The following is a 57,671-nucleotide window of genomic DNA, read 5'->3' on the forward strand; positions in this document are numbered from 1 at the left end:
TCACTCACCCGCCACACATCTCGCGGGCCGGCGCGGAGCGCCCTGATCTACGGTGGGCTGATCCGGGTGGGGGTGGATGATCCGCAGGGGCGGCGACAAACGAGGATGCCAGGATGGCCAGCACCAGACCGCCCAGCCAGGGCACCGCGCCGGACCAGCCGTCCCCGGCCGACCAGACACCAGAAGACACGCCGTCGCAGACGCTCACCCTGTCGACGGGCCCCACGCTGCCATCAGAAGCTGCGACGCCGGGAACGGAAGCCGCGCCGGTGCAAGAAGCCGCCCCCGCGCAGGAAGCCACGGACAGGCCCATAGCCGCCCCGGCACCGGAGGCCGCCGACACGCCTGTAGCCGGGCCGGCGGCGCTGAGGTCACCGAAGCCGCCGCGGCGGCCCCGACCGGACCGTGCGGAGCTTCTCGCGGCCTATGGGAAGACCGTCCCGGACCTCGTCGGTCCGGAGACCCGGGTGCTGCTGTGCGGTATCAATCCGTCCCTGGAGTCCGGCGCCACCGGATTCCATTTCGGGACGCCCAGCAATCGGCTCTGGCCGGTCCTGCACTTCGCCGGGTTCACCGGGCGCCGGCTGCATCCGTCCGAGACCGAGCACCTACGCGCCCGGGGCATCGGAATCACGAATCTGGTGCACCGCTCGACCGCTCGCGCCGATGAGATCGCTGACGACGAAATCAGGGCCGGTGTGCCGGTACTCATCGAGCTTGTCGAACGGATCCGCCCGGAATGGGTCGCCTTTCTCGGGCTCGCCGCGTACCGCATCGGCTTCGGGCGGCGGACGGCGAAGGTCGGTCGACAGCCGGAGCGCATCGGTCCCGCCGGGGTGTGGCTGCTGCCGAACCCCAGTGGGCTGAACGCGCACTACCAGCTACCCGACCTTGTCCGGGTCTACGGCGAACTGCGCGAGGCCGCCTTCGGGCCTGTCACGGCCACCACGCCGACAGCGGGCCCGACCGCGGGTCCCTGGGCTCAGGTCCGGACACGGCGGCGGCTGACGGCGGCTGACGGCGACGGCGGTCGGTGGCGCCGGCCGACGCAAACGCCGAACGGCCCGGTGAACCGCGTACCTGCACGGTTCACCGGGCCGTCCCGGTCACAAGAGTCGGACGCCCGAGCCGGATACCCGACACCGGGCGCCTGACGCCAGGCGACGAGCGCCCGGCCGTCAGACACCAGGCCTGGCACCGGGTGCCGGACGAGCGCGGTCACTGCCGCGGTCGCCCGGCACCGGAGTCAGGCTCGCTGGCTCAGCGGTAGTCGCCCGAGCTGCGGTAGTCGAACTCGTCCAGCGGGACGGCCTGGCCGGATCCGGCACCGAAGGCGCCGTACTCGACCGAGGCGCCGTCCTCGTAGCCGCTGACCGAGTACATCGCCGCGCGCGCCTCGTCGGTCGGCTCCACCCGGATGTTGCGGTACCGGGAGATGCCGGTACCCGCCGGGATGAGCTTTCCGATGATGACGTTCTCCTTGAGGCCGACCAGCGAGTCCGAGCGGGCGTTGATCGCCGCGTCGGTGAGCACCCGGGTGGTCTCCTGGAAGGACGCCGCCGACAGCCACGACTCGGTGGCCAGCGAGGCCTTGGTGATGCCCATGAGCACCGGGCGGGCCGAGGCCGGCTGGCCGCCGATCTCCACCACGCGCCGGTTCTCGCCCTCGAAGCGGGCGCGCTCGACGAGCTCACCCGGCAGCAGCGTGGTCTCCCCCGACTCGAGCACGTTCACCCGCTTGAGCATCTGGCGGATGATGATCTCGATGTGCTTGTCGTGGATCGACACACCCTGCGACCGGTACACCTCCTGGACCTGGTCGACCAGGTGGAGCTGCACCTGGCGCGGGCCGAGGATGCGCAGCACCTCGTGCGGGTCGACGGCGCCGTCGATCAGCTGGGCGCCGACGTCGACCCGCTCGCCCTCACGGACCCGCAGCCGGGAGCGGCGGGAGACCGGGTAGGCGATCTCCTCGCTGCCGTCGTCGGGGACGATGACGACCTTGAAGGTCTTCTCCGTCTCCTCGATCTTGACCCGGCCGACGACCTCGCTGATCGGGGCCTTGCCCTTGGGGCTACGGGCCTCGAACAGCTCGACGACACGCGGCAGACCCTGGGTGATGTCGTCACCGGCGACGCCACCGCTGTGGAAGGTACGCATCGTGAGCTGGGTTCCCGGCTCACCGATGGACTGGGCGGCGACGATGCCGACGGCCTCGCCCACGTCCACCAGCTTGCCGGTGGCCAGCGAGCGGCCGTAGCAGTGCGCGCAGACACCCATCCGCGACTCGCAGGTGAGCGCCGAGCGCACCCGCACCGACTCGATCCCGGCCTCGATGATCTGGCCGATGACCACGTCGCCGGCGTCGGCGCCGGCCGGGACGACGACCTCACCCTGGGCGTCCACCGCGTCGGAGGCGAGCGAGCGGGCGTACGCGGAGGTCTCCGCGTAGCGGTCGCGCACCAGCACCCCGTCCGGTCCCTTGCGGGCGATCCGGGTCAGGATGCCGCGCTCGGTGCCGCAGTCCTCCTCGCGGACGATGACGTCCTGGCTGACGTCCACCAGACGACGGGTCAGGTAACCCGAGTCGGCGGTCCGCAGGGCGGTGTCGGCGAGACCCTTACGGGCACCGTGCGTCGAGATGAAGTACTCGACGACGGTGAGGCCCTCGCGGAAGTTCGCCTTGATCGGCCGCGGGATGATCTCACCCTTGGGGTTGGAGACCAGTCCGCGCATGCCGGCGAGCTGCCGGATCTGCATCATGTTTCCGGCGGCCCCGGAGTTGACCAGCGTGTAGACCGGGTTGGTCTCCGGGAAGTTCGCCTCCATGGCCTCGGCGATCTTGTTCGTCGCCTCGGTCCAGATCTGCACCAGCTCGCTGCGGCGCTCCTCGTCGGAGAGGAAACCGCGGCCGAACTGCTTCTCGACCCGCTCGGCCCGCTGCTCGTACTCGTCGAGGATCTGGGCCTTGTTCGGCGGAGCCACGACGTCCTCGATCGCCACCGTCACACCGGACCGGGTGGCCCAGTAGAAACCGGCGCTCTTGAGGGCGTCCAGCGTCGCAGCGACCTGGATCTTCGGGTACCGCTCGGCGAGGTCGTTGACGATCGCCGCCTGCGCCTTCTTGTTCAGCTGGGCGTTGATGAAGGGGTAGCCCTCCGGCAGCGCCTCGTTGAGCAGGCAGCGCCCGAACGTGGTCTCCAGGGTGAACGGGTCACCCGGCAGCCAGTCGGCGGGCGGCGCCCACTCGGCGGGGGGCGTGCTCTCCCGCAGCCGCACCTGGATGCGGGCCTGCAGGTGGATCTCCCGCGCGTCGAAGGCCATCTGGGCCTCGGCGACGCTGGAGAAGAACCGGCCCTCGCCGATCGCACCCTCGGACACCCGGGACAGGTGGAACACCCCGGTGACCATGTCGAGGCTGGGCATGGCCAGCGGACGGCCCGACGCCGGCGACAGGATGTTGTTGCTCGACAGCATCAGGATCCGGGCCTCGGCCTGCGCCTCGGCGGACAGCGGCAGGTGCACCGCCATCTGGTCGCCGTCGAAGTCCGCGTTGAACGCGGTGCAGACCAGCGGGTGGATCTGGATGGCCTTGCCCTCGACCAGCTGCGGCTCGAAGGCCTGGATGCCGAGGCGGTGCAGGGTCGGCGCCCGGTTGAGCAGCACGGGGTGTTCGGTGATGACCTCTTCGAGGACGTCCCACACGACCGGGCGGGCCCGCTCGACCATGCGCTTGGCCGACTTGATGTTCTGCGCGTGGTTGAGGTCGACCAGGCGCTTCATCACGAACGGCTTGAACAGCTCGAGCGCCATCTGCTTGGGCAGGCCGCACTGGTGCAGCTTGAGCTGCGGGCCGACCACGATGACCGAACGGCCCGAGTAGTCGACGCGCTTGCCGAGCAGGTTCTGGCGGAACCGGCCCTGCTTGCCCTTGAGCATGTCGGACAGCGACTTGAGCGGACGGTTGCCGGGCCCGGTGACGGGCCGGCCGCGGCGGCCGTTGTCGAACAGCGCGTCGACGGCCTCCTGCAGCATCCGCTTCTCGTTGTTGACGATGATCTCGGGCGCGCCGAGGTCGAGCAGCCGCTTGAGCCGGTTGTTCCGGTTGATCACCCGGCGGTACAGGTCGTTCAGGTCGGAGGTGGCGAACCGGCCACCGTCGAGCTGGACCATCGGCCGCAGGTCCGGCGGGATCACCGGAACGCAGTCGAGCACCATCCCCATCGGGGAGTTGCGGGTGTTCAGGAACGCCGACACGACCTTGAGCCGCTTGAGCGCGCGGGCCTTCTTCTGCCCCTTGCCGCTGCGGATGGTCTCGCGCAGCGACTCCGCCTCGGCGGCCAGATCGAAGTCGGCGAGCCGGTGCTGCAGCGCCTCGGCGCCCATGCCGCCCTCGAAGTACTGGCCGAACCGGTCGCGCAGTTCGCGGAAGAGCAGCTCGTCCGGCTCGAGGTCCTGGACCTTCATGTTCTTGAACCGATCGAAGACCCGGTCGAGGTCGTCGATCTTGCGCTGGGAGCGGTCACGGATCTGGCGCATCTCGCGCTCGGCCGACTCGCGCACCTTGCGGCGGGCGTCGCCCTTGGCGCCTTCGGCCTCGAGCTGCGCCAGGTCCTCCTCCAGCTTGCGCTGGCGGGTCTCGACGTCGGCGTTCTTCTTGTCCTCGAGCTGCTGCTTCTCAACGCCGATGCGGGCCTCGAGAGTCGGCAGGTCGCGGTGCCGGGAGTCGATGTCGACCTTGGTGATCATGTAGGCGGCGAAGTAGATGACCTTCTCGAGGTCCTTCGGCGCCAGGTCGAGCAGGTAGCCGAGACGGCTCGGCACGCCCTTGAAGTACCAGATGTGGGTGACGGGGGCGGCGAGCTCGATGTGGCCCATCCGCTCGCGGCGCACCTTGGCGCGGGTGACCTCGACGCCACAGCGCTCACAGATGATGCCCTTGAACCGGACCCGCTTGTACTTCCCGCAGTAGCACTCCCAGTCCCGGGTCGGACCGAAGATCTTCTCGCAGAAGAGCCCGTCCTTCTCCGGCTTGAGGGTGCGGTAGTTGATCGTCTCCGGCTTCTTGACCTCACCGAACGACCACTGGCGGATGTCGTCCGCGGTGGCCAGGCCGATGCGCAGCTCGTCGAAGAAGTTGACGTCCAGCAAGACTGTCGCCTGCTCTCTCTTTCTCAGTCGGGACGCTGCCGGGGCCCCCGGGCCGGGGCCTGTGGGCTCCTACCCGGGTGGCACGAGTGGACGGGGGCGGGGGCCCGCCGTGACCGGCCGCAGCCGGTCGGCGCATCCGCCAGGCGGACCCCCCGTCACGTCAGACCTCTTCGACGCTGCTCGGCTCACGCCGTGACAGGTCGATACCGAGCTCCTCCGCCGCGCGGAAGACGTCCTCGTCGGTGTCCCGCATCTCGATGGAGACCCCGTCGCTGGACAGCACCTCGACGTTGAGGCACAGCGACTGCATCTCCTTGATGAGGACCTTGAACGACTCCGGGATACCGGGTTCCGGGATGTTCTCGCCCTTGACGATCGCCTCGTAGACCTTCACTCGGCCGACGACGTCGTCCGACTTGATCGTGAGGAGCTCCTGCAGGGCGTAGGCGGCGCCGTACGCCTCGAGCGCCCACACCTCCATCTCACCGAACCGCTGGCCGCCGAACTGCGCCTTACCACCGAGCGGCTGCTGCGTGATCATCGAGTAGGGCCCGGTCGACCGGGCGTGGATCTTGTCGTCGACCAGGTGCAGGAGCTTGAGGATGTAGATGTAGCCGACCGCCACGGGGTACGGGTACGGCTCTCCGGTGCGGCCGTCGTACAGCTCGGCCTTGCCGGAGGAACCGATCATCTGCTGACCGTCCCGGTTGGGCAGGGTGGCGTCGAGCAGGCCGGTGATCTCCTCCTCGCGGGCACCGTCGAACACCGGCGTCGCCACGTTGGTACCGGGCGGGGCCGCGTCGGCGCCGATGCCGCGCAGGCGCTCCTTCCAGCCCTCCGTGCCGGAGTCGACCTGCCAGCCGGTCTTGGCGACCCAGCCGAGGTGCGTCTCCAGGATCTGGCCGATGTTCATACGACGCGGCACACCGTGCGGGTTCAGCACGACGTCGACGGCGGTGCCGTCGGGGAGGAAGGGCATGTCCTCCACCGGCAGGATCTTGGCGATGACGCCCTTGTTGCCGTGCCGGCCGGCGAGCTTGTCACCGTCAGTGATCTTGCGCTTCTGGGCCACGTAGACGCGGACCAGCTCGTTCACGCCCGGGGGCAGCTCGTCGCCGTCCTCGCGGGAGAACACGCGGACACCGATGACCTTGCCGGACTCGCCGTGCGGCACCTTCAGCGAGGTGTCGCGGACCTCCCGGGCCTTCTCACCGAAGATCGCGCGCAGCAGGCGCTCCTCCGGGGTCAGCTCGGTCTCGCCCTTCGGGGTGACCTTGCCGACCAGCACGTCACCGGGCGACACCTCGGCACCGATCCGGATGATGCCGCGCTCGTCGAGGTCGGCGAGGACCTCCTCGGCGACGTTCGGGATGTCCCGGGTGATCTCCTCCGGGCCCAGCTTGGTGTCCCGGGCGTCGACCTCGTGCTCCTCGATGTGGATCGAGGAGAGGACGTCGTCCTGCACCAGGCGCTGGGAGAGGATGATCGCGTCCTCGTAGTTGTGCCCCTCCCACGGCATGAAGGCCACCAGGAGGTTCTTGCCCAGCGCCATCTCGCCGTTGTCGGTGCACGGGCCGTCGGCGATGACCTGGCCGGCCTCGACGCGGTCGCCCTCGAAGACGATCGGCTTCTGGTTGATGCAGGTGCCCTGGTTCGACCGGCGGAACTTCGCCAGGCGGTAGGTGCGCCGCGTCCCGTCGTCGTGCATGACGGTGATGTAGTCGGCCGACAGGTCCTCGACCACGCCGGACTGGCCGCAGACGACCACGTCGCCGGCGTCCTTGGCCGCGCGGGCCTCCATGCCGGTGCCGACCAGCGGAGCCTCGGAACGCAGCAGCGGAACCGACTGGCGCTGCATGTTCGAGCCCATCAGGGCACGGTTGGCGTCGTCGTGCTCGAGGAAGGGGATCATCGCCGTCGCGACGGACACCATCTGCCGCGGCGAGACGTCCATGTAGTCGACCTCGTCCGGCGGGATGAACTCGACCTCACCGCCCTTGCGGCGGACCAGGACGCGGTCCTCGGCGAACGTGCCGTCCGGGTTCAGCGGGGTGTTCGCCTGCGCCTTGACGTGGCGGTCCTCCTCGTCCGCGGTCAGGTAGTCGATCTGGCCGGTGACCCGGCCGTTCTCCACCTTGCGGTACGGGGTCTCGACGAAGCCGAACGGGTTGACCCGCGCGAACGTCGACAGCGAGCCGATCAGGCCGATGTTCGGGCCTTCCGGCGTCTCGATCGGGCACATCCGGCCGTAGTGGCTGGGGTGCACGTCGCGGACCTCGAAGCCGGCCCGCTCCCGGGACAGACCGCCGGGGCCCAGCGCCGACAGGCGGCGCTTGTGGGTCAGGCCGGCCAGCGGGTTCGTCTGGTCCATGAACTGGGAGAGCTGGCTGGTGCCGAAGAACTCCTTGATGGAGGCGACGACCGGCCGGATGTTGATCAGGGTCTGCGGCGTGATCGCCTCGACGTCCTGGGTCGTCATGCGCTCGCGGACGACGCGCTCCATCCGGGCCAGGCCGAGGCGGACCTGGTTCTGGATGAGCTCGCCGACCGTGCGCAGGCGCCGGTTGCCGAAGTGGTCGATGTCGTCGACCTCGTAGTTGTCCGGGTCCTGGCCCGCGTGCAGCTTGACGATGTACTCGATCGTGCGGACGACGTCGTCCTCGGTGAGGACGCCGACGTCGTGCGCGACCTCGAGGGTCAGCTTCTTGTTCACCTTGTAGCGGCCGACCTTGGCCAGGTCGTAGCGCTTCGGGTTGAAGAAGAGGTTCTCCAGCAGGGTCTGCGCCGACTCCCGCGTCGGCGGCTCGCCCGGGCGCAGCTTGCGGTAGATGTCGAGCAGGGCGTCGTCCTGGCTGGAGGTGTGGTCCTTCTCCAGGGTGACCCGCATCGACGGGAAGTCGCCGAAGCGCTCCAGGATGCGGGCCTCATCCCAGCCCAGGGCCTTGAGCAGGACGGTGACCGACTGGCGGCGCTTGCGGTCGATGCGGACGCCGACGGTGTCCCGCTTGTCGATCTCGAACTCGAGCCAGGCCCCCCGCGAGGGGATGACCTTGCAGGAGAACAGATCCTTGTCGGACGCCTTGTCGATCGCCTTCTCGAAGTACACACCCGGGGACCGGACGAGCTGGCTGACCACCACGCGCTCGGTGCCGTTGATGACGAACGTGCCCTTCGGGGTCATGAGCGGGAAGTCGCCCATGAACACCGTCTGGCTCTTGATCTCACCGGTGGTGTTGTTGGTGAACTCGGCGGTGACGAACAGCGGCGCCGAGTAGGTCATGTCCTTGTCCTTGCACTCCTCGACGGAGTACTTGGGGGGCTCAAACCTGTGATCCCGGAAGGACAGGGACATCGAGCCGGAGAAATCCTCGATCGGGGAGATCTCCTCGAAGACCTCCTCGAGCCCGGAGGTGATGGGGACATCGTTCCTGTCGGCGTCGATGGCCTCCTGGACCCGCTCCGCCCAGATGTCGTTGCCGATCAGCCAATCGAATGACTGCGTCTGCAGGGCGAGAAGATCCGGGACCTCGAGGGGCTCGATGATCTTTGCGAACGAGATGCGGGAGGCGGAACGCGAGGCGGCCAAGGTGGTCCTTCCGGTGGCCTGATCGTGGGGCTGGCGTCGCGGATGTCAAGGATCCGTAAGGGGGTGGTCAGGTGATCAGTGTCTCGCTACGGTTGTGCGGAACGTCGGCGGGGGGTACCCCGGCAATGCGAGGATCCCGAGATGGAGACTGCGTCGCGGATGCGGCAACCAGCCGGGCGGCGACCGCCCGTGCGGACGCCGGCGCGGGCGAAACGGTGGGGCCGAGCGCCCGCGTGATGCCTGGAGTCCACTGACTCGGGGCATGACGGAGCGGCCGCGGGTCTGGTCGGCACGTGTGTGGCAAGGCCACGCGGCGCCGGCGCGGCGATCTCGGATCGACGTGTCGGTGCAAGGGCGAGAAGTCTCGTTCGGGTCTCGGTTCGGACAGCCGGGCCGCCGTGCCCGCAAGCGAGACACGGCCACGCCGCTCTCGCGTCACCCCGAACCCGCTGAGGCGGCAGGTGCCCGGTCAATGGACCGAAGGACCGCGGACCGCCCCGCGGCGCGAACCCGATCACCCCAAGGGGCCGGATCCCGATGTCGAACGTGTTACCGACGAGCCCGATGCAACGAGAAAGACAGCGCAAACTAGCAGTGTAGCCGACGGCTTCACTGCTGGCAAGGACGAGACCTGATCACGTCGCGCGCCGCTTCCCTACGAAGGTTCGCGAAATGATGGAACTCCGTAGCCCCGGAGCTAGTCAAGGCCTCAAGGGCAACATCGTCTCGGCCCGATCTCGCCGTTGACACGTCGCTCCAGGTGAGCCGGACCGCCGCCGGCCGTCGGCGGCCGAGCGCCTTCGCCGGCCCGCCCCACGGGAAGATGCCCCGTGAGAAGGCCATTCGTGCATGAGACGGACGAAGACGTCGCCCTGATCGCGCCCACCGACCGGCCGCCCGAACGGCCGATCACGACCTCTCAGGCCGTCCCGCGGGCCCGCCCCACGGCCCGACGACGACACCGAAGTCTTACCACCACCGGCCCCGCCCGCCAGTCGGATCACCACCCGCCGCGCCGCCCCACCGGACCGCCGTGCCACCGTGCCACCGTGCCACCGGACGCCACTGTGCCACCGGACCCGCGCCGCCGCGCCGCACCCGGCCGCACAGTGCCGGACACACCGAAGCCCCGCCCCGGACGTACCGGGACGGGGCTCAAGGTCACCCGCTCCCCGACCGGCGGGAGGCCGGCCGGGGAGCGGGATGTCCGCCGCGACGACAGCGCGCTGGCGCCGGGGCCACGGCGGACCGGTGCCGGCAGGCGGCACCGGTACCGAACTACTTGACGGTGACGGTGGCGCCGGCGCCCTCGAGGGCCGCCTTGGCCTTGTCCGCGGCCTCCTTGGCGACCTTCTCCAGGACGGGCTTGGGGGCGCCGTCCACGAGGTCCTTGGCCTCCTTGAGGCCCAGGCTGGTGAGCGCGCGGACCTCCTTGATGACCTGGATCTTCTTGTCGCCGACGGACTCGAGGATCACGTCGAACTCGTCCTGCTCCTCGACGGCGGCGGCCTCGCCGCCCGCGCCACCGGCCACCGGGCCGGCCGCGATGGCGACCGGGGCGGCCGCGGTCACGCCGAACGTGTCCTCGAACTGCTTCACGAACTCCGAGAGCTCCAGGAGCGTCATCTCCTTGAACGCTTCGAGGAGATCGTCGGTCGAAAGCTTCGCCATGGTGGCGGTTCCTTCCTGGTAATGCCGATCAGATGATCCGGCGCCCGGCCGTGCCGGGGGGTGTCGTCAGGTGGGTGGTCGGTCGTCGCGCCCCGTGGGACGCGGCCCCGCCGGGACACCACCCGCGTGGGCGGCTCGGTGCGGGCCAGCTGTGGCCACACCGGGACACCGCCTCGCGGGACGGGGGTCCCGTCAGGCGTCGCTCGTCAGGCGTCCACGGAGACCGGCTCGGCGCCGGCCGTCTCCTCCCGCTGCGCGCGCAGGGCCTCGGCGAGCCGAGCCACCTGCGACAGCGGGGCGGCGAAGAGGCCGACCGCCTTGGCCAGCGAGCCGTTCATGGCTCCGGCCATCTTGGCGAGCAGGACCTCGCGGGACTCCAGGTCGGCGAGCTTGCGGATCTCCTCCGCATTCATCGCCTTGCCTTCGACGACCCCGCCCTTGACGACCAGAGCCGGGTTGGCGCGGGAGAAGTCCCGCAGGCCCTTGGCCGCCTCGACCGGGTCGCCGCCGACAAACGCGACGGCCGTCGGACCGACGAGCAGGTCGTCGATGCCGGACACGCCGGCCTGTGCCGCGGCGATCTTGGTAAGGGTGTTCTTGACCACCGCGTAGCGGGTGGTCTCGCCGAGGGCGCGGCGCAGCTCGGTGAGCTGACTCACCGTCAGGCCGCGATACTCGGTCAGCACCGCGGCGGTCGAACCACGGAACTCCTCGGCGATCTCCGCCACCGCGGCGGTCTTCTCCGAGTTCGCCATCGGGCTCCTTCAATGGTCGGCCGGCCATATCGAAGGACCCGGAAACGACGAACGCCCCGGCGCAGGAGGCACGGGGCGTCAAGGGCGACGATCTTCGCCCGCCGACCGTACCCACCTGGGTGAGTTCGGAGCCGGCACAGCGGCGATGCGTGAGCCACTTCCCGTCCGCCACCTACGCGGGCCGCTCGGGGAAACCGAGCCTTCGGCCTCCGACGACAGGTCTCCGAAAAACTCGGGACCCGACGGCCGGAGTACGACCAGCGGTCTTCGGTGTGGAACTGTTCATCATCGTAGCAGGAGCAACGCGGAACGAACGAAGGGCACACACCGCGGACGGTGCGTGCCCTCGTCGTGCCGTTCGATTCGAACTGGTCCGGCCCGGTCGTACGATTCCGGTCGAACTCGTCCGGTCTTCCGGTCGGCGCCGTTCCGGTCAGGCCGAGATCTCCTCGAGGAGGTTCCGGGTCCGGTTCGGGTCCACGGGGATGCCGGGGCCCATCGTCGTGGCGAAGGTGACCTTCTTGAGGTACCGGCCCTTGGCCGCCGACGGCTTGACCCGGACGATCTCGTCGAGGGCGACGGTGTAGTTCTCGATGAGCTGGGTCTCGGAGAAGCTCACCTTGCCGATGACGATGTGCAGGTTGCCCTGCTTGTCGACCCGGAAGTTGATCTTACCGCCCTTGATGTCGCCGACGACCTTGGCGACGTCCAGGGTGACGGTGCCGGTCTTCGGGTTCGGCATGAGCCCACGCGGCCCGAGGATGCGGGCGATCCGGCCGACCTTGGCCATCTGGTCGGGCGTCGCGACCGTGGCGTCGAAGTCGAGGAAGCCCTCCTGGATGCGGGCCACCAGGTCGTCGCTGCCGACGATGTCGGCGCCCGCGGCGGTGGCCTCGGCGGCCTTCTCGCCGGCGGCGAACACCGCGACCCGCGGGGACTTACCGGTGCCGTGCGGCAGGTTGACCGTGCCACGCACCATCTGGTCGGCCTTGCGCGGGTCGACGCCGAGCCGGATGGCGACCTCGACGGTGGCGTCGTACTTCGTGGACGACGTCTCCCGGGCCAGCCGGGCCGCGTCGAGCGGGCTGTAGAGAGCGGTCGCGTCGATCTTCTCTGCCGCGGCGCGGTAGGCCTTGCTGCGCTTCATGAGTTCTCCTCGTGGTGTTGGCGGGTCCCGCTCCGCGCCGTCCGACCCGGGCTCAACCCGGGCCGTGGCAGCGACGAGCCCTCCCACATACCTGCGTTCATCCGTGCGTCGCGACGAGCCCGCCGCGATGTCACACGTGTACTGCCTTGTGTCGCCCTTGTGCCGTCCGCTCCCGCCGCGTGCGTCGGAACGTCCGGCGGGACTTCCCACGCGTTCGCGCGGGACACGGTCATACGGACACGGTCACTCGCCGACGGTGATACCCATCGAGCGCGCGGTACCGGCGATGATCTTCTCCGCGGCCTCGATGCTGTTCGCGTTGAGGTCCGGCAGCTTCGTCTGGGCGATCTCGCGCACCTGGGCCGGGGTCAGCTTCGCGACCTTGACCCGGTGCGGCGTGCCGCTGCCCTTGTCCACACCGGCGGCCTTGAGGATCAGCCGGGCGGCGGGCGGGGTCTTGGTGACGAAGGTGAACGACCGGTCGTCGTACACCGTGATCTCGACCGGCACGACGTTGCCGGTCTGCGACTCGGTGGCCGCGTTGTACTGCTTGCAGAACTCCATGATGTTCACGCCGTGCTGGCCCAGGGCGGGACCGACCGGCGGCGCCGGGGTCGCCTTGCCGGCGTTGATCTGGAGCTTGATCAGCGCAGTGATCTTCTTCTTCTTGGGAGGCATCTGTTCGTCTTCCTACCGGGGTTCTACGGAGCGGATCAGATCTTCGCGACCTGGTTGAACTGGAGCTCGACCGGTGTCTCCCGACCGAAGATGGAGACGAGTACCTTCAGGCGCTGCGCGTCGAGGTTGATCTCGCTGATGGTGGCCGGCAGGGTGGCGAACGGGCCGTCCATGACGGTGACGGACTCCCCGACCTCGAACTCCTGGGCCTTGACCGTCTCGACCTTCTTCTCCTTCGGCGCCGCCGGCGCGAGGATGGAGACGACCTCCTCGCGGCGCAGCGGCGACGGCCGGTTCGTCAGGCCCACGAACCCGGTCACACCCGGCGTGTTGCGGACCGCCGACCAGGACTGGTCGGTCAGATCCATCCGGACGTAGATGTAGCCGGGGTACTTCTTCTGCTGTACGAGCTGGCGCTTGCCGTTCTTGACGACCGGGACCTCTTCGGTCGGGACCTCGATCTGGAAGATGTAGTCCTCCATGTTGAGGCTGGAGATCCGGGTCTCGAGATTGGTCTTGACCTTGTTCTCGTAGCCCGCGTAGGAGTGCACGACGTACCACTCGCCGGGAGCGTCCTCGAGCGCCCGGAGCAGGTCGTCGCCATCATCCTGAGGCTCGGGCGTCGCGACCGCGGTGGCCGGCACGGCGTCAGCGGCCGGCGCGGCATCGGCCGCCACCGTCGCGGGCGTGTCGGCGGTGGAGCCGCCGTCGGGCCCGAGGTCGTCCTCGAGGTCGTCCTTCTCAGGTGCGGCCGCGGCGTCCGTGCTCGCGACCTCGTCGCGCTCGAACGCCGCAAGGGGGTCGAGACGGTCGAGGGCCTCTCCCTGCTCGGAGGAGGCGTGCTCGGGAGACTGGGACACGCGGTCGTTCCTTCTCTCGTGGACGGGTGGACAGTGGGTGGTTCTCCCGCCGGCGGACCTGATCCGCCGAACGGCCGGCCGCCGACCGGGTCGCCCGCCGCGACCCGTGCCAGCGGGACGCACCCGGCCACACAGGGCCGGGACGACGGCACGAACCGGTGCCCGGGCCGAGCACCGCGCCGCACCGACGATCGGTCGGCCCGGCTCGCTGCCCATGGCGGCTCCGGTGTCAGCCGAAGACCGCGAGGACCGCCTTCGTCAGGCCGAAGTCGAGGCTAGCCACGAAGGCCGTCATCACCGTGACGAAGACAAGCACGACGACCACGTAGGTGATCAGCTCGCTCCGGCCCGGGTAGACGACCTTGCGAAGCTCCGCGATGACCTCGCGGACGAACTGACGAATCCTGCGGACAATCGAGAACGGCGACCGTCGACGGTCGGCCCGCGCGGACCTACCGGCCCGCGGTGCCGCGTCACGCGTATCGGTCGCCACTCAGCTCCACCCACTCGTTCGTCGGTCCAACGCAGGGGCGACAGGACTCGAACCTGCAACCGCCGGTTTTGGAGACCGGTGCTCTACCAATTGAGCCACGCCCCTTAGACGTACCCGGACCACCACCTAGTTCCCACCGTGCCGCCTTCGCTCTCCGTCAGGCTTCCCGATGATTTTCAAAGGATCTTCGCGATCCTCTAAAGATCATTTAGGGCCGTTCGGTGGAGCTACCGGCTGCAGGCGGGGGCTGACAGGCCGAGCGGAACGAGCATACCCCTTCATCGACCGGATGCCGGCCGCACGGTGCTCTTCGACGTCCGCAGGTCGCCCCAGGAGGGGCCGGACGGGCCAGCCCGATCCCCTACTCACGTGGCAGCATGGCTGCCATGAGCAGGATCTCCCACCGCATCGCGGGCATCGCGCCTTCCGCGACCCTCGCCGTCGACGCGACCGCCAAGGCGATGCGCGCCGCGGGCCGGGACGTGATCGGCTTCGGTGCCGGCGAGCCCGACTTCCCGACTCCCGAACACATCGTCGCCGCCGCGGAGAAGGCGTGCCGCGAGCCGCGCATGCACCGCTACACCCCGGCTGCCGGCCTCCCCGAGCTGCGGGAGGCCGTCGCGGAGAAGACCAGGCGCGACTCCGGCCTGGTCGTCGAGCCAAGCCAGGTCCTCATCACCAACGGTGGCAAGCAGGCTGTCTACCAGGCGTTCGCGACTCTGCTCGACCCAGGGGACGAGGTTCTCCTGCCTGCCCCCTACTGGACGACCTACCCCGAGGCGATCCGCCTCGCCGGCGGTGTGCCGGTCGACGTCGTGACCGGGCCCGAGGCCGGCTACCGCGTCACCGTCGAGCAGCTCGAGGCCGCCCGGACCCCCCGTACCAAGGTCCTGCTGTTCTGCTCCCCCTCCAACCCGACCGGCGCAGTCCACACCCCGGAGGAGGTCCGCGCGATCGGCCGCTGGGCCGCCGAAGCCGGCATCTGGGTGCTCAGCGACGAGATCTACGAGCACCTGGTCTACGGCGAGGCCCGCTTCGCCTCGATGCCCGTCGAGGCACCCGAGCTGGCCGACCGCTGGGTCGTCGTCAACGGCGTCGCCAAGACCTACGCGATGACCGGCTGGCGGGTCGGCTGGCTGATCGGCCCGCTCGACGTCGTCAAGGCGGCCACCAACCTGCAGTCGCACGCCACCTCGAACGTCTCGAACGTCGCCCAGGCCGCGGCGCTCGCCGCCGTCGCCGGCCCGCTCGACGCCGTCCACGAGATGCGGACGGCCTTCGACCGCCGCCGCAAGACCATGCACGAGATGCTCGTGCAGATCCCCGGCGTGCGGTGCCCCCTGCCCGACGGCGCCTTCTACGCCTACCCGTCGCTGGAGGGCGTGCTCGGCCGGACGCTGCGCGGTCGCACGCCGGCGACCTCGGCCGAGCTGTGCCAGTTCATCCTGGAAGAGGCCGGCGTCGCGATCGTGCCCGGGGAGGCCTTCGGCACCCCGCGCTTCGCCCGCCTGTCCTACGCCCTCGGGGACACCGACCTGGTCGAAGGTGTCCGCCGGCTCGGCGCCCTGCTGTCCGAAGCCGTCTGAGGACGGCTGAGCGCACCGTCCACCTCCACGCACCCCGGAGTCGAGGCGATGTCCGGCTGACGGACACCGGCTGACTGACGTGCACCCGGCCGTCGTAGCTACGACGGCCGGCAGCGGGCCCCGCGGCACACCGCCGCGGGGCCCGTCGGCGTGTGGGGCCGGGCCGCGCCGCGCCGGTATCCGGGTGTGGGACCGGGCCCCACGGGACGCTGCCGGGCGCCGCCGGGGTCAGGCAAGCTGGACGGTCGCCCGCGCCGCCATGAGGACCTTGGCACCCTCGTGTCGGACTGTGAGGTTAACCACGACCCTCCCGCCGTCGAGCTTTTTCTCCACAACGCCCCGCACAGAGATCTGCGCGCCCTCGTCGTCGTCGGGCACGACCACGGGTGAGGAGAACTTCACGCCGTACTCGACGACGGCCGCCGGGTCGCCGACCCAGTCGGTGACGAGACGGCCCGCCGTGGCCATCGTCAGCATGCCGTGCGCGAGCACACCGGGGAGCCCGGCCTCGGCGGCCACCCGCTCGTTCCAGTGGATCGGGTTGAAATCGCCCGACGCGCCGGCGTAGCGCACCAGATCGGCTCGCCGCAGCGGGAAGACCCGGTCACCGATCTCGGTACCGACGTCGACGGCGTCATAGGTGACGGTGGTGGGCATGCCGGCTCCGATCGAACCCTCGGCGGGACGCCGCGTCAGCGGGGCGGCGCGGCGACGTCGCGGTGGTCAGCGAGAAAGTGGTCAACGAGGCGGCGCGGTGCCGCGGGAGACCAGGCTGCACGTTCCCTCCGCGACCAGCTCGCCACTCGTCGTCGTGAACTCGTAGGACGTCACCAGCACCTCGTTGCGGCCGACCGAGCGGATGGACGCCAGCGTCGAGCGCACCACGAGCTCGTCGCCCGCGACAACCGGGCGGTGCAGGGTGAACCGCTGGTCACCGTGGACGACGAGGGAGTAGTCCAGGCCGAGAGCAGGATCGTCGGTCGGCAGGCCGAGGTCGCCCGGGATCGCCGTGACCAGGAAGGTCGGCGGGGCGAGCAGGTCGGCGTGACCGGCGGCCTTCGCCGCCTCCACGTCGTGGAAGAGCGGGTTGCCGTCGCCGATGGCGCGCGCGAACTGGCGGATGTGCTCACGTCCCACCTGGAACGGGACGTCGGAGGTGTAACTACGTCCGACAAAGTCCTGGTTCAGCGGCACCGCACGCTCCGATCTCGACGTTGCCGGATCCCGATGTCGCCGGAACCCGGGCTTACCAGACCGGTTCGAGACCCTATCGGGCCCGCGCCCGCGCGGACAGCATCGCCACCCGGACCGCGGCACCGCCCGGACGGCGCGGCCACCGGAGCCGCGTCGTCACTCGGACGGCGCGGCCACTCGGGACGGCGCGGTGACGGCATGACGAAACCGGGCGGGTCCGTGTGTCGCGGACCCGCCCGGAGTAAGTCGTGTGTCGCGGTCACCGCGCCTGCGCCGGGGCTCGCCCCGCCCGGTCGACGGCGCCCCGCCAGCCGTGGTCGGCCGACGGGCTAGCGCGTCTCGCGGTGCTCGGTGTGCGTGCGGCAGTTCGGGCAGAACTTGCGCAGCTCGAGACGGTCCGGGTCATTCCGCCGGTTCTTGCGCGTGATGTAGTTGCGGTGCTTGCACACCTGACACGCCATTGTGATCTTCGGACGAACGTCGGTGGCAGCCACGGCGAGATGCCTCTTCCTGTCTCGAATTCTCTACAGGCCAAGGGGCCGCGACTCACCAGACCCCTGGAGGGTGACACGGTGTGCCGCGACCCGATGGTAGCGGTGGCCGGACTTGAACCGGCGACACAGCGATTATGAGCCGCTTGCTCTGCCAGACTGAGCTACACCGCCATGACGGATCACCAGCGAGCGAAGATCCGACTGACAGTATAAGCGGACAGACCACCAACTGCCGATCACGATCCTGCCCGATACCGGACCGCCTGAGCCCCTTTACGGAATCGAACCGTAGACCTTCTCCTTACCATGGAGACGCTCTGCCGACTGAGCTAAAGGGGCGTGCTCGCGCGGGACTCACGTTACACGACTCCGGCGACTTCGTGGCGGGCACCCCCCACACTTCCGCCCGGCGCCGACCGTCCGGCTCGCCCGCATCCACGCGCGGCCGGCGGGAACGTGCCGATCGACCCGGACGGCAGGCGGGTGACCAGACCCCGCGAACACGGCCAGAAGGCCGACACGGCGAACTAACGGTGACGTCGAGCCCGACACGCACCCCCCGCTGATAGCTGTAAGTAATCGCATGAGTGCCTAGCGTGTTGCTCGGCCGTGGACGCGCGCCTCACAGGTGCTACCGCAGCCGCCGCCGCGCCTCCCAGCATCGAGGGTTGCTCATGCCGCTCACGTACCGTCACTCCCGAGATCCACAGACCCCGGACGCGGCGCCCATCGTCCCGCGTGCGCCGTGGGAGAGCCAGCCGGCCGCCTCACCGCGGCCGCTCCCCCTCGCCGGGGTACCTGTCCCGGCCGGGACCTCACTGCCACCTGGAACGTCCTACGCGACGCTGCGCGCCGCGTTCCCGGATCGGCCCGTGTCGGGGCCACCGTCACCGAAGAGACCACAGAACGCGACCGCCAAGGTGGCGTTTCCGGCAGCCGCCAGCTTCGCTCACGATCTGCCCGCGGCCGGCGAGACACAGGCCGGAGCGGCGCAGCCCGGCGTCGTCTGGGCCGGCGAGATCGTGATGGCCGAGCCCGCGGCTGCCGGCCGGGTGGCAGTCGACCGGGTCGCTGCCGGCCGGGTGGCAGTCGGCCGGGTGACAGTCGGCCGGGTCGCGGTCGACGAGGCGCTGGCCGCCTGGCGCCTGCGCAATGCCGGACGGTTCTCCGCGCGGGTCCTCAGCGCGGCCACGGTGGCCGTCACCGCCGTCGCGCTCTCCGCGCCGGCCGCGGGCGCGCTGCCCACGCCGCAGGCGTCCGGGGTCTCAACTCCGTCGGCGCAGATCACCCCGCAGACACAGATCACCCCGCCGACGCAGACCTCGCCCGCGACACAAATCACACCGTCCGCAGCGGCGGCACCAACGCCGTCGCCGGCGGCCCAGGCACCAGCGAACGGGGCGGCGGCGACCACGACACCCGCACCCGCGGCGCAGACATCCGCACCCGCGGAACCGACACCGGCATCCGCCACACCCTCGGAGCCGGCGCCCGACCCGGCGCCCGTGCCACCCGGGGCGACTCCACCTGCGCCGCCCGGGGCCACCCCTCCCGTGCCGCCTGGGGCCAGCCCGCCGGCGGCGGGCATGACACCGGCACCCGGGCCGGGGACGTCCGAGCCCGTCCTGTCCACGGAGCCGTCCCCCGCCTGGCCCAAGGGCATCGACATCGCATCGTGGCAGCACCCCGGGTCGGCGCCGATCGACTGGAACGCGGTCAAGGGTGCCGGCATGACCTTCGCAATCGTGAAGGCCACCGAAGGGACCAATTACACGAATCCGTTCTTCGTCGGCGACCGGGACGCGGCCGGCAAGGCGGGCCTCGTCGTCGGCGCCTACCACTACGCCCGCCCGGCAGCCCCGATCTCGACCGCCGTCGACCAGGCCCGGCACTTCCTGGCTGTGACCGGCCTCACGCGCACAGCCGGCCACCTGGCTCCGGTCCTGGACCTGGAGACCACCGGCGGGCTCGATCCGGTGGCCCTCGCGGCCTGGACCCGGGCCTTCCTGGAGGAGATCGAGTCCCAGACCGGCCGGGCGCCCATCCTGTACACGTACCGGTCGTTCTGGACGAACAGCATGGCCGATACGAAGGAGTTCGCCCGGTACCCGTTCTGGTTCGCCATCTACAACAACGAGTCCACCCCGGGATGGCTGCCGGGCGGCTGGCCCGGCTGGGCGATGTGGCAGTACACGTCCTCTGGCGTGGTCCCCGGGATCATCGGGAGCGTCGACATGAACGTCGTGTGCTGCTCCGCCCCCGCGCTGACCGGGCTCGCCGACGGCACCCTCTCCGAGATCGACAAGCGGTACGCGGCGGCCGGGCTGCTGCAGCTCGCTCTCGGGGCGCCCACCGAAGCGGAGGTCGTCGCGGGCGGCGGCGGCCGCTGGCGCCCCTTCAAGAACGGGCTGATCTACTGGTCCGTCGCGACGGGACCGCGGGTGCTGCACGGCAAGATCGCGAAGAAGTACCTGGGCCTCGGCGGGACCAACAGCTTCCTCGGACGTCCGCTCGGCGACGTCGAGTGGGCCGCCGCGCCCGGCGCCCACCAGGCGATCTTCCAGGGCGGCTGGATCTACTGGCACCCGACGACCGGGGCGCACGAGGTGCACGGCCTGATCCTGCGCCGCTACCTCGAACTGGGCGGCTCGACGTCCAGCCTGGGTCTTCCGATCACGGACGAGTACTCGGTGCCGGGCGGCCGGGAGAGTGCCTTCCAGTTCGGCAAGCTGCGCTGGACGGCCGCGACGAACGCGGTGACCCTGCTGCCCGCGGCGGCGCCCTGACGCCACCCACCCCTGTCCGGCCTGACGGCGCACATCCCCGACCCCGAAACGAACGCGAGGAGTGACGAAGGCCTACGCGGGGTATCTGACGCCGAGTGCGGCGGACTGTGGCCACTTGGTCACATGCTGCGCCGTCGTGCAGCCGGGAGGACCAGATGGCAGATCTGCGGCAGGTACGCAACACGGACGGCTGGCTGATCTTCGCGGCCGTCATCATGTTCATCGTCGGTTTCCACAACCTCATCTACGGCATCGCGTCACTACGCGACTACATCGTGATCGTGGACAATCTCTACTCCACCTCGACGGGCACCGGGGTGATCTACGCCAACACCACCTTCTGGGGCTGGCTGTGGATCGTCGTCGGCATCGTCCAGATGGGGATCGCGTTCGGCATCGCGGCCGGCAACGAGCTGTCCCGCTGGGTGGGCATCGTCATCGCCGCGCTCAACGCGATCGGCCAGCTCGCGTTCATGGCCGCCTTCCCCATCTGGTCGGTGATCATCATCGCCATCGACGTCCTCGTCATCTACGCGCTGGCCACCTACCAGACGCGCGGCCGTGGCGGCGCCGCCGAGCCCTACCCGAGTGACCGTCCCGGGATGACCCGCGGCGCGCCCACGACGGCTCGCAGCGGGGTGCGCGCCGGAGCGGGCGGCGGCTACGACCGCGACCAGGGCTACACCTCCGACCAGGGCTACGCCTCCCAGCCGGGCCAGACCGACCGCGGCGAGGGCTACCCGGCGGGCCCGCCCGACCCCGGTCAGCGGTCGGGCGGGCCGGGCCTCAGGCCGGGCGACCCCGGCTACCGGGACCCGAGCCGGAAGGACGGCCCCGGGGGTTCGGGCGCCGGCATCCGGTGACGGTATGACCGCCGAGGCCGCCGCGGACCTGTCACCGCGGCGGCCTCGGCACGACCTGACCACGCATCTGTCACCGCGGCGTTCCCGGCACGACCTGATCACGCCACAGCCGGCAGCGGCGGACGAATCCGGCCAGGTGCTCGGCCGCGAAGCGGTCCGGGTCCCAGTCGGACGTCCGCACGTCGGTCACGTCACGCCAGAGATAGGCGACCGCCGAACCACCGCCGACCAGGGTGAGCTCGCGCGCCTCGTACGGATCGCCCTCGAAGAGGTCGAGCAGCTCGCGTTCGATCCTGGTCAGACCGCTCAGGCACCTGCCCGAGCACACGTCGCCGGGACGTGCGGGGACCAGGCCCGGGTAGCTCCGCCCCGGCAGCGCCGCCGCCCGCCAGCCGCCGACGGCCGCCGGAGTGATGGTCGGCACCCGGCCGAGCAGCGCATCGACGACCACGTCGAAGCGCAGCGTCCCGTAGACGAACAACGCTCCGGCCACGTCCGAAGTCATCCCGGTCCCGCGTGTCCGACGTCAGGCTGTCCGGGTGCTAGCGAGCCGCGTCGAGGTCGGCGCGGGTGAGGGTGGGGAGCAGCGTCAGGCCGATCTCCGCGAGCCGCTCCCGGCCACCCTCCTGGCGATCGATGACGCACAGGACGTCCTCGACGACCGCGCCCTGCTCGCGCAGCACCCGGGTGGCGTCGAGCACGGCCCCGCCACTGGTCACCACGTCCTCGACCAGGACGATCCGCCGACCCTCGACCTCGCCGCCCTCGGCGATGCGCCGGGTTCCGTACTCCTTCGCCTTCTTGCGGACGAACCGGGCCGGCAGGCCGGTACGGGCCGACAGCAGCGTGGCCAGCGGAACGCCGCCCAGCTCCAGGCCGGCGAGGAGATCTGTGTTCGGCGGGAGATGCACCGCCATCGCCTCGACGATGTCGGCGAGCAGCGCCGGCTCGGCCTCGAACAGATACTTGTCGAAGTACTCGGTGCTCGTACGGCCCGACCGGAGGAGGAAGGTCCCGGTCAGGTGGGACGCCGCCCGCACCCGGGCGGCCAGCGCTTCGATGTCGGCCACGTCTGCCGACTCTACGGCCCGCCACCGCGCCGCCAGCAGGCTTCGGCCGGACGGCGGAGGCGGTGCGGCCGGGTCGGGGCCGGCGGTAACGGATCAGGCCCCCGCGGGCACCTTGTCGAGGAAGCCGAGCACCTGGGTGATGCGGCCGTCGGCGCCGCGTTCGATCACGTCGAACCCGACGACGAGGGGTTCGGCACCGGGCTGGCCAAGGCCCCAGGTGAAGCGGGCCTGGGCGTGGTGGGCGTCGACCTGCCCCAGCATGGTCATCGTCAGGCCGGGGAACTGTCCCTGCACCGCTCCGATCATCGTGTCGATGGCGTCGTGGCCCTCGGCCGTGGCGATCGGGTCGACATAGCGGGCCCCGGGGGCCAGGGCCTTCGCCACGGCAGCCCTCCGTAGAGCGGGGTCGGTCTCGTTCCACGCGGCGATGTAGTTCAGGGCCAGGGTCGCGAGGTCGTCCACGGTGTGTCCTCACTCTCGGATTCATCATTGTCGGATTCACCGGCGGATCTGGCTGCCGGGCGGCGGACCTGCCCGGCCGCTTCGGCGGTGGGACCGATGCTGCCGGCCCGAGGTGCGGCCCGTCGATTACCTGTGAAGTCATGGCCCGACGACGGCGGCGGCGCCTACGGTCGTGCCATGAGCCTCGCCCGCGAGCCCGGTCGGCCGGTGGGAGCGTTGCTGCGCGGCTGGCGGGAGCGGCGCAGGCTCACCCAGCTGGACCTCGCTGAACGCGCGAACGTCTCGACGCGCCACATCAGTTTCGTGGAGAACGGGCGGTCCCGACCGACAAGCGAGATGATCATCTCGCTGTCCGGGCATCTCGACGTCCCGCTCCGGGAACGCAACCAGCTGCTGCTGGCCGGAGGCTACGCACCGGCCTACTCCGAGAGCGATCTCGCCTCGCCGCCGATGTCCGCGGTGAGCGCGGCGATCGACCGGGTGCTCACCGGCCTCGGGCCGCTGCCCGCGGCGGTCATCGACCGGCACTGGGAGCTCGTCGCCGCGAACGACGCGATCGACCTGTTCACCGCGGGCGCGGCCGCACGGCTGCTGGAGCCCCCCGTCAACGTGCTCCGGCTCAGCCTGCACCCCGAAGGCATGGCCCCGCGCATCCTGAACCTTCCGGAGTGGAGGGCACACCTGCTCGACCGGCTGGCCCGGCAGGCCGACGCGACCGGTGACCAGGTCCTCCGGGACCTCCACACCGAGCTCAGCGCGTACCCCGTGCCCGACCGCGTCGCAGATGGGGCTGCCGACGGCGGCGAGCGTGGCCGTGCGGGACGCCCGGCCGAACCCTGGACGGCGAACGGCATAGTCACCCCGGTGCGCTACCGGTCACCCCGGGGCGAGCTCTCGCTCTTCACCACCACCACCGTTTTCGGCACGCCCACCGACGTGACCGTCTCGGAGCTCGCGGTCGAGACCTTCTTCCCAGCGGACGCCCCCACCGCCAGTCTTCTCTACGGATCCGCTCTTCTCTACAGATCCGCACGCACCTGATCGGTCCCTGCAGGCCGGGGCAGCCCCGGGCGGTCCGCCGTGAGCACTGGTGACGTCCGTTTGGTGCATGTCTCCCAGCCCAGACCGGCCGGTCGGCCCTGACCGCACAGACCCACGGAGTCCCGAGCCAGGCAGCCGTGGCCCAGGTCGGGCTGCACGCCGCCTTACGCACGCCGCTCGACCGTCGTAGGGCGTGTCGGCGTGCCCTGAGCTCGGACCCCGACAGTAGCCATGCTCGGTGGGACCGGTCGGGGACATGGAACAGGCCCCGGATTCTTCTCCAGGGCCTGTGTCGCAGCATGTTCCCCGGGTAACCCGGGGTGGTGGCAGGTGATGGATTCGAACCATCGTAGGCTGAGCCGACGGTTTTACAGACCGCTCCCTTTGGCCGCTCGGGCAACCTGCCGTGTTCAACAAGCATACCGGTCGCACCGAGTGGACTGACGGGGAGGGTCCCCCCAACACTCCGGCCCGCGCCCGGCCCGCGTCACGGGGCCGGCGCTCGCCCCGTACGACTTGACCAGGAGGTCCGTGCCCGTGGCAGATCCGTCCTTCGACATCGTCAGCAAGGTCGACACCCAGGAGATCGACAACGCGGTCAACCAGACGGCGAAAGAGATCAAGACCCGCTTCGACTTCCGGGACACCGGGGCCTCCGCGGCGCTGTCCGGCGAGTCGATCCTCCTGCAGGCCAACAGCGAGGATCGGGTGAAGGCCGTCCTGGACGTTCTGCAGGAGAAGTTCGTGAAGCGCGGCATCTCGCTGAAGTCGCTCGAGCACGGCGAGCCGCGGCAGTCGGGCAAGGAGTACAAGCTGACGGTGACCGTCCAGCAGGGCATCGCGGACGAGAAGGCCAAGGCCATCGCCAAGAAGATCCGCGCGGACGGCCCGAAGGGCGTGCAGGCGCAGATCCAGGGCGACCAGCTCCGGGTCACCGGCAAGAAGCGGGACGACCTGCAGCGGGTCATCCAGCTTCTCAAGGCCGAGGACTTCGACGTACCGCTGCAGTTCGTCAACTACCGGTGATCGCCCTCGCCCGCCGACACCGGCGGGCGACGGCGACCAGCCCGGACTGACGCCGCCCGGACACAGCGCGCCGCGGCCCCGCAGCGCGTGCCCCGCAGCCCCCAGCGCCGTGGCGGTGCGGGCAGGGCCGCGGGACGGACCGCAATTCACGGGGCGTATGCACGGGAAGAAGCACGATCGCCGCCGCACGGCAGAAAGCGTTAGGAACATCCGGCGGTAGATGTCCGAAATAGGTGCACCCCGCCCGATGGGGGGTTTCGGGCGGGGTGCGTGCGGCGGAACCTGGGGGGTACGCTCCGCCGCTGTCTGGAAGCTTTGAGACTACTCGCTATCCAGCGCTTCAGCGTGCCTTCCCCGGGTCTCGTCGTGACGCGGTGGTGAACTCCGCGTTCCCGGCATGTTCCTTCCATGCCAAGCCACATCGGCCGCCACCGAGGAGCCGCGCCCATCCGGTCGGTGCCATGAAGGGAATGCCGACGTCACGGCCTGAATCAGGCGATCCGGCGCGCCGCTCCCGGCCGGCAAAGCGACCGGGAGCCGATTCCTCCGGCGGAACCGTGGCGGTGGGGTTGAGGGTGGACGGAGTAGGCGGATTGGGTGGGGTTACCGATACGGGTTCATCCTGGCGCGCTGCTCCAACCGGGCGATCCGCTCGGCGATCGGCGGGTGGGTCGAGAAGAACCGGCCGATGCCGCCGCCACGGAACGGGTTCGCGATCATCAGCGCGGCGGCCGGGCCCAGCCGCGAGTTGGCTGGCAGCGGCCTGGCGGCCGTGCCGGCCTCCAACTTGCGCAGGGCGCTGGCCAGGCCGAGCGGGTCGCCGGTGAGGGTCGACCCGGATTCGTCCGCCTGGTACTCGCGGGCCCGGCTGATCGCCAGCTGGATGATCGTGGCGGCGATCGGGCCGACGACGATGAGGGCCAGCATCTCCAGTACCCCGGGGCCGTCCTCGTCGCGACCGCCGCCGAAAATGGCAAACCACTGCAGCATGTTTGCCAGATAAACGATGATGCCCGCGAGCGCGCCCGCAACCGAGGCGATGAGGATGTCGCGGTTGTAGACATGGCTCAGCTCATGCCCGAGGACACCACGGAGCTCACGGTCATCCATGATCTCCATGATTCCCTCGGTGCAGCACACGGCCGCGTTACGGGGGTTTCGCCCGGTCGCGAAGGCGTTCGGTGACGATGTGGGGCTCAGGTACAGCTTGGGCATCGGCATGCGCGCCCGGGTGGCGAGCTCCTGGACGATCGCGTAGAGCCGGGGCTGCTGAACCTGGCTCACCGGATACGCCCGCATCGCTCGCAGGGCGATCCGATCCGAGTAGAAGTAGGAGAATCCGTTCATCGCGAGCGCGAGAACGACGGCGATGACGAGGCCGCTCGTGCCGAAGAGCGACCCGATCCACACGATCGCGGCCGAGAGAACGCCGAGGAGAAGCGCCGTCTTCAGCCCGTTGAGACTGCGATGAAGCATGGCTGTCGCGTATCCGTCCTGTCGACCTGTCGCACTCGCTTCAACGAAGGAGCCGACGCTCCCTGTTCCCGGCAGCGGTCACGCCCACCCGCGGCCGTCCGTCGCACCGGCGCGCACGGCGGCGGCGGCGGCCGGCTCGAGCAGGCCGGCCTGCTCGAGCCGGTCCGCGGTGAGGACGGCGAGCGCGGCGTAGGCGTCGGCGAGGTGGCGGTCGCGCCGTTCCAGCCTGTCCAACTGCGCTGTGACGGTGCCGACGTCCCCGCGCCGGACCGGGCCGGTCATCGCGGCCTCGCCGGCGTCCAGCGCGTTCTCCAGCGACACGCGCAGCAGCGGGCCGAGCGCGCCGGCCGGGTCGGGGACGCCCGCCTCGGCGATCAGCCGTCCGGCGGCCGTCACGAGGGTCGCCAGGAAGTTGCCGCCCAGGACCAGGGAGGCGTGGTAGAGCGCCCGCTGCTCCTCGGCGACGACCGCCACGCGCCCGCCCACGTCGGCGACCAGGCGGCGCACGAGCGCGGCCGCCGGCTCGTCCCCGGGGGCCGTCGTCACGCCGAAGGTGGCACCGGCGAGGCGGTCGACGTCGGCCGGCGTCCCGGTGAGCGTCATGATCGGGTGGATGGCGGCCGGGTGCGCCCCGGCGGCGCGGGCCGGCGCGAGCGGGGCGATCCCGTGCCGTCCGCTCAGGTGCGCGACGAGCGGGGACGGCGAGCGGGCCGCGTCGGTGCCGGCCGGGCCGGACCGCGCCGGACCGGTGCGGGCCAGGCCGGGGGCGGCCTGTGCGGCGACGGTCTCGATCAGGTCGTCGGGCACGCCGAGCAGGATCACCTCTGCGGCGGCCGCGGCCTGCTCGGGCGTGGCGCACGCCGTGGCCGCCGGGAAGCGCGCGGCGGCCCGTTCCCGGCCGGCGGGCGAGCGCACGTAGTAGGCGCGAACCTCGTGGCCGGCGGCGGCGAGCGCGGCGCCGAGCGCCGAGCCGGCGCGGCCGACGCCGATGACGGCCACGGTGAGGCCCGGGCCCGCAGCCATGCCCGCCGTTATTCCCGCCACATGGCCGTCCTCCCGCGCTTGCGCTCCCGGAGCGGCCCGCCGCGGTCGGCTCCCCCGTCTCCGCCACTCGTGCCCCGCCGGAGTGACCTCATGCACCGATCCAATCGTCCGAGGTGCGCACAGGCGACGGATACCCGGCCATGGCCGGGTTCACCGGGGGCCATCGACTCCGCCGGAGCTCACGACCGGACCACCCGGCCGCGCAATGAACGGCCACGGCCACACATCCGGAACTCCGCCGGAACACACCGTTCATCTCCCGGTGACCGATCGGTGATGCTGAGAGACGTCCGCGTCGATCCGTGCCCGGTCGGTGTCATCGGGAGGTCGTCCAGGCGCGGCGCCTATCGCGCCATACGAAATCGCGGGACGCCCCGCGCACCGCTGGTCCACCTAATCGATAGTGTTCACATCGGGGCGCCATCCTCATCCGACCGGGGCCGGGAACACACTCATGTGTGGACGTCGGCCGCACGGCGGGGGTGATCGCCGCGATACCACCACGATGCCGGTGTACTCGTTTCCACGACAACACCGGCATGCCGATCTCTGGGCGGAGGTCACCTGAATACGGCCCGCGCTGTACATAGGCGCCCCGAACGGTATGGACGTCGCCCGCGCGCGGCACGGGTGACCGCCGCGCACAGTCGCGCCCCGGGGGGCGCCCCACCGGCTGGGGGATTCGGGCGCGGGTCGCGGCACCGGCCGGGGTGTCCGCCTACGGACACCCGTCGGGGCTCCCGCGAGCAGGTGACACAGCACGTCCGCGGCCCGAAGGGGGAACCGGCGGCCTTCTCCGCGCGGCCCGCCCGCCGGTGTCCGGCCGTCTCCTCCCACCCGCCGGAGCCGACGGTTCGCCCCGGTGGGGACGGCCTCGGAGGGCCCCACGGCGGGGACGGTCCCGCCCGCCGAGCCGCACTCACGTCCGTTAGCAGAAAACGCATACCGCAACCAGCCGCACACCACCAGGCAGGGTGGGTGACGGGGATAATCCGGTCCCGAACGGCGTCCCACCGGCCTTCCCGGAGTCGGTCAGGCGTCACGATCCCCGTGGTGCATTGAGCCGCCCGGTACGCTGGGGTGGTACCTGAGGAGGTTACTGAAGGTGTCTGAGCAGGTCAGGGAGAGGGAGACCCGCCGGCTCGACCGGGTCGTCGTGCGCTTCGCGGGCGACTCAGGCGACGGTATGCAGCTCACCGGAGAACAGTTCACAAGCGAGACAGCGGCATTCGGCAACGATCTGTCCACGCTTCCGGACTTTCCCGCGGAAATCCGGGCGCCAGCCGGCACCCCGGCCGGAGTTTCTGGCTTCCAGCTACATTTCTCCGATCACGATATTCTCACCCCGGGCGACGCCCCGGACGTCCTGGTGGCGATGAACCCGGCCGCGCTGAAGGCGAACCTGAAGGATCTGCCGCCCGGCGCCGACCTGATCGTCAACACCGACGCGTTCACCGGCGGCAACCTGAAGAAGGCCGGCTACGCGACCGACCCGCTGGCCGACGGGACTCTGGACAACTACACCGTCCACCGCGTCCCGCTGACGTCCATGACGATCAACGCGGTCAACGCCGCCGAGGGCGTCGCGGGGACGGTGAACAAGAAGGAAGCCGAGCGGGCGAAGAACATGTTCGCGCTCGGCCTGATGAGCTGGCTGTACCACCGGCCGACCGGCGGCACCGAGGGCTTCCTCAAGAAGAAGTTCGCCAAGCGGCCGGAGATCGCGGCGGCCAACATCGCCGCGTTCCGGGCCGGCTTCAACTACGGCGAGACCACCGAGTCGTTCTCGGTCACCTACGAGGTCGCCCCGGCGCGCATGCGGCAGGGCACCTACCGGCGGATCACCGGGAACATCGCGCTGTCCTACGGGCTGATCGCGGCCGGCGAGCTGACGAAGCTGCCGCTGTTCCTCGGCACCTACCCGATCACCCCGGCCTCGGACATCCTGCACGAGCTGAGCAAGCACAAGCAGTTCGGCATCCGGACGTTCCAGGCCGAGGACGAGATCGCCGGTGTCGGTGCCGCCCTCGGCGCCTCGTTCGGCGGCTCGCTGGGCGTGACGACCACGTCGGGCCCGGGTGTCGCGCTCAAGAGCGAGACGATCGGCCTGGCGGTCAGCCTCGAGCTGCCGCTGCTGATCGTGGACATCCAGCGCGGCGGCCCGTCCACCGGCCTGCCGACCAAGACCGAGCAGGCCGACCTGCTGCAGGCGATGTTCGGCCGCAACGGTGAGGCCCCCGTGCCGATCGTGGCGCCGCGCTCGCCCGGCGACTGCTTCGACGCCGCCGTCGAGGCCGCCCGGATCGCGACGAAGTACCGGACGCCGGTCTTCCTGCTCTCGGACGGCTACCTGGCCAACGGCTCCGAGCCGTGGCTGCTGCCGACCCGCGAGGAGCTGCCCGACCTCACGGTGACCTTCACGACCGAGCCGAACCACGACGGGCCCAAGGGTCCGGAGTTCTGGCCCTACCAGCGCGACCCCGAGACGCTGGCCCGCCCGTGGGCGGTCCCCGGCACCCCGGGTCTGGAGCACCGCATCGGCGGTCTGGAGAAGGCCGACGGCTCGGGCAACATCTCCTACGACCCGGCGAACCACGACCGCATGGTCCGCCTGCGCCAGGCCAAGATCGACGGCATCGCCCGGGACATCGCCCCGCTCGAGGTCGACGACCCGTCCGGCATGGCGAGCGTGCTGGTCCTCGGCTGGGGTTCGACCTTCGGCCCCATCGCCGCCGGCTGCCGGCGGGTCCGGGCCAAGGGGCTGCACGTGGCCCAGGCGCACCTGCGCCACCTCAACCCGTTCCCGGCGAACACCGCCGAGGTGCTGCGCTCCTACGACAAGGTGCTGATCCCCGAGATGAACCTCGGCCAGCTCCGCACGCTGATCAGGTCGCAGTTCCTGGTGGACGCGATCGGCTACAACCAGGTCCGTGGACTGCCGTTCAAGGCCGCGGAGCTCGCGGGCGTCTTGGAGGACGTGATCAACCAGTGACCGTCACAACGAACGGCAGCGGGATTACCAACCGGCTCCTGGACCTGGTACCCGCCACGCCGAGCCAGCTGACCCGTAAGGACTTCACCTCCGACCAGGAGGTCCGGTGGTGCCCGGGATGCGGCGACTACGCCATCCTGGCCACCGTCCAGGGCTTCCTGCCCGAGCTGGGGATCGCCCGGGAGAACATCGCCTTCATCTCGGGCATCGGGTGCTCCTCACGCTTCCCGTACTACCTGCAGACCTACGGGATGCACTCCATCCACGGGCGGGCGCCGGCGATCGCGACGGGCCTGGCGACGTCCCGCCCGGACCTGTCGGTCTGGGTGGTCACCGGTGACGGCGACGCGCTCTCGATCGGCGGGAACCACCTGCTGCACGCGATGCGCCGCAACGTGAACATCAAGATCCTGATGTTCAACAACCGGATCTACGGGCTGACCAAGGGCCAGTACTCCCCGACGTCCGAGGTCGGCAAGATCACCAAGTCGACGCCGTTCGGCTCGCTCGACCGCCCGTACAACCCGGCGTCGCTGGCGCTGGGCGCGGAGGCGACGTTCGTCGCCCGGTCGATCGACTCGGACCGAGCCCACCTGACGTCGGTGCTGCGCGCGGCGGCGGAGCACCCGGGCACCGCGTTCGTGGAGATCTTCCAGAACTGCAACATCTTCAACGACGGCGCGTTCGAGGCGCTGAAGGACCGTGGCACCCGGGACGACGCCACGCTGAAGCTGATCGACGGTGAGCCGCTGGTCTTCGGCGCCGAGCGGGACAAGGGCATCCGGCGCGCGGCGTCCGGCGGCCTCGAGGTCTGCGCGGCGACCGACGAGGGCGTCCTCGTGCACGACGCGGCGAACACGGACCCGAGCCAGGCGTTCGCGCTGTCCCGGCTGACCGGGGATGACCACGGCGTCACCCCGATCGGCGTGTTCCGCAACGTCGACATCCCGACCTACGACGAGGCGCTCAACGCGCAGGTCGAGCAGACCCGGGAGCGGCAGGGGACGGGGGACCTGATGGCCCTCATCTCCGGCGGCGAGACCTGGACGATCGACTGACGGCGGGCTGACCTCAGTGCGAGGGGCCGGGGTGGGCACGACTGCCACCCCGGCCCCTCGCCGTTTCGGACCGCGACCGCAGGGCCCACCACCATCGTGCTATCTGCACCTATTGCCCTGTTACAGACGCTAACGCAGCACTTGCCGCTTTCTGATCAGCATGCGGTATCGTGTGCGCCGGTGGGGGTGCCGTGTGGCCCGGGGGGGCTCACAACACCGAAGCAGGCGGAGGCGCAGTGCGGGGTAACGCAGCGCGAGGTCACCGAGTCCGTCACCGGGGCTCGCCGTCGGGGTCGGGCCGCGCCCGGCACCAGGTTCCGCAGGGCGTTGGCGGCCACCGTGGGTAGCCACTCGGCCGGCCGGCACTCCCGCGCGGGCTCCACCGCGACCGATCGCCGGAACCGCACCCCGGTCCCCGGCCCGGCCTCCGGCCAGGGCCAGCCGATCGACGACCAGACCCCCCGGCCCGCCCAGGCGCTCACCTCCCGCGCGCGGACTCCCTACCCGCCGGGCGGCCCGCCGCGATCCGGCTGGGTCACCAGCGAGTGGAGCAGCAACCCGTCCGCGGCCACGGCCTCGCTGCCGCCCCGCCCCGCGACACGGCCCCCCGGCGAGCTGGATACCGTCACCGGCCCGATCTCGATGAGCACCTCCCAGCGCCGCGAGCTGTTCGGCGACGACCCGCAGCCCGGCCAGGCCGACGCCTACGGCCGCTCCGCGCGGCGGGCAGCGCGGTCCGCGGGCCGTGGGCGGCCCGGTGACCGCCTCGACGACACCGCCGACCTCGGCGTCCGCCAGCCCGGGGAGCTCGACCCGCAGCGGGTCGGCGACGAGGCGGGGGCCGCGGGCGGGCCCGGCGCATCCCGGTTCTCGCTGTTCGAACCGGCCCGCCCGGCCGGATCCCTGCGGCTCGACACGGCTCCCCGCTCCGGCGCCCGCGCCGAGGGCACCCGCGCCGACGGCACCCGCTCAACAACGGCTTCGCGCGCGGCGGCGCGGCCCACCGGTTCGACCACCGGCCGCGGCGCGCACCGCGCACCCGCGCCGCGTCGCGGGCCGAGCCGGACGCGCATGGTGGTCGCCGGTACCGCGTCCCTCGCCGGCCTCTCCGCGATCGTGACCGGTGTCGCGCTCAGCGGCGACCAGCCGGTCACCGCGGCCGGGCCCACCACGGGCGCCACCCCGCTCGTGCAGGTCGCCGGCGCCCGGCCGGCCGCGTTCGGCTCGGACGACACCCAGGCCTCCCGCGACGGGCGCGCCCCGCTGCCCACCTACCCGACGGCGGCGCCGGCCACGACGGGCGGCTCCGGCACGACCGACCAGAGCGACAGCGGGTACCGGAGCTCACCGAGCGGCCCGTCCGCACCGGCGTACAGCGGGTCCGGCACGCAGCAGCAGGGCCTGTCCGGCTACGAGATCCCGTTCGTCCCGCTGACCCCGCGGTCCACGGCGACGCCGTCCCCGGCCGCCGGCGGCACGACCACGCCGGGCAGCACCACGCCGGGCACGACAAACCCGGGCACGACGACGCCGGGGGCCACCACGCCAGGCACCACCACTCCCGGGAGCACCGCCCCCGGCACCACGACACCCACCCAGCCGGGAGCGACGACCTCGCCCACGCACGGCACCTCGCCGTCGTCGGCTCCGACAACGACCCGGCCGACCACGTCGAGCTCGAGCACTCCGGCGCCCGCGCCGTCGCGCGAGGGCTCGCTCCCGTTCAACCCGACGCCGGTCGAGGTCACCCCGATCTGGGATCTGCTCTTCCCCGCCCAGAGCCAGAGCACGTCGACGTCGTCCAGCGCCCCGGCGGGCTCCTCTGCGACGCCCGCGCCGACGGCGTCCTCGAGTACCGGCGCCGGCTCCTAGTCGGGCTCCCGCCGGGAGGGCACGGGCAGACCCCTCCCGGCTGCGGGGACCCCGTGCCGGCCACCCCGCACAGCGCGGTGGCCGGCACGGGGCCGAGCCCGGTCCTAGCTCGTGCGGTCGATGACGAAGTCGGCCAGCGACTCCAGCGCGGTCTTGGCCGAGCCGTCGGGCAGCGGCGCCAGGCACTCGCGGGCCTCGCTCGACCAGCGGATGAGCTCGGCGCGGGCCCGGTCCATCGCGGGATGCTCGCGCAGCAGCTCCAACGCCTCGACGACCCCGGACTCGGTGACCCCGGCCTCCGTGCGCGGGTTCACCCCGAGCAGGTCGCGCAGCCGGCGGGCCGCCGCGTCCTCGCCCTGCAGGGCGTAGAGCACCGGCAGCGTCGGGATGCCCTCGCGCAGGTCCGTCCCGGGTGTCTTGCCGGAGTCCTCGCTCGGCGACGCCACGTCGATGAGGTCGTCGGAGAGCTGGAAGGCCACCCCGAAGCGCTCCCCGAACGCGGCCAGGACGTCGGTCGTGACCGGGTCGGCGCCGGCGAGCATGGCGCCCAGGCGGGCGGACGTGGCGATCAGCGAAGCCGTCTTCTCCGTGATGACCCGCAGGTAGTGCTCGATCGGGTCCTGCCCCGGCCCGACCCCGACGGTCTCGCGGATCTGGCCCTCACAGAGGGTCGCGATCGTGCGCGCCAGGATGCGGGTCGCCTCCGGCCCCAGGTCGGCCGTGATCTCGGACGCGCGTGCGAACAGGAAGTCGCCGGTGAGGATCGCGACCGTGTTCGTCCACCGGGCGTTCGCGGACGCGGCACCGCGGCGCAGCGGGGCCTCGTCCATCACGTCGTCGTGGTAAAGCGTCGACAGATGGGTCAGCTCGATCGCCACGGCCGCCGGCACGACACCGACCGCGTCCGGATCGGCGAACTGGGCGGCAAGCAGTACGACCATGGGTCGGAACCGCTTGCCGCCCGCGTCGACGAGGTGCCGGGACGCCTCGGTCACGAAGGAGAACTCGCTGCGGACGGATCCGCGCAGCATCTCCTCGACCGCGGCGAGCCCGACCCGCATCGACTTCTCGAGATCAGGGTCGGCCCTGATCCCCATCACTTCCAGCCCGATAGCGCTCATACCGCCATCAGCGTACGAAGCCGGAGGTCGCCGCGGTGGTCGCCAGGTCGAGAAGCGGCTGCGGCGCCACGCCCAACAGCAGGGTCATGAGTGCACCTATACCCACCGTAGCGAAGGTAAGAGTCGGCCGGGTGACGACGACCGGCCCGTCGGCGAGCGGCTCGGAGAAGAACATCAGCACGATGACCCGGACGTAGAAGAACGCCGCGATCGCGCTGCACACCAGGGCCACGACCACCAGCGGGGTCGCGTCACCGGCGATCGCCGCCTGGAAGACCGCGAACTTCCCGGTGAACCCGCTGGTCAGCGGGATGCCGGCGAGCGCGAGCAGTAGGAAGGCGAACGTGCCTGCCAGCAGCGGCGACGTCCGGCCCAGGCCCTGCCACTGGGAGAGGTCGCTGGCCTCGCCGTCGCCGGTGCGGACCAGGGAGACCACCGCGAACGCCGCGATCGTGGTGAAGCCGTAGGTCACCAGGTAGAACATGGCGCCGCGCAGGCCGTCGACGTTCGAGCCGGCCATCCCGACGAGCAGGAAGCCGGCGTGCGCGACCGCAGAGTAGGCGAGCATCCGCTTGATGTCACGCTGCGTGAGCGCGAGCACCGCGCCGACGACCATGGTGAGAATGGCCACAGCCCAGATCACCGGCCGCCAGTCCCACCGCATGCCGCCGAAGGCCACGTAGAAGACCCGCAGCAGCGCCCCGAAGGCGGCGACCTTCGTCCCCGCCGCCATGAAGGCGGTGATCGGTGTCGGGGCGCCCTGGTAGACGTCCGGCGTCCAGGAGTGGAACGGGGCGGCACCGATCTTGAAGAACAGGCCGACGCCGAGCAGCGCGAGCGACAGGTAGAGGTACGTGTCGTTCTGGCCGACCGTGCCCACCGCGTCGGCGATCCGGCCGAGCTCGACGCTGCCGGCGTAGCCGTAGGCGAATGCGACCCCATAAAGGAAGAAGGCCGACGAGAACGCCCCGAGCAGGAAGTACTTCATCGCGGCTTCCTGCGACAGCAGCCGCCGGCGCCGCGCCAGCCCGCACAGCAGGTACAGCGGCAGCGAGAGGATCTCCAGCGCCACGAACATGACCAGCAGGTTGTTCGAGGCGACGAAGAGCAGCATGCCGCTGACCGAGAAGACCATCAGCGGATACGCCTCGGTCTGCACGTCCGGCGAGGTGCGCTGCGCGGTGGAGCCGCGCGAGCCGGGGACGATCGCGGCGGAGGCGACGAGCGCGCCGCCGGAGGAGTCCAGCCGGCGCTCGGCGACCAGCAGCACCGCCAGCAGCGCGAACACCAGGATGGTGCCCTGCAGGAACAGCGTCGGCCCGTCGATGGCCACCGCGCCGGCGGCGAGCACCTGGCGGTGGGCGTGCAGAAGCACCACCGCGACGAACGCGCCGATGAACCCCGCCCCGGCCAGCAGCGGCTGGAGCACCCGCCGGGCCTTCGGCGGTGCGAAGGCGTCGACGAGGACCCCGGCCAGCGCGACGCCGAACAGGATGAGCATCGGGCTGAGGGACGAGTACTCGATCGACGGCGGTGTGATCTTCTGCGCGGCGCCCTGCGCCAGCACAGTCGTTGCGGCGCTCACGAACGGCCTCCGGATTCCGGCGCGGCCACCGGGGCCGTCGGCGCCGGGTCAGACTTCCCGATGTCCGCGAACGTGGCGGTCACCGTGGGCGTGATGATGTCGAGCAGCGGCTTGGGGTACACCCCGAGCCCGATGATCAGCGCGACCATCGGCGCGACCACCACCCGCTCCCGCACGCTGAGGTCCTTGACGAGACGCATCTTCTCGTCCTTGACCGGACCGGTCATCGTGCGCTGGTACAGGTACAGGATGTAGATCGCGGCGAGCACGATCCCGCAGGTCGCCACGATCGCCAGTGCTCGGTACTCGGTGAACACTCCGACCAGCACCAGGAACTCGCTGACGAAGCTGTTCGTACCCGGCAGGGCCAGCGAGGACAGTCCGGCGATCAGGAAGACCCCGGCGAGGATCGGCGTCACCTGGGCCATGCCGCCGTAGGCGCTGACGTCCCGGCTGCCCCGGCGGGCCACCAGGAAGCCGACCACCACGAACAGCAGCCCCGTCGACAGGCCGTGGTTGACCATGTAGAGCACGGCGCCCGTGCCGGCCTGCGAGGTGAAGGCGAAGGTCCCCAGCGCTATGAACCCGAAGTGGGCCAGCGAGGTGTAGGCGACCAGCCGTTTCATGTCCCGCTGGCCGATGGCCAGCAGGGCGCCGTAGAAGATGCCGATCACCGCCAGGGCCAGCACCATCGGCGCGAAGTACTCGGCGGCGTCCGGGAACAGCGGGATGCAGTACCGGATCAGGCCGAAGGTGCCGACCTTGTCCAGCACCCCGACGAGCAGGACGGCGCCGCCGGTCGGCGACTGCGCGCCGGCGTCGGGCAGCCAGGTGTGGAAGGGAAACAGCGGCGCCTTGATGGCGAAGGCGATGAAGAAGCCGAGGAAGAGCAGCTTCTGCACGCCCGGGGTGATCTCCAGCTGGCGCAGGGTGGCGAAGTCGAACGTGCCCGTGCCGAGCTGGTCGGCGGAGACCACGTACAGGCCGATCACCGCGGCGAGCATCAGCAGCCCGCCGAACAGGCTGTAGAGCAGGAACTTCACTGCCGCGTAGGAGCGCTGTGCCTTCTCCTCGACCGGCCCGTAGCTCCCGATGAGGAAGTACATCGGAATGAGCATGGCCTCGAAGAAGACATAGAAGAGGAACACGTCGGTGGCGGCGAACACCCCGACCATGCCCGTCTCCAGCGCCAGCAGCAGCGCGAAGAACGCGGGGACGGAACGCCGCCCCTCTTCCGCCTCGTCCCAGGAGGACAGCACGACCACCGGGACGAGCAGCGCGGCGAGCAGCATCAGCACCAGCGAGATGCCGTCGGCGCCCACCGAGTAGGAGACGCCGAACTCCTTGATCCAGTCATAGGACTGGCCGAACTGGAAGCCGGCCTTGTCCGGATCGTAGGCGGCGGTGGCCAGCACCGCGAGCACCAGGACTGCCAGCGAGACCACGAGCGCGAGTTGCTTGGCGAGCGTGCCGTGCCGGCGCGGCAGCGACGCGACGACCAGCGAACCGACCGCGGGGACGATCAGCATGATCGTCAGCCAGGGGGCTGTGCTCACGTCAGCCGGCCCTGGTGAGCAGCAGAGCACCGACCACGAGGACGGTACCTCCCAACATCGACAGTGCGTAGGACCGGACGAAGCCGGTCTGGGTGCGTCGCAGCCGGCCGGACAGCCCGCCCACGGCGGCGGCGCTCCCGCGCACGAAGCCGTCGATGCCGACGTTGTCCGCCCAGACCAGGAAGCGGGTCAGGTACTGCCCCGGCCGCATGGCGACGACCTCGTTGAAGGTGTTCGCGTAGAGGTCGCGGCGCGCGGCGACGGTCACCACGCTGACCTCGGCGTCCGGCCGGGCGACGGCCTCGACCGGGCGGAGCTGGTAACGCAGGTAGGCACCGGCGAACCCGCCGGCGGAGACGACCAGCACCAGCGCGGTGACGACCGCGGGCGAGATGTCGTGGTGCGCCTCACCGTGCTCGCCGACCACCGGGGCGAGCCAGTTCTGCATCGAGCTGCCGAGGACGAACAGCCCACCGGCGAAGACCGAGCCGACGGCCAGCAGCATCATCGGGCCGGTCATCGTCGCCGGCGACTCGTGCGGGTGCTTGGTCTCCGGCCCGTCGTGCTCCCAGCGCGCCTTGCCGTGGAAGGTCATCAGGAACAGCCGGGTCATGTAGAAGGCGGTGATCCCGGCGCCGAGCAGCGCCACGCCACCGTAGATGTAGCCGCTGGTGCCACCCTTGGCCAGCGCCGTCTCGATGATGCGGTCCTTGGTGAAGAACCCGGACAGGCCCGGGAAACCGATGATCGCCAGGTAGCCGAGGCCGAAGGTGACCCAGGTGATCGGCATGTGCCGCCACAGCCCGCCGTACCTGCGCATGTCCTGCTCGCCGTCCATCCCGTGGATGACCGAGCCGGAGCCGAGGAACAGGCCGGCCTTGAAGAAGCCGTGCGCGAGCAGGTGCATGATGCCCAGCGCGTACCCGGCCGGGCCGAGCCCGACGGCGAGGAACATGTAGCCGATCTGGCTGACCGTCGAGTAGGCCAGGACCTTCTTGATGTCGTCGTAGGCGCAGCCGATGACGCATCCGATGAGGATCGTGACCGCGCCGATGATCAGGACGACGGTCCGCGCGGCCTGCGTCTGGTCAAAGATCGGGGCAGCCCGGACGATCAGGTACACACCGGCGGTGACCATGGTCGCGGCGTGGATGAGCGCCGAGATCGGGGTCGGGCCCTCCATGGCGTCCGGGAGCCAGGCCTGCAGCGGGAACTGACCGGACTTGCCGCAGGCGCCGAGCAGGAGCAGGAGCGCCATCGCGGTGATGGTGCCGTAGCCGATGACGTCCGCGGCGGCGGCACCGAACACCGAGTCGTAGTTCGTGCTGCCGACGGTGGCGAACATGAACATGATCGCGAGCGCGAGACCGACGTCGCCGACCCGGTTCATGTAGAAGGCCTTGTTCGCGGCGGTGGCCGCGGCCGGCTTGTACTCCCAGAACTTGATGAGCAGGAAGGACGAGAGGCCGACCAGCTCCCAGCCGCCGTAGAGCACCAGGAAGTTGTTGCCCAGCACCAGCAGCAGCATCGACGCCAGGAACAGGTTCATGTAGGCGAAGAAGCGCCGCCGGCCCGGGTCGTGCGACATGTAGCCGATCGAGTAGATGTGGATCAGCGTGCCCACACCGGTGATCAGCAGCACGAAGACCGCGGAGAGCTGGTCGAACAGCAGGCCGACGTCCACCTGGAAGCCGTTGACCGGGATCCAGCTGTAGAGGTGCTGGGAGACGGCCCGGTCGTCACCGGAGCGGTCGAGCAGCCCGAAGAACAGGACCAGGCCGACGACGAAGGATGCGGCCGCGGTCAGCGTGCCGAGCAGGTGGCCCCACCGGTCGGTACGCCGCCCGCCGAGCAGGAGAACGGCCGCCCCGGCCAGCGGAAGCGCGATGAGCAGCCAGGTCAGCGAGAACGCCCCGGACGCGGCGGCGTAGTGCACGGCCGCGCCACCGTGCTCGTCGGCCGCGAGGATGGCGGCCCCTCCGGCGCTCATCGCGGTCCGGTTCCGGGTACGTGCGCCAGCGCCAGGGCCACCGGAGGTGGTCCGGGCTGCGCCGCCCCTGTTGCGCAAAGCGTCACTGCAGTGTCGTCCGTTCTTCCGTGACCGGAGGTCCCGGTCGCGGCCGCGTCAGGGCGGCCGGGAGACAAGCCTCGGGATGCCCGAGTACGTCGAGAGGTCAGTACTTCAGGAGGTTCACGTCGTCGACCGACGCGGATCTGCGCGTCCGGAAGATCGCCAGAATGATCGCCAGGCCGACGACCACCTCGGCGGCGGCCACGACCATGACGAAGAACGCCATGATCTGGCCCTCCAGCGTCCCGTGGATGCGGGAGAACGTCACCAGGGTCAGGTTCACCGCGTTGAGCATCAGCTCGATCGACATGAACACGACGATCGCGTTGCGCCGGACCAGAACCCCGGTCGCGCCGATGGTGAACAGCAACCCCGACAGGATCAGATAGTTCGCCGGGTTCACCGACCGCTCCCCCTGCCCGCGCCCACCGGCGCCGACCCGCCGACGACGGTCTCGTCGTCGGAGTCCTCACTCGTCCCGTTCGCGCTCGGCCCGCCGTCGGGCCCACCGCCGCCCGGGCCGTCCGTACCCGGACCACCAGCACCGCCCGCACCGGGACCGCCTGTCCCAGGACCGCCCGGACCACCGGCACCGCCGTCGTCCGGACCGCCCGCGCCGGCCGGGCCGGACGGGCCCGCACCGGGCCCGCCGAGGTCCGGGCCGACGAGCTCGGGCTGCTCCGGGCCGGGGTTGGTCGCGAAGACCTTCGGCCCGGGCCGCGGGGTGACGGTGCCGCCCTCGGCGAAGCGAGCGCGCATCCGTTCCTTCTGCGTGGCCTTCTCACCGGTGTGCTCGCGGTGACCGAGGACCATCGTCCCGATCGCCGCGACCACGAGCAGCACCGAGATCGCTTCGAAGACGAAGACGTACTGGGTGAACAGCAGACGTCCGATCGCGTGGACGTTGCCGCCGGTGTTCGCCGCCTCCAGGCCCGCCGCCTTGCCGCCGTCGATCGCGCGACCGATCGGGAACACCAGCAGGCCGGCGAAGCCGAGCCCGAGGATCACCGCGGCGATCCGCTGGCCGCGCAGGGTCTCGACCAGCGAGTCGGACGAATCGACTCCGACCAGCATCAGCACGAACAGGAACAACACCATGATCGCGCCGGTGTAGACGATGATCTGGACGAAGCCCAGGAAGGGCGCGTCCTGGATCAGGTAGAACACCGCGACGCAGAACAGGTTCACCACGAGCAGCAGGGCGGAGTGCACCGCGCTGCGCATCAGGACCATGCCGAGCGCCGCCAGCAGCGCCACCGGCGCGAGCAGCCAGAACGTCCAGGCCTCGCCGTTCGACGTGCTGCTGATCTCCGCCGCCTGGGCGAGAATCTGCGGATTCATCGGGGCCGCTCCGAACCCGCGCCGTGGGCGGGCACCTTGTTCGCCGCCCTTTCGGCCTCGCCGGCCTCGTCAGCCTCGCCGGCCGGCGAGCCGCCGACCTGCCAGGGCAGCGGGGCGTCGGGATCGCGGGTGTAGTAGTCGGTCTCGCTCTCGCCGAGGCGCATCGGGTGCGGCGGGGACTCCATCCCGGCCCGAAGCGGGGCGAGCAGCTGCTCCTTGGTGAAGATCAGGTCGTTGCGGCTGTCGTCGGCCAGCTCGTAGTCGTTCGACATCGTCAGCGCCCGGGTGGGGCACGCCTCGATGCACAGCCCGCACAGGATGCAGCGCAGGTAGTTGATCTGGTAGACGCGGCCGTACCGCTCACCCGGCGAGAAACGCTCCTCGTCGGTGTTGTCCGCGCCCTCGACGTAGATCGCGTCGGCCGGGCAGGCCCACGCGCACAGCTCGCAGCCGACGCACTTCTCCAGCCCGTCCGGATGCCGGTTGAGCTGGTGACGGCCGTGGAAGCGGGGTGCCGTCTCCTTCTTCTGCTCCGGGTACTGCTCGGTCGTCGGCTTCTTGAACATCGTCGAGAAGGTGACGCCGAAACCCTTGTAGGGGTCGAGGATCCCCATGGTTCAGCTCTCCTGTCGCGGGCCGGAGCCCGCGGGGATGACGGTGGTGTTTCCCTTGTCGCCGCCGGCGGAGCCGGCCGCGCCGCTGCCGGCTGCAGTGCTGCCAGCCGCAGTGCGGCCGGCCAGTGCCCTCGTCGCGCCGTCGGACGGCGGCGGCCAGGGAATCCTGTCCAGGCTCGGGGCCGATTCGGCGCGTTCCCGCTCGGCCTCCTCCTGCTCACGCTGGGCCCTCGCCGCGCCCGGGTCGATGATCGCGACCACGAGCAGGACGCCCACCACGACCCCGAAGCCGATCAGCCACGGCGTCCGGTCGCTCACGTGCTCCTGGTAGGCGCGGAAGGTCGCGACCGCGAGCACCCACACCAGGCCGACCGGGATCAGGACCTTCCAGCCGAAGGCCATGAACTGGTCGTAGCGCAGCCGCGGCAGCGTGCCCCGCAGCCAGATGAACACGAAGATGAACAGCAGCAGCTTGATGACGAACCAGATCAGCGGGTACCAGCCGTGGTCCAGCCCGGACAGGCCCGGGATCGGCGGCGGCTGCCAGCCTCCGAGGAACAGTGTGGTCGCGATCGCCGAGACGGTGACCATGTTGATGTACTCGGCGAGGAAGAAGAACGCGAACTTGATCGAGCTGTACTCGGTGTGGAACCCGCCGACCAGCTCGCCCTCGGCCTCGGGGAGGTCGAACGGCGTCCGGTTCGTCTCACCGACCATCGCGATGCAGTAGAGGATGAACGACGGCAGCAGCGCGATGTACCACCAGTCGTGCTGGCTCTGCACGATGCCCGCGGTCGACAGTGTTCCCGCGTAGATGAAGACCGCGACGAAGGCCAGGCCCATCGCGACCTCGTAGGAGATGATCTGCGCGGCCGAGCGCAGCGAGCCCAGCAGCGGGTAGGTCGAGCCGCTGGACCAGCCGGCGAGGATCAGTCCGTACACGCCCAGCGACGCCGCCGCCAGCAGGTACAGCACGCTGACCGGCAGGTCGGCGAGCTGGAGCGTCGTGCGTTCACCGAAGATCGACACCTCCGGCCCGAACGGGATGCAGGCGAAGGCCAGGATGGCCGGCACCGCCGAGATGACCGGAGCCAGGATGAAGATCGGCTTGTCGGCCAGCGTCGGGATGATGTCTTCCTTGAGCATGAGCTTCACGCCGTCGGCGAGGCTCTGCAGCCAGCCGCGCGGGCCGTGCCGGTTCGGCCCGACCCGCTGCTGCATCTTCGCGACGACCTTGCGCTCGAAGACGATCGAGAACAGCGTCATCACCAGCAGGAACGCGAAGACCGCGACAGCCTTGATCAGGATGAGCCAGAACGGGTCGTCGGTGAGGACGGACATGTCCGGGTCGCCGACGTTCGCGGCGAGCAGGAGCGTCGAGGTCCCGGTCATGCCCGGCCTCCGGTGGTGTCGACCCGGCCCGCGGCACCGAGGCCGGTGTGGGCCACGGTCACGGCGGTGTCCTGGGCGGTCGCGAGCTGCGAGCCGAGCGCCGCGCCGCGGGTCTCGTCGGTCGGGAAGGTGTCGACTTCCCCGCCGGGCGCCGTCTCGGTCGGCAGCAGCCCGCCGGCACTGAGCCGAACCAGCACGCCGGCGTGCTCGGCCAGCGAGCGGCGGACGTGCGACCCGGGTGAGTGCGTCGGAACCCAGACGACCCGGTCCGGCATGGCGGTGATCTCCAGCGGCAGGGTGACGGAGCCGCGGGAGGTGCTGGCGGTGACCGGCTCCCCCTCGACCGCGCCGATCTCGGCGGCGGTCGCGGCCGAGAGCTGCAGCCGCGGTGGACGGGCGGTACCGGCCAGGTACGGCTCGCCGGCCTGCAGGGCGCCGTCGTCAAGGTTGAGGTGCCAGGTCGCCAGCAGGGCCTCGCCCGGACCGGCGGTCACCGGCTCGGGCACCCGCTCGACCGGAGCCGGGCCGCGCCCGGTCTCGTCACCGGCGCGGCCGAGCTCACTCAACTCGCGCGCGGCGGCGCCCGCGTCCGGAACCCGCAGGTCGATGCCCATCTCGGCGGCGAGCAGGTGCAGCACCCGCAGGTCGGGCAGGGCCGGCGTCCCCTCCAGTGCACGCTGGAAGGGACGCAGGCGGCCCTCCCAGTCGACGAACGTGCCGGCCTTCTCCGCCACCGGAGCGACCGGGAGGACGACGTCGGCGACCTCCGCGATCGACGAGCGGCGGATCTCCAGCGAGACGCAGAACGGCACCCGGGCCAGCGCGGCCAGCGCGGCCGCGGGGTCGGGCAGGTCCTCGGCGTCGACACCGGCGACGACGACCGCGTCAAGCCGGCCCGCCGCGGCGGCGGCCAGAATGCCGGCGGTGTCGCGGCCGGGCGCGCCCAGCAGGCGGGCGCCCCAGAAGGACTCCACCTCGGCCCGCGCGCCGACGTCCGCGACCGGGCGGCCGCCCGGCAGCAGCGACGGGAGCAGGCCGGCGGAGACCGCGCCGCGCTCACCGGCCCGGCGCGGCACCCAGGCCAGCGCGGCGCCGGTGGACTCGGCGAGGCGCAGCGCCGCGGACAGCGCGCCGGGCGACTCGGCGGCCCGCGAGCCGACCAGGATCACCGCGCCGGGTGCCCGCAGCGCCTCGGTGGTGGCCGACGCGCCGGTGGCCAGCTCGTCCAGCGTGGCGGCCTCGCCGCCGGGGACGACCGGGATCAGCGTGCCGGCCATCTTGCGCAGCCCGCGGGTGATCAGCGGCGCCAGCGCGTGCACGGCGGTTCCGTGCTTGCTCGCCGCCTTGCGCAGCCGCAGGAAGACGATGGGCGACTCCTCCTCCGGCTCGAACGAGACGAGCAGGACGGCGGGCGCGGCCTCCAGATCGGCGTAGGTGACCCCGATTCCGGTACCGGCGACGGCGCTACCGAGGAAGGCCTCCTCCTCGGCGGAGTGCGGGCGGGCGCGGAAGTCCACGTCGTTGGTGCCCAGGGCGAGCCGGGCGAACTTGGCGTAGGCGTAGGCGTCCTCGCGGGTGAGCCGGCCGCCGGCGAGCACGCCGACGCCGTTGCGGTCCCGGCACTCGGCCAGGCCGCGGGCGGCGTACTCCAGCGCCTCCGACCAGCTCGCCTCGACCAGCTCACCGGTGCTGTCGTCCCGGATCAGCGGCGTGGTGAGCCGGTCGGACTGCCGCGCGTAGTTGAACGCGAAGCGGCCCTTGTCGCAGTTCCACTCCTCGTTGACCGCCGGATCCTCGGCGGCGAGGCGACGCATCACCTTGCCGCGCCGGTGGTCGGTGCGCAGCGAGCAGCCGGCGGCGCAGTGCTCACAGGACGTCGGCGTCGACACCAGGTCGAACGGCCGGGCCCGGAACCGGTAGGCGGAGCTGGTGAGCGCACCGACCGGGCAGATCTGCACGGTGTTGCCGGAGAAGTAGGACGAGAACGGCTGCCCGTCGCTGACGGCGACCTGCTCGGCCGCGCCCCGCTCGAACAGCTCGATGAACGGATCCCCGGCGATCTGCGCGGAGAACCGGGTGCAGCGCGCGCACAACACGCAACGCTCCCGGTCCAGCAGGATCTGGCTGGAGATCGCCAGCGGCTTCGGGTACGCCCGCTTCGTCTCCTTGAAGCGGGAGGTCGCCGCGCCGTTGGCCATCGACTGGTTCTGCAGCGGGCACTCGCCGCCCTTGTCGCAGATCGGGCAGTCGAGGGGGTGGTTGAGGAGCAGGAACTCCAGCGTCCCGGCCTGGGCCTTCTTCGCCACCGGCGAGGTGACCTGGGTCCTGACGACCATGTCGGCGGCGACCGTGGTCGTGCAGGACGCGACCGGCTTGCGCTGGCCCTCGACCTCGACGATGCACTGCCGGCAGGCGCCGACCGGGTCCAGCAGGGGGTGGTCGCAGAACCGCGGGATCTCGATTCCCAACAGCTCAGCGGCCCGGATGATGAGGGTGCCCTTCGGCACGCTCACCTCGAGCCCGTCCACGGTGAGCGTGACGTGGTTGGGGGCGGCCGGCGCGGCCGGCTTCTCTGGGGCGACGGTCATGATCTCAGTGCGCTCCCGCGTAGGCGCCCGGCGTGCCCGCGGCCGCGCCACCCGCGGCCGCGCCGTTCGCCGAGCCGGCTACCGACGTGGTGGAACCCGACGGCCCCACCGGGGTGATCGGGAGGAACTCGTTCCGGAAGAACTTGATCCCGGAGACGATCGGCGAGGTGGCGCCGTCCGCGAGCGCGCAGAAGGCGCGTCCGAAGATGTTGTCGCAGGCGTCGACGAGGGTGTCGACGTCGTCGGGGTCGCCCTGGCCGCGCTCCATCCGGGACAGGATCTGCACCATCCAGGTGGTGCCCTCCCGGCACGGGGTGCACTTGCCGCACGACTCGTGCGCGTAGAACTGGGTCAGCCGCCGCACGATCTTGAGCATGTCGACCGAGTCGTCCATGATCATGAGGGCGGCCGTGCCGAGCAGCGAGCCGGCCTCCTGTACGCCCTCGAAGTCCAGCGGGACGTCAAGGTGGTCGGCGGTCAGCAGCGGCGTCGACGAGCCGCCCGGGGTCCACGCCTTGAGCTTGCGGCCGCCGAGGACGCCGCCCGCCATGTCGAGCAGCTCGCGCAGCGTCGTGCCCATCGGCGCCTCGTACTGGCCGGGGTGGGTCACGTGGCCGGAGAGGCTGTAGATCTTCGGGCCCGGGGCGCGCTCGCGGCCCATCGACCGGAACCAGTCGACGCCGTAGTTCACGATGAAGGGAACGGTGGCGATCGTCTCGACGTTGTTCACGACCGTGGGGGATGCGTACAGGCCGTGGGTCGCCGGGAACGGCGGGCGCAGCCGCGGCTGGCCGCGCCGGCCCTCCAGCGAGTCCAGCAGCGCCGTCTCCTCGCCGCAGATGTACGCGCCGGCGCCGGAGTGCACCACCAGGTCGAGGTCGAAGCCGCTACCGAGGATGTCGCGTCCCAGGTAGCCGGCGCGGTACGCCTCGGCGACGGCGGCGCGCAGCCGCCGGCCGGCGTGGATGAGCTCGCCGCGCAGGTAGATGAAGGCCCGGTTCGCGCGCACCGCGTAGGCGGCGATCACGATGCCCTCGATCAGCGAGTGCGGGTCGGCCTTCATCAGCGGGGCGTCCTTGCAGGTACCCGGCTCGCCCTCGTCGGCGTTGATGACGAGGTAGTGCGGTTTGCCGTCGCCCTGCGGGATGAAGCCCCACTTCATGCCGGTGGGGAAGCCCGCGCCGCCGCGGCCGCGCAGGCCGGAGTCCTTGACCAGCTTGATCAGGTCGTCCGGGCTCTGCGCCAGCGCCCGGCGCAGGCCCTGGTAGCCGTCGAGGCGCTCGTAGGTCGCCAGCGTCCACGACTCGGGCGCCGTCCAGCGCCGGGTGAGGACCGGGGTGACAGGCATGGTCAGTTCACCTTCGTCTGCGGGACGCCGGGCGTCCCCGGCGCGGGCGCCGGGCTCGCCGGGGCGGCGGCGCTCGACGATGCGGGGCTGCTCGACGCCGGCGCAGCCGGGGCCGAAGCAGCCGAGGGCGGCGCGTTCGAGGGCAGCGGGGTCAGCGGCGGGGCACCGGCCACACCGTCCTCCGCCTTCCAGCCGGCGGCCTCGGCGAGCAGCACGCCGGCCAGGGACGGGGTCCCCACCCCCTGCCCGGCGACGCCCTCCGGACGCGGGTCCTCGAAGCCGGCGAGCTGGAACGAGGACTCGCCGAACGTACACAGCGGGCCGCCGCGGGTCGGGGCCGGGCGCTCGCCGCGCCGCAGGGCCTCGACGATCTCCTCCGCCGAGTCCGGGTTGACCTGGTCGTAGAACTCGTAGTTGACGGTCATCACCGGCGCGTAGTCACAGGCCGCCAGGCACTCGGCGTGCTCCAGCGTGATCGTGCCGTCCTCGGTGGTCTGGTCGTGCCCGACGCCGAGGTTCTTCGACAGGCGCTCGTAGACCTCCTCGCCGCCGCGCAACAGGCAGGAGAGGTTCGTGCAGACGGAGACCAGCCAGTCGCCGACCGGGCGGCGCTTGTACATCGTGTAGAACGTCGCGACCGCGCTGACCTCGGCGTGGGTGATGCCGAGCTCCTCGGCGCAGAACTCCACGCCCTCCGCGGTGACCGCGCCCTGCTCGGACTGCACCAGGTGCAGCATCGGCAGCAGCGCCGAGCGGGAACGTCCCTCGGGGTAGCGCGCGATGATCTCGCGGGCCGCGGCGCGGGTCTGTTCGGTCAGTGGCATCAGCGATCAACTCCCCCGAGCACCGGGTCGACGGAGGCGACGCCGACGATCACGTCGGCCACCTGCCCGCCCTCCGTCAGCGCGGGCACGGCCTGCAGGTTCACGAAGCTTGGGTCCCGCACGTGGACGCGGAACGGCCTGGTGCCGCCGTCGCTGACGACGTGGTAGCCGAGCTCGCCGCGCGGCGACTCGATCTGCGTGTACACCTGGCCGGCGGGCACCCGGAAGCCCTCGGTGACGAGCTTGAAGTGGTGGATCAGGGCCTCCATCGAGGTCCCCATGATCTTGCGGATGTACTCGAGCGAGTTGCCCATGCCATCCGAGCCGATGGCCAGCTGCGACGGCCAGGCGATCTTCTTGTCGGCGACCATGACCGGGCCGGGGCGCAGCCGGTCCAGGCACTGCTCGATGATCTTGAGGGACTCGCCCATCTCCTCGATCCGCACCAGGTACCGGGCGTAGGAGTCGCCCTCGAGCGCGGTCGGGACGTCGAACTCGTAGGTCTCGTAGCCGCAGTACGGCATGGTCTTGCGCAGGTCCCAGGGCAGACCGGCGGCGCGCAGCACCGGCCCGGTCGTCCCCAGCGCGAGGCAGGCGGCGGCGTCGAGGAAGTTGACGTCGACCATCCGCGCCTTCCAGATGGGCTGGCCGGTCAGCAGCGCGTGGTACTCGCGGATGCGCTTGGGCATGTAGTCGAGGAACGCCCGGATCGCCGGGATCACCTCGTCCGGGATGTCCTGGGCGAGGCCGCCGGGCCGGATGTAGGCGTGGTTCATCCGCAGGCCGGTGATCGTCTCGAGCAGGTCGAGGATCTTCTCGCGCTCACGGAACCCGAAGATCATGCCGGTGGTGGCGCCGAGCTCCATGCCTCCGGTCGCCAGCCACACCAGGTGCGAGGCGATCCGCTGCAGCTCCATGACGAGCACCCGGATGACGGTCGCCCGCTCCGGCACCTCGTCGGTGATGCCGAGCAGCTTCTCCACCGACAGGCAGTACGCCGCCTCGTTGTACAGCGGCGAGAGGTAGTCGGCGCGGGTGAGGAACGTGACCGCCTGCGTCCAGGTGCGGTACTCGCAGCTCTTCTCGATCCCGGTGTGCAGGTAGCCGATGACCAGGCGGGTCTCGGTGACCGTCTCGCCCTCGATCTCCAGCACCAGCCGCAGCACGCCATGGGTGGACGGGTGCTGCGGGCCCATGTTGACGGTGATCCGCTCGCCGTCGTCCTCACCGGTGCCGAGAACCTGTTCCCAGTCACCGCCCGTCACGGTGTAGATGCGACCGGCGGAGGACTCGGTGAACCCGGCCTCGTAGGGCTGCGCGCCGGTGATGGTCTCGGCCGAACCGTCGACGGGCGTCTCGGTGTGCGTGCTCATAGCGAACCTCGGAAGTCGGCTCGGGGGTGCCTGGCGGTCACGCGTGACCCCGTGGTGGCCCGCGCCCGGGTGCCGGCCGGACAGTGCCCGGTCACGAGTAGCTCCGGCGGGTCTCGGGCGGCGGGATCTGCGCGCCCTTGTACTCGACGGGGATGCCGCCGAGCGGGTAGTCCTTGCGCTGCGGGTGGCCCACCCAGTCGTCCGGCATCATGATCCGCGTCAGGCCGTGGTGGCCCTCGTAGACGATGCCGAACAGGTCGTAGGCCTCGCGCTCGTGCCAGTCCGCGGTCGGCCAGACCGGGGTCAGGCTCGGCAGCACCGCGTCGCCGTCCGCGACGGAGACCTCGACGCGCAGCCGGCGCCGGTGGGTCAGCGACGTCAGGTGCACCACGGAGTGCAGGCGGCGGCCGGTCAGGTCGTCGGGGTAGTCCACCCCGGACAACGACGACAGCAGCTCGAAGCGCAGCCCCGGGTCGTCGCGCAGCGTCCACGCGACGTCCAGCAGCCGCTCGCGGCGCACGTGGATCGTCAGCTCGCCGTACGCGAAGACGACCCGCTCGACGGCGTCGCCCAGCTCGGGGAAGACCCGCTCGAGGGTGTCGTAGACGGTGTCGGCGGCCTCGTCGCCGAACGGGCGGGACGTCGACGCCAGGGCCGCCACCGGCGGCACGAGGCCACCGAAGCCCGACGTGTCGCCACTGCCGCGCGCGCCGAAGGCGTCCCGGCGGCGGCCGCCGGGGCCGCCCGGAACGCCGGCGGAGCCCGGTACCAGGTCAGTCATCGGTCAGGGTCTCCGTGCTCGGTCCGGGACCGTCGGCCCGGGACTCGTCGGTCGGCTTGGCGTCGACGGGCACCCGCTTGCCGCGGCCGAAGACGGACGGCGGCGCGATCGCCGCCGGGCGGCGCTCGTCCAGCACCGGTTCGACGGCACCGCGCCCCGCCGGGACGGGCGCGCCTTCAGGCAGGCTGAACCGCTTGCGGTCGTTGACCGACAGCGTGCGGGTGTCGACCGCGCCGGCGGGCAGGCCGGACCACGCCGTGGCCACCTCGATCGGCTTCGGGTAGGGCGACGAGCCGGCCTTGGTGTGCTCGACCTTGCCCGACACCGAGCCGGCGAGGATCTTCTCGTGCAGCTTGATGATCGCGTCCATGAGCATCTCGGGACGCGGCGGGCAGCCCGGCAGGTACATGTCCACCGGAACGATGTGGTCGACGCCCTGCACGATCGCGTAGTTGTTGAACATTCCGCCGCTGCTCGCGCAGACGCCCATCGACAGCACCCACTTGGGCTCGGGCATCTGGTCGTAGATCTGGCGCAGCACCGGGGCCATCTTCTGGCTCACCCGGCCCGCCACGATCATGAGGTCGGCCTGGCGCGGGCTGGCCCGGAAGACCTCCATCCCGAAGCGGGAGAGGTCGTAGCGGCCGGCGCCGGTCGACATCATCTCGATGGCACAGCAGGCCAGGCCGAAGGTCGCCGGCCACAGCGACGACCTGCGCGACCAGTTGGCCAGCTTCTCGACGGTGGTCAGCAGAACTCCACCGGGCAGCTTCTCTTCTAGTCCCATTCCAGACCCCCCCGGCGCCATATGTAGGCGTAGGCGACGAAGATCGTCGCCATGAACGACACCATCGCGCCGAGACCGAAGACCGCGAGACTGTCGAACGTGACGGCCCACGGGAACAGGAAGATGATCTCGATGTCGAAGACGATGAAGAGCATCGCGGTGATGTAGTACTTCACCGGGAACCGGTGCGGCCCGGCCGGCACCGGCTCGGGTTCGATACCGCACTCGTAGATGTCGACCTTGGCACGGTTGAACCGTTTCGGGCCGACCAGCGCGCTCACCGCCACGGAACCGACCGCGAACAGCATCGCGATCGCGAGCAGAACGAGGATCGGCACATAACTGTCGAGCATGCCGAACTCCTCTCCTTCGAAAGTTTGGTGCGGACGTCTTGGTGGCGGTTCGCCGGGTGTGGCCGAACGGGCCTCCCGAGCCAACCGGTGCTTCGTGCTCCTGCCCCCGCGGGTGCCGAGCGCGGGTGCAGCCTACGCGACCTCTGATTTCCCGGTCGCACCGGGATTGTTCCCCTCCGCAGCACCGCCGGAGGGATCTCCCGTGGACGTCTGACACAGCCCGGAGTTCCCTGGTTCGGAGCACGCGCGACTATCGGGAGGTGTCGCGTGCGAGCACGTGCGCCGGAGTCCATACCGGCGGCTGCCGGCGTCCCTACCGGCTGCTTCCGAACGTGGCCGCGTTCAGGCGGCGGGCGCCAACCGGGTCAGCGCGTTGATCAGTCGATCCGTGGCGTCACCTCCCCGCGGGTCGGTCAGATTCGCCATGACCTTCAGGACGAAACGCATCAGCATGGGCCGAGGCAGCCCGTACCTGGTCCCCAGCGCCATCACGGTCGGATTCCCGATGAGCTGTACAAACAAACGGCCCAGGGTGTAATACCCCCCGTATGTCTGAGCCAGGATCTCCGGATATCGCCCGAGCGCCCGCTCCCGGGCCGGCCCGGAGTGCCGGGCGAGCGCAAGGACGATCGTCTCGGCGGCGATCCGGCCCGATTCCATCGCATATGCGATGCCCTCGCCGTTGAACGGGTTCACCATCCCGCCGGCGTCGCCGACGAGGAGCACTCCGTCCTGGTAGTGCGGGGCGCGGTTGAAGGCCATCGGCAGCGCGCTGCCGCGGACCGGGCCGGTGGCGTTCTCCTCGGTGTAGCCCCACTCGGGCGGCAGCCCGTTCAGCCACCGGCGGAGCAGATCCCGGTAGTCGGTGTTCTGGAAGGCGCTGGTGGTGTTGAGCATGCCCAGGCCGACGTTGCTGGTGCCGTCACCCATACCGAAGATCCACCCGTAGCCCGGCAGCAGCCGGCTCTGGCGCGGCGGGCCCTCCCACAGCTCGAGGTGGGACTCGAGGAAGTCGTCGTTCGTGCGCGGGCTGCGGTAGTAGCGCCGCACGGCCACGCCCAGCGGGCGGTCCTCCCGGCGCCGGATCCCCAGCGCCTGCGCGATCCGGGCGCTGTTGCCGTCGGCGGCGACCACAACCGGGGCACGGAACTCGGCCGGAGCCCGGTCGACCCCGGCCCGCGCGGTCACGCCGACCACCCGTCCCGTCCGGTCGTCACGCACCGGCCCGGTGACGGAGGCGCCCTCGACCAGTCGGGCACCGGCCTTGACCGCGTGCCGGGCGAGCATCTCGTCGAAGTCCGCGCGCGGGCGAACCAGGCCGTAGTCGGGCCAGCTCGCGAGCTCCGGCCACGGCAGCTCGAGGCGCACACCGCCGCCGATGATGCGCAGCCCCCTGTTACGCAGCCAGCCGGCCTCGACCGATGTGTCGATGCCCATCTCGACAAGGCTGCGCACGGCCCGCGGGGTCAGCCCGTCACCGCAGACCTTCTCCCGAGGGAAGGTGCTCTTCTCCAGCAGCAGGACGTCGAGCCCGGTGCGGGCGAGGTGGTACGCGGCGGCCGAGCCGCCCGGCCCGGCACCAACCACGATGACGTCGGCGTCAGGGCGGTCGTCGGGGCGGTCATCCGCCCGGGTGCCGTCCCGTTCCGTCATCCGCTTGGTCACGCGCTGCTCCGGATTCCCGCGCCAGTCGGCCGATCAGGGCCGTGTCCCACGTCTCCCGCTTGCGCGCTCGTGAAATTCTTCACGAGCGCCACGCCGAGTGTAGGCCCTGCCAAGGCCCAAGGCACCAACCAGGACCTCGAGATGCGCAGACGAGTCAACTTCCCCCGTACTTCGCAACGCAGCGCCACGGCACGGCGACGATAGGCACCTCGGTGGTCCCTCGACCGGGCCAACACCCGCCTGTCGGTGCGGCGCGAGCCGGCCGGCAGCGCGGGCGGCGCGGGCGGCGCAGGCGGCGCAGGCAGCGCGGGCGGCGCCGGCGGGCACGCAGGCGGCCCACGCCGGGCGAGCGGGCGGGCGGGGGCGACGCCAAGCGGGCACGGATGACGCGCACGATCGGGCCGACCGTCCCCGGCCAGGAGGTGACATGACCACCCGAGCTGGGTAGTTCCGCAAAGTTGGCTGACAAAAGTTGGCTGACTTTGGCTGGCAGAAAGTTGGCTGACATCGCGCGAATGACTGACATCGCGCGGACCCGCGTCTCACGGATCGACGCGCCCCCACCGGATCCGGAGCCCGCCGACCGCCCGGCGTGGATCGACAGGCCCCACCGACATCGGAGATCGACGCGGCCATGACCTCAGAAACAGTCGTTCTCACCACCGCCGAAGGTCCGACACCCGCGGTCATAGCGGAGCCCCGGTGGACCGCCCGCGGCGGCGTCCTCGTCGTGCACGAGGTGTTCGGGCTCACCGACCACGTGACCGACGTCTGCCGCAGGTTCGCGGACGCCGGCTGGCGGGCCGTCGCCCCGGATCTGTACCACCGGCAGGGCTCCCCCGTCTTCGACTACACCGACTCGGCGGCGGCGGTCTCGCTGCGCGGCCGGCTGGCCGGCGACGACATCCTCGACGACCTGGACTCCGGGCTGATGGTGCTCGCCGAGTCGGGGACGGCGGTCGACCGCTGCGCCGTCGTCGGGTTCTGCATGGGCGGCGGCATCGCCTTCCACGCGGCCGTACGGCGCCCGCTCGGCGCCGCCGTCACGTTCTACGGCGGCGGCATCGAGGACGGTCGGTTCGGCGAGCCCTCGCAGCTCGACCTCGCCGCCGCCCTGCAGACCCCCTGGCTGGGGCTGTACGGGGATCTCGACCGCTCGATCCCGGTGGAGCAGGTGGAGCACCTGCGGGCCGCGGCCGCCCGCGCCGACGTCGACACCGAGGTCGTCCGCTACCCGGGGGTGGGCCACGCCTTCTACAACGACGCGCGCCCCGACTCCTACGACGCCGCCGCGGCCCGCGACGCCTGGGCGCGCGCGCTGACCTGGATGGACGCACACGTCCCGAAGTGAAGGTCGACGAGGTCCGTTCCCAGCGCGGCAACCACGCCCTCAAACCCGTCCCAGAACCAGCCCGCGCCGCGTGACGACGCCGTAGAGACCCCCCGGAAACGCCGGGCAGCCACCGTCGAGACCGTCATCGGCCACCCCGAGGACCTCACCGGCCTGCGCTGCTTCCGCCGCAGAGGGACCCCCGCCGTCACCGCCGGACTCGGCCTGGCTTGCACCGCCCTGAACCTGTTCCGCCTGCACCCTGCCCTTACCCCCACCTGACCGCCCGAGCACCACAGACACCCCCGGCCCCAGCCAGTCCGGACCCCCACGTGGCAACAGCCGACGCCACAGCGACACCCGCCAGCGCCATCATCAGCGAAACCGATTCTGCGCTGGGCTCACAGGTCCGGCCGGTAGACCACCAGCCTGCCGGCGCGCTCCCGTTTGGCCGCGTACATAGCCAGGTCGGCCTGGTGGAGCAGGATGTCGGGACTGGCTGGCCGAGCGGTGGAGCCGTCGAGGGTGACCAGGCCGAGGCTGGCTCGTGGGGTGTAGGGCCGCCCGGCCACCTGGCACGGCGCCTGGACCGCGGTCGCGAGCCGTTCGCCGATCCGGCGGGGGTCGTCGGGGCCGCCGCCGTCGAGGATGACGGCGAACTCGTCCCCGCCGAGCCGGGCGACGGTGTCCAGTGCCCGGGTTCCCGCCCGCAGCCGTTCGGCACTGATCTTGAGGAGTTCGTCACCGGTGGCATGCCCGAACGTGTCGTTCACCTGCTTGAAGTCGTCAAGGTCCAGGAACAGCAGAGACACCGGCGCGGCGCCGTCGCCGCGACCGCCGTTGTCGGCGTCGCGCGAGAGTGCCCGCTGCAGCCGCCGGATGAACAATGCCCGGTTCGCCAGACCAGTCAGCGGATCATAGAATGCCTGGTAGTGCAGTTGGCGCTCACGTTCCCGGACCTCGGCGAGCAGCTTGCTGTTCTCCGCCAATGTCACCATCTGCCGGACCAGCACTACCAGCAGCAAGCAGACCATCCCATACGTCTCGACCCGGTCGAGCTGTGCACCAGTCGACAGCTTGCCGAGAACCAGCAGGCCAGCCGCACAGAGCGTCATGTAGGGCAGCACGGCGTGCGCCCAAATCGCCCGCGGGCCAGGCTGCGATGGGACGTCCGGCTGCACGCGGGCGGGTACCGGCACCAGCGCCGCCAGGAAGGTCAGCAGCCAGCTGAGGGCGAACCCCAGATAGGCCCCCGGCGGGGCGGCACGGTTGCCCGCTGCCGCGAGGTAGAGAAAGCCGTTACCGGTGACTGTCGAGATAAGCAAACCTGCGCCAAGCAATGCCGAGGTCGCCAGGGAACGCGGCCGGCGGAAGCTCGCGATCAGCAGTACCGCGGCGGCGAGGATCATGCTGGTGACCGGCTGGACCAGAGCGAACAGGAACTGCATGAGATCGGGCGCGCCCACCTGGACGACCGTGGCCAGCACCGTCCCCCACTCCAGCAGGGCGATCGAACCGACGATCAGTATGCTGTCCAGCACGGTGATCGCGTACCAGCGATGCCCACGACGTCGCACCGTGCTTGCGTTCTCGCCCGGGCCGTCTATCGGCTCAGAGGGCAGGGACAGCAACCCAAGTAGTGCCACCCCATAGAGGACGAAGAAGCCCGCCTGGGCCGGGGAAAACCGACCCGCCACGGAGCCCCCGGCCAGCAATGTCTTCGCCGTCCCCAGGCTGGGAGCCACCGCGCCGGCCGTGGCGATACCGATCAGCAGCCGCCAGCGGCGCTCGGCACCACGGGCGCGCCGAGCAGTCCACAAGCAGGAGACGGCCGTCGCGGCCAGGAATGCCGCAGCGGTGGACGTGACGGTAGCAGCGGCAGGCCGCGGATCCAGCAGCACCACGACGGCGACGTCCAGCCCAAGCAGCACCAGGCAGCCGACTACCGCCCACGACAATAGCGGTGGCGTGCGGCCGGCACCGGTCGAACGCCACGCCCTTGATACAGCGGCGACGCCGCCGCGCAGTCCGGACATCGCTCGAATCCCTCAGGAGAGCCTAACGCAATCATACGAACTCATGCAGTAATGGTCCGATGCGAGGTTCCGGGCGCTCCCACGCACGTCGCCCGCTCGACGGCGCAACCACCACGGGCCACGGTCGATCTTGAGGTTCCGCGGAACCGGGACGGCGGTGCCAACCGACGCCGTACGTCAGTCGTCTCCGCCGGGGCGGACGGCGCGGTGGACGGCGACGATGCCGCCGCTGAGATTGCGCCAGCCCACCCTTGTCCAGCCGGCCGCGCGGATCGTCTCCGCCAGCGCGGCCTGCCCCGGCCAGGCCCGGATGGACTCCGCCAGGTACACGTACGAGTCCGGGCTGCTGCTCACCGCTCGCGCGACCGCGGGCAGCGCGCGCATCAGGTACTCCATGTACGCCGTGCGCACCGGCCGCCACACCGGACGGCTGAACTCGCAGACCGCCAGCACGCCCCCCGGCCGGGTGACCCGCAGCAGCTCGGCGAGGCAGACGTCGACCTCGGCCACGTTGCGCAGACCGAAGGAGATCGTGACCCGGTCGAAGGAGCCGTCCGCGAAGGGCAGGCCCAGGCCGTCACCAGCCGCCAGCAGCACCCGGCCGCCACCCGTTCCCGCCCCACCCGTTCCCGCCCCGGCGCCCGCCCGCGCGGTCGCGTCGGCGAGCCGGCGCCGGGCCTGGGCCAGCATGCCGAGAGAGAAGTCGCAGGCCACGACATCGGCCCCGGCGGCGGCGAAGGCCCGGGACGACGTCGCCGTCCCGGCCGCGACGTCGAGGACCCGCAGGCCAGGCGCCAGGGCCAGGGCCCGCGCGGTCGCGGTCCGCCAGGTGCGGTCCAGGCCGGCCGACAGCACCGCGTTCGTCACGTCGTACCGCCGCGCGACCTGGTCGAACATCGCGGCCACCTGGTCGGGCTTCTTGTCCAGACCCGCTCGACTCACCGGCTCATCCCTCTGCGTTCATCATGGCCACGGACCCCGTCGTCGCGGACCCAGCCGCGTCAGACCCGGCCAGCGCGGACCCAGCCGCCGCCGACCCAGCCGCCTCGGCGGCGAGCGCCGTGGCCTGGGCGGCGTCCCAGTCCGTGCCGGCCCCGAGCGCCGCCAGCCGGGACCGGGTCCGGTCGTCGCACAGCGCGCCGGCAACCCCGGCCTCGTAGAGCCGGGCGAGGCGCACCCCGAGGCCCGCCGCGACGGCGTACTCCCGTTCGAGATCCGTGCCGAACATCGCCGGATCGTCGGTGGCCAGCGAGCAGCGCAGCCCGGCCGCGAGCAGCTCGGGCAGCGGGTGCGCCGCCAGGTCGGTGACGACACCCGTCCGCAGGTTCGACGTCGGGCAGATGTCCAGCACGATGCCCCGCTCTACCAGCTCGGCGACGAGCTCGGGGTCCTCGAGGGCCCGCACGCCGTGCCGGATCCGCCTCGCCCCCAGCGCGTGCAGCGCGCCGCGCACCGACTCGGCGCCGGCCGTCTCCCCCGCGTGCGGGACGGCGGGCAGGCCGGCGTCCGCGGCGGCGGCGAAGACCGGCGCGTACGGCTCCGGCGGATGGCCCACCTCGGGCCCGCCGAGCCCGATCCCGACGACACCGCGGTCGGTGAAC

At 71.1% G+C, this 57,671-nt stretch carries 44 protein-coding genes, 4 tRNA genes and 2 pseudogenes (1 of these 50 running past the window's edge); 11 read left to right on the forward strand and 39 right to left on the reverse strand.

Annotated features, from left to right (window positions below):
* Positions 1-365 precede the first annotated feature (365 nt).
* A pseudogene (gene mug / locus E0504_RS52090) lies at positions 366-929 on the forward strand (G/U mismatch-specific DNA glycosylase); the annotation flags it as partial.
* Between the two features lie 331 nt (positions 930-1,260).
* On the opposite strand, the gene E0504_RS16305 reads toward mug, so the two are convergent.
* The 9 genes from E0504_RS16305 to E0504_RS16345 form a co-directional block, all read right to left on the reverse strand.
* Positions 1,261-5,151 (reverse strand): DNA-directed RNA polymerase subunit beta', encoded by a 3,891-nt coding sequence (locus E0504_RS16305; protein WP_071066150.1) that lies wholly within the window; start codon positions 5,149-5,151, stop codon positions 1,261-1,263.
* Positions 5,152-5,311: 160 nt separating this feature from the next.
* Positions 5,312-8,737 (reverse strand): DNA-directed RNA polymerase subunit beta, encoded by a 3,426-nt coding sequence (gene rpoB, locus E0504_RS16310; protein ID WP_071066151.1) that lies wholly within the window; start codon positions 8,735-8,737, stop codon positions 5,312-5,314.
* 1,278 nt (positions 8,738-10,015) lie between these two features.
* Positions 10,016-10,408 carry a 50S ribosomal protein L7/L12 gene (gene rplL, locus E0504_RS16315; protein ID WP_071066152.1) on the reverse strand — a complete coding sequence of 131 codons (393 nt, stop codon included), beginning with the start codon at positions 10,406-10,408 and terminating at the stop codon, positions 10,016-10,018.
* 206 nt (positions 10,409-10,614) lie between these two features.
* Positions 10,615-11,163 carry a 50S ribosomal protein L10 gene (gene rplJ / locus E0504_RS16320; protein ID WP_071066153.1) on the reverse strand — a complete coding sequence of 183 codons (549 nt, stop codon included), beginning with the start codon at positions 11,161-11,163 and terminating at the stop codon, positions 10,615-10,617.
* A gap of 433 nt (positions 11,164-11,596) precedes the next feature.
* Positions 11,597-12,310, reverse strand: a complete 714-nt coding sequence (gene rplA, locus E0504_RS16325; protein ID WP_071066154.1) for a 50S ribosomal protein L1 — start codon at positions 12,308-12,310, stop codon at positions 11,597-11,599.
* A gap of 243 nt (positions 12,311-12,553) precedes the next feature.
* A complete protein-coding gene (rplK, locus tag E0504_RS16330; protein ID WP_018505143.1) occupies positions 12,554-12,988 on the reverse strand; it encodes a 50S ribosomal protein L11 in 435 nt (144 codons plus the stop codon).
* A 35-nt stretch (positions 12,989-13,023) separates the two neighbouring features.
* Positions 13,024-13,848 carry a transcription termination/antitermination protein NusG gene (gene nusG / locus E0504_RS16335; RefSeq protein ID WP_071066155.1) on the reverse strand — a complete coding sequence of 275 codons (825 nt, stop codon included), beginning with the start codon at positions 13,846-13,848 and terminating at the stop codon, positions 13,024-13,026.
* Between the two features lie 229 nt (positions 13,849-14,077).
* On the reverse strand, positions 14,078-14,341 hold the full coding sequence (gene secE / locus E0504_RS16340) for a preprotein translocase subunit SecE (RefSeq protein ID WP_020463489.1): 264 nt from the start codon (positions 14,339-14,341) through the stop codon (positions 14,078-14,080).
* A gap of 32 nt (positions 14,342-14,373) precedes the next feature.
* Positions 14,374-14,446 (reverse strand) — tRNA-Trp (locus E0504_RS16345).
* A gap of 272 nt (positions 14,447-14,718) precedes the next feature.
* Between E0504_RS16345 and E0504_RS16350 the strand changes: the two genes are divergently transcribed.
* Positions 14,719-15,927, forward strand: coding sequence for a pyridoxal phosphate-dependent aminotransferase (locus E0504_RS16350; protein ID WP_112105336.1), 1,209 nt, complete (start codon positions 14,719-14,721; stop codon positions 15,925-15,927).
* A gap of 228 nt (positions 15,928-16,155) precedes the next feature.
* Here the strand turns inward: E0504_RS16350 and E0504_RS16355 are convergent, their stop codons facing one another.
* From E0504_RS16355 to E0504_RS16375, 5 genes are all read right to left on the reverse strand, one after another.
* Entirely contained in the window at positions 16,156-16,584 is a 429-nt protein-coding gene (locus E0504_RS16355) for a MaoC family dehydratase (RefSeq protein ID WP_020463491.1), read from the reverse strand.
* Between the two features lie 81 nt (positions 16,585-16,665).
* Positions 16,666-17,121, reverse strand: a complete 456-nt coding sequence (locus tag E0504_RS16360) for a MaoC family dehydratase N-terminal domain-containing protein (protein ID WP_112105335.1) — start codon at positions 17,119-17,121, stop codon at positions 16,666-16,668.
* 329 nt (positions 17,122-17,450) lie between these two features.
* Positions 17,451-17,615 (reverse strand): 50S ribosomal protein L33, encoded by a 165-nt coding sequence (gene rpmG / locus E0504_RS16365; RefSeq protein WP_006539112.1) that lies wholly within the window; start codon positions 17,613-17,615, stop codon positions 17,451-17,453.
* 94 nt (positions 17,616-17,709) lie between these two features.
* Positions 17,710-17,786: transfer RNA gene (locus E0504_RS16370), tRNA-Met, on the reverse strand.
* 95 nt (positions 17,787-17,881) lie between these two features.
* Positions 17,882-17,954, reverse strand: a tRNA-Thr gene (locus E0504_RS16375).
* Positions 17,955-18,535: 581 nt separating this feature from the next.
* On the opposite strand from E0504_RS16375, the gene E0504_RS53475 reads away from it, so the two are divergent.
* The gene (locus E0504_RS53475; protein ID WP_306769246.1) at positions 18,536-20,401 is read left to right on the forward strand and encodes a GH25 family lysozyme; all 1,866 of its coding nucleotides are present in this window, start codon (positions 18,536-18,538) and stop codon (positions 20,399-20,401) included.
* Positions 20,402-20,556: 155 nt separating this feature from the next.
* Complete coding sequence (locus tag E0504_RS16385; protein ID WP_112105334.1) at positions 20,557-21,264, forward strand: hypothetical protein; 708 nt, start codon at positions 20,557-20,559, stop codon at positions 21,262-21,264.
* Between the two features lie 70 nt (positions 21,265-21,334).
* Here the strand turns inward: E0504_RS16385 and E0504_RS16390 are convergent, their stop codons facing one another.
* The 3 genes from E0504_RS16390 to E0504_RS16400 all read right to left on the reverse strand — a co-directional run bounded on the left by E0504_RS16390 (position 21,335) and on the right by E0504_RS16400 (position 22,796).
* Entirely contained in the window at positions 21,335-21,769 is a 435-nt protein-coding gene (locus E0504_RS16390; protein ID WP_112105333.1) for a gamma-glutamylcyclotransferase family protein, read from the reverse strand.
* 37 nt (positions 21,770-21,806) lie between these two features.
* The gene (gene pyrE, locus E0504_RS16395; RefSeq protein ID WP_071066160.1) at positions 21,807-22,334 is read right to left on the reverse strand and encodes an orotate phosphoribosyltransferase; all 528 of its coding nucleotides are present in this window, start codon (positions 22,332-22,334) and stop codon (positions 21,807-21,809) included.
* A 93-nt stretch (positions 22,335-22,427) separates the two neighbouring features.
* Complete coding sequence (locus E0504_RS16400) at positions 22,428-22,796, reverse strand: nuclear transport factor 2 family protein (RefSeq protein ID WP_071066161.1); 369 nt, start codon at positions 22,794-22,796, stop codon at positions 22,428-22,430.
* A gap of 177 nt (positions 22,797-22,973) precedes the next feature.
* Between E0504_RS16400 and E0504_RS16405 the strand changes: the two genes are divergently transcribed.
* Positions 22,974-23,837 (forward strand): helix-turn-helix domain-containing protein, encoded by an 864-nt coding sequence (locus E0504_RS16405; protein WP_112105339.1) that lies wholly within the window; start codon positions 22,974-22,976, stop codon positions 23,835-23,837.
* Positions 23,838-24,158: 321 nt separating this feature from the next.
* Here E0504_RS16405 and E0504_RS16410 read toward each other — a convergent pair.
* A tRNA-Tyr gene (locus E0504_RS16410) sits at positions 24,159-24,243 on the reverse strand.
* A gap of 131 nt (positions 24,244-24,374) precedes the next feature.
* Between E0504_RS16410 and E0504_RS16415 the strand changes: the two genes are divergently transcribed.
* Positions 24,375-24,863 (forward strand): YajQ family cyclic di-GMP-binding protein, encoded by a 489-nt coding sequence (locus tag E0504_RS16415; RefSeq protein ID WP_020463499.1) that lies wholly within the window; start codon positions 24,375-24,377, stop codon positions 24,861-24,863.
* 603 nt (positions 24,864-25,466) lie between these two features.
* Here the strand turns inward: E0504_RS16415 and htpX are convergent.
* Together htpX and E0504_RS16425 are read right to left on the reverse strand one after the other, a co-directional pair.
* Complete coding sequence (gene htpX, locus E0504_RS16420; protein WP_071066162.1) at positions 25,467-26,339, reverse strand: zinc metalloprotease HtpX; 873 nt, start codon at positions 26,337-26,339, stop codon at positions 25,467-25,469.
* Between the two features lie 78 nt (positions 26,340-26,417).
* The gene (locus E0504_RS16425) at positions 26,418-27,383 is read right to left on the reverse strand and encodes a Rossmann-like and DUF2520 domain-containing protein (RefSeq protein WP_235013761.1); all 966 of its coding nucleotides are present in this window, start codon (positions 27,381-27,383) and stop codon (positions 26,418-26,420) included.
* Positions 27,384-28,488: 1,105 nt separating this feature from the next.
* On the opposite strand from E0504_RS16425, the gene E0504_RS16430 reads away from it, so the two are divergent.
* The 3 genes from E0504_RS16430 (at position 28,489) to E0504_RS16440 (ending at position 33,305) form a co-directional block, all read left to right on the forward strand.
* Positions 28,489-30,375: a 2-oxoacid:acceptor oxidoreductase subunit alpha gene (locus E0504_RS16430; protein WP_112105331.1), complete on the forward strand. Its 1,887-nt coding sequence runs from the start codon at positions 28,489-28,491 to the stop codon at positions 30,373-30,375.
* Entirely contained in the window at positions 30,372-31,433 is a 1,062-nt protein-coding gene (locus tag E0504_RS16435; protein WP_071066165.1) for a 2-oxoacid:ferredoxin oxidoreductase subunit beta, read from the forward strand. The genes E0504_RS16430 and E0504_RS16435 overlap by 4 nt, the downstream gene beginning before the upstream one ends.
* Positions 31,434-31,772: 339 nt before the next feature.
* On the forward strand, positions 31,773-33,305 hold the full coding sequence (locus E0504_RS16440; protein ID WP_235013760.1) for a hypothetical protein: 1,533 nt from the start codon (positions 31,773-31,775) through the stop codon (positions 33,303-33,305).
* A 104-nt stretch (positions 33,306-33,409) separates the two neighbouring features.
* Here the strand turns inward: E0504_RS16440 and E0504_RS16445 are convergent, their stop codons facing one another.
* From E0504_RS16445 to E0504_RS16520, 16 genes are all read right to left on the reverse strand, one after another.
* A complete protein-coding gene (locus E0504_RS16445; protein ID WP_071066449.1) occupies positions 33,410-34,426 on the reverse strand; it encodes a polyprenyl synthetase family protein in 1,017 nt (338 codons plus the stop codon).
* 7 nt (positions 34,427-34,433) lie between these two features.
* On the reverse strand, positions 34,434-36,011 hold the full coding sequence (gene nuoN, locus E0504_RS16450; RefSeq protein ID WP_112105329.1) for an NADH-quinone oxidoreductase subunit NuoN: 1,578 nt from the start codon (positions 36,009-36,011) through the stop codon (positions 34,434-34,436).
* Entirely contained in the window at positions 36,008-37,567 is a 1,560-nt protein-coding gene (locus tag E0504_RS16455) for an NADH-quinone oxidoreductase subunit M (protein ID WP_071066451.1), read from the reverse strand. The genes nuoN and E0504_RS16455 overlap by 4 nt, the downstream gene beginning before the upstream one ends.
* Position 37,568: 1 nt before the next feature.
* Positions 37,569-39,557: an NADH-quinone oxidoreductase subunit L gene (gene nuoL / locus E0504_RS16460; protein ID WP_131625068.1), complete on the reverse strand. Its 1,989-nt coding sequence runs from the start codon at positions 39,555-39,557 to the stop codon at positions 37,569-37,571.
* A gap of 184 nt (positions 39,558-39,741) precedes the next feature.
* Positions 39,742-40,041: an NADH-quinone oxidoreductase subunit NuoK gene (gene nuoK, locus E0504_RS16465; protein WP_020463509.1), complete on the reverse strand. Its 300-nt coding sequence runs from the start codon at positions 40,039-40,041 to the stop codon at positions 39,742-39,744.
* The gene (locus tag E0504_RS16470; protein ID WP_112105327.1) at positions 40,038-40,979 is read right to left on the reverse strand and encodes an NADH-quinone oxidoreductase subunit J; all 942 of its coding nucleotides are present in this window, start codon (positions 40,977-40,979) and stop codon (positions 40,038-40,040) included. Before E0504_RS16470 ends, nuoK begins: the two co-directional genes overlap by 4 nt.
* The gene (gene nuoI, locus E0504_RS16475) at positions 40,976-41,593 is read right to left on the reverse strand and encodes an NADH-quinone oxidoreductase subunit NuoI (protein ID WP_112105326.1); all 618 of its coding nucleotides are present in this window, start codon (positions 41,591-41,593) and stop codon (positions 40,976-40,978) included. Before nuoI ends, E0504_RS16470 begins: the two co-directional genes overlap by 4 nt.
* A gap of 3 nt (positions 41,594-41,596) precedes the next feature.
* Positions 41,597-42,985, reverse strand: a complete 1,389-nt coding sequence (gene nuoH / locus E0504_RS16480) for an NADH-quinone oxidoreductase subunit NuoH (protein ID WP_112105325.1) — start codon at positions 42,983-42,985, stop codon at positions 41,597-41,599.
* Positions 42,982-45,573, reverse strand: a complete 2,592-nt coding sequence (locus tag E0504_RS16485; protein ID WP_112105338.1) for an NADH-quinone oxidoreductase subunit G — start codon at positions 45,571-45,573, stop codon at positions 42,982-42,984. The genes nuoH and E0504_RS16485 overlap by 4 nt, the downstream gene beginning before the upstream one ends.
* A gap of 4 nt (positions 45,574-45,577) precedes the next feature.
* Positions 45,578-46,921, reverse strand: a complete 1,344-nt coding sequence (gene nuoF, locus E0504_RS16490; RefSeq protein WP_020463514.1) for an NADH-quinone oxidoreductase subunit NuoF — start codon at positions 46,919-46,921, stop codon at positions 45,578-45,580.
* A gap of 2 nt (positions 46,922-46,923) precedes the next feature.
* Complete coding sequence (nuoE, locus tag E0504_RS16495) at positions 46,924-47,745, reverse strand: NADH-quinone oxidoreductase subunit NuoE (RefSeq protein ID WP_020463515.1); 822 nt, start codon at positions 47,743-47,745, stop codon at positions 46,924-46,926.
* Complete coding sequence (locus tag E0504_RS16500; protein WP_112105324.1) at positions 47,745-49,118, reverse strand: NADH-quinone oxidoreductase subunit D; 1,374 nt, start codon at positions 49,116-49,118, stop codon at positions 47,745-47,747. Before E0504_RS16500 ends, nuoE begins: the two co-directional genes overlap by 1 nt.
* A 91-nt stretch (positions 49,119-49,209) precedes the next feature.
* A complete protein-coding gene (locus tag E0504_RS16505; protein ID WP_112105323.1) occupies positions 49,210-49,899 on the reverse strand; it encodes an NADH-quinone oxidoreductase subunit C in 690 nt (229 codons plus the stop codon).
* The gene (locus tag E0504_RS54245; RefSeq protein ID WP_018505174.1) at positions 49,892-50,686 is read right to left on the reverse strand and encodes an NADH-quinone oxidoreductase subunit B family protein; all 795 of its coding nucleotides are present in this window, start codon (positions 50,684-50,686) and stop codon (positions 49,892-49,894) included. Before E0504_RS54245 ends, E0504_RS16505 begins: the two co-directional genes overlap by 8 nt.
* On the reverse strand, positions 50,677-51,039 hold the full coding sequence (locus tag E0504_RS16515) for an NADH-quinone oxidoreductase subunit A (protein ID WP_071066458.1): 363 nt from the start codon (positions 51,037-51,039) through the stop codon (positions 50,677-50,679). Before E0504_RS16515 ends, E0504_RS54245 begins: the two co-directional genes overlap by 10 nt.
* 342 nt (positions 51,040-51,381) lie before the next feature.
* Complete coding sequence (locus tag E0504_RS16520; RefSeq protein WP_041256663.1) at positions 51,382-52,692, reverse strand: geranylgeranyl reductase family protein; 1,311 nt, start codon at positions 52,690-52,692, stop codon at positions 51,382-51,384.
* A gap of 646 nt (positions 52,693-53,338) precedes the next feature.
* Here E0504_RS16520 and E0504_RS16530 point away from each other — a divergent pair.
* A complete protein-coding gene (locus E0504_RS16530) occupies positions 53,339-54,055 on the forward strand; it encodes a dienelactone hydrolase family protein (RefSeq protein ID WP_020463521.1) in 717 nt (238 codons plus the stop codon).
* A gap of 87 nt (positions 54,056-54,142) precedes the next feature.
* Positions 54,143-54,316, forward strand: a pseudogene (locus E0504_RS54250) (transposase); the annotation flags it as partial.
* Between the two features lie 119 nt (positions 54,317-54,435).
* On the opposite strand, the gene E0504_RS16540 reads toward E0504_RS54250, so the two are convergent.
* The 3 genes from E0504_RS16540 to add form a co-directional block, all read right to left on the reverse strand.
* Positions 54,436-56,070 carry a GGDEF domain-containing protein gene (locus E0504_RS16540; protein WP_112105322.1) on the reverse strand — a complete coding sequence of 545 codons (1,635 nt, stop codon included), beginning with the start codon at positions 56,068-56,070 and terminating at the stop codon, positions 54,436-54,438.
* A gap of 177 nt (positions 56,071-56,247) precedes the next feature.
* Positions 56,248-57,012, reverse strand: a complete 765-nt coding sequence (locus tag E0504_RS16545; RefSeq protein ID WP_131625069.1) for a demethylmenaquinone methyltransferase — start codon at positions 57,010-57,012, stop codon at positions 56,248-56,250.
* Between the two features lie 4 nt (positions 57,013-57,016).
* On the reverse strand, positions 57,017-57,671 hold the 3' portion of the coding sequence (gene add / locus E0504_RS16550) for an adenosine deaminase (RefSeq protein WP_243657534.1). The gene runs 392 nt beyond the window's last position; only the last 655 of its 1,047 coding nucleotides appear in the window; its start codon lies off the right edge, out of view; the stop codon is at positions 57,017-57,019.

The organism is Parafrankia sp. BMG5.11, assembly GCF_004337455.1.

Bases quoted from the DNA above. Each gene is read 5' to 3' on its own strand.
- rplL (WP_071066152.1), bottom strand. From the start codon at position 10,408: ATGGCGAAGCTTTCGACCGACGATCTCCTCGAAGCGTTCAAGGAGATG.
- rplJ (WP_071066153.1), bottom strand. From the start codon at position 11,163: ATGGCGAACTCGGAGAAGACCGCCGCGGTGGCGGAGATCGCCGAGGAG.
- rplA (WP_071066154.1), bottom strand. From the start codon at position 12,310: ATGAAGCGCAGCAAGGCCTACCGCGCCGCGGCAGAGAAGATCGACGCG.
- rplK (WP_018505143.1), bottom strand. From the start codon at position 12,988: ATGCCTCCCAAGAAGAAGAAGATCACTGCGCTGATCAAGCTCCAGATC.
- E0504_RS16350 (WP_112105336.1), top strand. From the start codon at position 14,719: ATGGCTGCCATGAGCAGGATCTCCCACCGCATCGCGGGCATCGCGCCT.
- E0504_RS16355 (WP_020463491.1), bottom strand. From the start codon at position 16,584: ATGCCCACCACCGTCACCTATGACGCCGTCGACGTCGGTACCGAGATC.
- E0504_RS16385 (WP_112105334.1), top strand. From the start codon at position 20,557: ATGGCAGATCTGCGGCAGGTACGCAACACGGACGGCTGGCTGATCTTC.
- E0504_RS16390 (WP_112105333.1), bottom strand. From the start codon at position 21,769: ATGACTTCGGACGTGGCCGGAGCGTTGTTCGTCTACGGGACGCTGCGC.
- E0504_RS16405 (WP_112105339.1), top strand. From the start codon at position 22,974: ATGAGCCTCGCCCGCGAGCCCGGTCGGCCGGTGGGAGCGTTGCTGCGC.
- htpX (WP_071066162.1), bottom strand. From the start codon at position 26,339: ATGCTTCATCGCAGTCTCAACGGGCTGAAGACGGCGCTTCTCCTCGGC.
- E0504_RS16445 (WP_071066449.1), bottom strand. From the start codon at position 34,426: ATGAGCGCTATCGGGCTGGAAGTGATGGGGATCAGGGCCGACCCTGAT.
- nuoL (WP_131625068.1), bottom strand. From the start codon at position 39,557: ATGAGCGCCGGAGGGGCCGCCATCCTCGCGGCCGACGAGCACGGTGGC.
- E0504_RS16470 (WP_112105327.1), bottom strand. From the start codon at position 40,979: ATGAATCCGCAGATTCTCGCCCAGGCGGCGGAGATCAGCAGCACGTCG.
- nuoI (WP_112105326.1), bottom strand. From the start codon at position 41,593: ATGGGGATCCTCGACCCCTACAAGGGTTTCGGCGTCACCTTCTCGACG.
- nuoH (WP_112105325.1), bottom strand. From the start codon at position 42,985: ATGACCGGGACCTCGACGCTCCTGCTCGCCGCGAACGTCGGCGACCCG.
- E0504_RS16485 (WP_112105338.1), bottom strand. From the start codon at position 45,573: ATGACCGTCGCCCCAGAGAAGCCGGCCGCGCCGGCCGCCCCCAACCAC.
- nuoF (WP_020463514.1), bottom strand. From the start codon at position 46,921: ATGCCTGTCACCCCGGTCCTCACCCGGCGCTGGACGGCGCCCGAGTCG.
- nuoE (WP_020463515.1), bottom strand. From the start codon at position 47,745: ATGCCACTGACCGAACAGACCCGCGCCGCGGCCCGCGAGATCATCGCG.
- E0504_RS16500 (WP_112105324.1), bottom strand. From the start codon at position 49,118: ATGAGCACGCACACCGAGACGCCCGTCGACGGTTCGGCCGAGACCATC.
- E0504_RS16505 (WP_112105323.1), bottom strand. From the start codon at position 49,899: ATGACTGACCTGGTACCGGGCTCCGCCGGCGTTCCGGGCGGCCCCGGC.
- E0504_RS54245 (WP_018505174.1), bottom strand. From the start codon at position 50,686: ATGGGACTAGAAGAGAAGCTGCCCGGTGGAGTTCTGCTGACCACCGTC.
- E0504_RS16515 (WP_071066458.1), bottom strand. From the start codon at position 51,039: ATGCTCGACAGTTATGTGCCGATCCTCGTTCTGCTCGCGATCGCGATG.
- E0504_RS16520 (WP_041256663.1), bottom strand. From the start codon at position 52,692: ATGACGGAACGGGACGGCACCCGGGCGGATGACCGCCCCGACGACCGC.
- E0504_RS16530 (WP_020463521.1), top strand. From the start codon at position 53,339: ATGACCTCAGAAACAGTCGTTCTCACCACCGCCGAAGGTCCGACACCC.
- E0504_RS16540 (WP_112105322.1), bottom strand. From the start codon at position 56,070: ATGTCCGGACTGCGCGGCGGCGTCGCCGCTGTATCAAGGGCGTGGCGT.